Below are 57,671 nucleotides of genomic sequence, written 5' to 3'. Positions count from 1 at the left end.
TGGGTTCGGTTCGCGTAGCCATCGTCGGCGTGGGCAACTGCGCCGCCTCGCTGGTGCAGGGAGTCGAGTACTACAAGGACGCCGACCCGGCGTCCAAGGTCCCCGGCCTGATGCACGTCAAGTTCGGCGACTATCACGTCCGTGACGTCGAGTTCGTCGCCGCGTTCGACGTCGACGCGAAGAAGGTCGGCCTCGACCTCGCGGACGCCATCGGTGCCAGCGAGAACAACACCATCAAGATCTGCGACGTTCCGTCCACCGGCGTGAAGGTCCAGCGTGGCCACACCCTCGACGGCCTCGGCAAGTACTACCGCCAGACCATCGAGGAGTCCGCCGAGGAGCCGGTCGACGTCGTCCAGGTCCTCAAGGACAAGCAGGTCGACGTCCTCGTCTGTTATCTGCCCGTCGGGTCCGAGGACGCGGCGAAGTTCTACGCCCAGTGCGCCATCGATGCCAAGGTGGCGTTCGTCAACGCCCTCCCGGTCTTCATCGCCGGCACCAAGGAGTGGGCGGACAAGTTCACCGAGGCGGGCGTCCCGATCGTCGGCGACGACATCAAGTCCCAGGTCGGCGCCACCATCACGCACCGCGTCATGGCGAAGCTGTTCGAGGACCGGGGCGTCGTCCTGGACCGCACGATGCAGCTGAACGTCGGCGGCAACATGGACTTCAAGAACATGCTCGAGCGCGAGCGCCTGGAGTCCAAGAAGATCTCCAAGACGCAGGCCGTCACCTCCCAGATCCGCGACCGCGACATGGGCGCGGACAACGTCCACATCGGCCCGTCCGACTACGTGGCCTGGCTCGACGACCGCAAGTGGGCGTACGTCCGCCTGGAGGGCCGAGCGTTCGGTGACGTCCCGCTGAACCTGGAGTACAAGCTGGAGGTCTGGGACTCCCCGAACTCGGCCGGTGTCATCATCGACGCCCTGCGTGCCGCGAAGATTGCCAAGGACCGCGGGATCGGGGGTCCGATCCTGTCGGCGTCGTCGTACTTCATGAAGTCCCCGCCGGTCCAGTACTTCGACGATGAGGCCCGCGAGAACGTCGAGAAGTTCATCAGCGGCGAGGTCGAGCGCTGAGCAAGGCGGCGCTGCGGTCTGTTGGGGGTCCCCGAGGCATTGCGCCCGGGGGCCCTCCCCGTATGTGAGGCTGTGCCCCATGGCCGTCGTCCGTGACCTGCGCGTCCTGCTCCGCTTCCGGAACTTCCGACGCCTCCTCGCCGTGCGTCTGCTCTCACAGGGCGCCGACGGTGTCTACCAGGTCGCGCTCGCCTCCTACGTCGTCTTCTCGCCGGAGAGGCAGACCTCGGCCACCGCGATCGCCTCCGCGTTGGCTGTCCTGCTGCTCCCGTACTCCCTGGTGGGCCCCTTCGCCGGCGTCCTGCTGGACCGCTGGCGCCGCCGTCAGGTCTTCCTCTACGGCAACCTGGTGCGCGCCGTGATGGCGTCGGTGACGGCCGTCCTGATCGTCAGCCACGTCCCCGACTGGCTTTTCTATGTCTCCGCGCTGTGCGTCACCGCCGTCAACCGCTTCGTTCTCTCTGGCCTGTCCGCCGCACTGCCCCGCGTGGTGGACGCGGAGCGTCTGGTGATCGCCAATTCCCTATCACCCACTGCCGGAACGCTCGCGGCGACCGCGGGTGGTGGCCTCGCCTTCCTGGTACGGATCCTGGTCGCAGACTCTGACGCGGCCGTGGTGCTGCTGGGGGCCGCGCTGTACCTGTGCGGAGCACTCGCCTCGCTGCGCATGGCGCCGGAGCTGCTCGGTCCCGACCCGGCGTTGGTGCAGCCCCGGCTCATGGCAGCACTCGCGGGTACCGCCCGTGACTTGGTGGCAGGCGTACGGCATATCGCCTCACCCTCACGCCGGGAAGCCGCCTGGGCGCTCGGCGCGATGAGCCTGATGCGGTTCTGCTACGGGGCCCTGACGGTCATGCTGCTGATGCTCTGCCGGTACGAGTTCTCCTCGACCCCCGATGACGGACTCGCCCTGCTGGGGCTGGCGTTGGGCATCTCAGGGGCCGGCTTCTTCGCGGCGGCCGTCCTGACGCCCTGGGCGGCAGTGCGGCTCGGGTCCGGCAGCTGGATCGTCGTGTGCGCCGCAGCCGCCGCGCTCCTGGAGCCCACGCTCGGCCTTCCGTTCGCCGCCACCCCCATGCTCGCCGCGGCCTTCGTGCTCGGCCTGACCACCCAGGGCGCGAAGATCGCCACGGACACCATCGTCCAGTCCTCCGTGGACGACGGCTTCCGCGGCCGGATCTTCTCCGTCTACGACGTACTGTTCAACACCGCCTACGTGTCCGCCGCCGCGGTCGCCGCCCTGATGCTGCCACCGGACGGCCGCTCGGCGACCCTGGTGATCACTATCGCCATTATCTACGGGGCAGTTGCCGTGACCATGGGGCGCTTCGAGCGCCGGGCCGAGTAGGTCTGACGCTCACCCGCGAGGGGCGATGTTTCACGTGAAACATCGCCCCTCGTCCGCACCGGGGTTCATGTTTCACGTGAAACATGACCCCGTTTCACGCCTTCAGCTCTGCTCGGCCCACCACTCCTTGAGGGCCTTCGTTGCGGCGGCCTCACCCATCGGTCCGTTCTCCAGGCGCAGCTCCATCAAGAACTTGTACGCACGCCCGACCGCCGGGCCCGGAGGAACACCCAGGATCTCCATGATCTGGTTGCCATCCAGATCCGGGCGAATCGCGTCCAGCTCCTCCTGCTCCTGGAGCTGAGCGATCCGCTCCTCAAGACCGTTGTACGCCCGCGAGAGCGCGGCCGCCTTGCGCTTGTTCCGCGTCGTGCAGTCCGAGCGTGTCAGCTTGTGGAGGCGGTCGAGCAGGGGACCGGCGTCCCGGACATAGCGGCGGACCGCGGAATCGGTCCACTCCCCGGTGCCGTACCCGTGGAAGCGCAGGTGGAGTTCAACGAGGCGCGAGACGTCCTTCACCAGTTCGTTGGAGTACTTCAGTGCCGTCATCCGCTTCTTGGTCATCTTCGCCCCGACCACTTCGTGGTGGTGGAACGAGACCCGCCCGTCCTTCTCGAAGCGGCGCGTGCGGGGCTTGCCGATGTCGTGCAGCAGCGCGGCCAGGCGCAGGGTCAGGTCGGGACCGTCCTCCTCCAGCGCCATCGCCTGCTCCAGGACGATCAGCGTGTGTTCGTAGACGTCCTTGTGCCGGTGGTGCTCGTCGCTCTCCAGACGCAGAGCCGGCAGCTCGGGCAACACATGGTCGGCGAGCCCGGTGTCGACCAGTAGCGCCAGACCCTTACGTGGATGCGCGGACAGGATCAGCTTGTTGAGCTCGTCCCGCACCCGCTCGGCCGAAACGATCTCGATGCGCCCAGCCATTTCCTTCATGGCCGTGACGACCTCCGGAGCCACCTCGAAGTCGAGCTGGGCCGCGAAGCGCGCGGCACGCATCATCCGCAGCGGATCGTCCGAGAAGGACTCCTCGGGAGTGCCTGGGGTACGCAGGACACGCGCCGTGAGGTCGTCGAGCCCGCCGTGGGGGTCGATGAACACCTTCTCCGGCAGCGCGACGGCCATCGCGTTCACAGTGAAGTCACGCCGGACGAGGTCCTCCTCGATGGAGTCGCCGTAGGACACCTCGGGCTTGCGTGAGGTCCGGTCGTACGCCTCCGACCGGTAGGTGGTGACCTCCACCTGAAAGCGTCGATCAGCGTCTGCGACGCGGGCGTCTTTCTGGGCCCCAACAGTGCCGAAGGCGATCCCGACCTCCCACAAGGCGTCCGCCCACGGCCGCACGATCTTCAGTACGTCCTCGGGGCGGGCGTCGGTAGTGAAGTCCAGATCGTTGCCGAGCCGACCCAGCAGCGCGTCCCGGACCGAGCCGCCGACCAGGGCAAGTGAGAACCCGGCCTCCTGGAAGCGGCGGGCGAGGTCGTCGGCGACAGGGGCGACCCGCAGCAGCTCACCCACCGCGCGCTGCTGCACCTGACTGAGGGCACTGGCGTTGTCTTCGTTGGCGTTCGGCACAACAGAAGAGGGTACGTGGCCCGGACGACCGCGAGCTCCTCCATTAAACGTGCACAGACTCTCCACCCTGGCCTGCACGGGGTCGGCCCGTGAGACGCACGGCAGCGGTCCCCTTTATACGTGCACATTAGGGACAGCACGGCAGAGTCCTCTGATCTTGCTCCGATCTTGTGCAGCAGTCCGCGGCACTTCCCCTCGGCGCGCATCGTTACCATGCGTGGACGCACATTCCGACGACCACTGACGACGACAAGGGACGGGCGAGCGCGTGGCCGAGGCGGCAGACTTCCAGGGGACGAGTGCCTCACCTGCCCGCCGCTGGCTGCGGCGCACCGGAGCACTGCTCGCGGGCCTGCCCCTCCTGGCCGGACTGTCCCAGTTGCCCGCCGCCCCGTCGGCGGACGCCGCCGAGGCCTCCGGCTCGGGCACGGTGTCCGTAGCCCTCGACACGCTCAGCCCCAGCGCCCCGACGGACGGGGACACGCTGACCGTGTCCGGCACGGTCACGAACAACGGCAAGCAGACCGTCACGGACGCCCACGTCGGCCTGCGGGTGGGCCCCGAACTGACCACCCGCTCGGCGATCGACCGCACAGCCAAGGACAGCAGCGATACTCAGGGCATCACCCGGTCCGAGATCGGCGGCAAGTACGTCGAGAAGTTCTCCAGGCTGACCCCGGGCGTCGCCGAGCACTTCTCGCTCTCGGTGCCGGTCGACGAGCTGGACCTCGGCGACAGCGGGGTCTATCAGTTCGCCGTCTCGCTCTCCGGCGAGACGTCCGCACAGCCGTGGGAGCAGGTGCTCGGCATCCAGCGGACGTTCCTGCCGTGGCAGTCGGACAAGGCCGACACGAAGACCAAGACGACGTATCTGTGGCCCCTGATCTCCGCCGTCCACATGACGGCGGAGACGGGATCGAACGAGCAGCAGACGCCGGTTTTCCTCAACGACGACCTGGCCAAGGAGATCGCCCCGGGCGGCCGCCTCGACCAGATGTTGTCGCTGGGCAAGAACCTCGACCTCACCTGGGTGATCGACCCGGACCTGCTGGCCTCCGTGGACGCGATGACGCGCCCGTACCAGGTCAAGACGGGCGACACCACCAGGGCCGGCACCTATCAGACCGTCGCCAAGCAGTGGCTCGCCGAGTTGCAGAAAGCGGTGGAGGACAAGGAGGTCGTCGCCCTGCCCTTCGCCGACCCGGATCTCGCCTCCCTCGCCCACAACGGCACGAGCGTCACCGGCTCGCTGAGCCACCTCAAGGAGGCCACCGATGTCGTTGCCAACACGGTGGAGCCCATCCTCCACGTGCAACCGGTCACCGACTTCGCCTGGCCCGTGGACGGCGCCGTCGACCCGTCGATCGTCAAGGTGGCCACCTCCGCCGGCGCCGACAAGGTGATCGCACGCAGCGACAGCCTCCAGGAGACGGGCAGTCTGCCGTACACGCCCTCCGCGGCCCGTCCCATCGGCGGCGGCACCACGGCGGTCGTCGCGGACGCGCGGCTGTCGACGGCGTTCCAGGGCGACCTGACGAAGGCCTCCGCCTCCACTCTCGCCGTACAGCGGTTCCTGGCCCAGAGCCTCGCCCTGAACCTCCAGACGAACAAGCAGCGCAGCATCGTCGTCGCCCCGCAGCGCATGCCGACAGCAGGCCAGGCCCAGGCGATGGCCGAGGCGCTGACGGCCCTCCAGAGCGGCGACTGGTCCGAGTCCCAGGAGCTCACGGCGGCCGCCACCGCCAAGCCGGACCCGGCAGCCACCACGAAGGTGCCGTCGAGGTCCGCGTACCCCTCCTCGCTGCGTAAGCAGGAGCTGCCGCGGTCGGCGTTCGCGCAGATCGCCACCACGCAGGAGAAGCTGGACAACTTCAAGGTGGTCCTCAGCGACGAGTCCCGGGTGGTGACCCCCTTCGGGCGGGCCATGAACCGCGAGATGTCCACGTCGTGGCGCGGTCGCGCCACCGAGGCGACAGGCTTCCGCGGTGACGTCGAGGGGTACCTCGACGAGCTGAGCGACCAGGTCAAGCTGATCGAGAAGTCGGAGACCAAGCTCTCCGGACGCAGTGCCACCATCCCGGTGACCGTGCAGAACAATCTGGTGCAGGGCGTGGACCACCTTGTGCTGCGGCTCACCTCGCTGAGCCCGAAGCGACTCGAAATCGGCGGCGAGGCCTACACCGAGCAGTCGGTCGAGGTCTCCGGCAGCCGCAGCCAGACGGTGAAGTTCCCCACGACGGCCAACGCCAACGGCCGGGCGACCGTGGTCGCCCAGTTGTACACGGAGGACGGCCAGGCCTACGGCGCTCCCGTCGCCTTCGACGTGAAGGTCACCGAGTTCACGGCCACCGTGATGCTGGTCATCGGCGGCGGTGTCCTGCTACTCGTCCTCGCCGGCTTCCGGATGTACACGCAGCGCAAGCGCGCGGCCGCCCGTGAAGTCGAGGAGGAGGACGTCGACGAGGCGGGCGAGGCCGCAAGCGGCCCGGAGAACCTGGACAGCCCCGAAGACCGTCTCAAGGAGGAGTCCGGCACGCGACCCGGGGCAGACGGCCCGGAGCAGCCGAGTGACCCGACAGCGGACACCGCAGCGGAAAGCAACGACCCGTCCGGCACGGGTGAGAGAGTGGACCGTTGAGGATGTCGTGGCCGGTGGGCCCGGGACGATGAGGTGGGGTAACCATGAACGCGCCGTACGACGGTGACCGTGGCCAGGCCGCGGGCAGCTCGGGCCACCCCGAAGGCCCGCCGCCCGAGCCCGGCCAGGTGCCGCCGCAGCCTCCCGCGGACATGTACCTCCAGGACGCCTACGACCAGGACCCCTACCGGGCGCAGGACCTCTACACCCAGGACCCGGTAGCCGAGGCGCTCTACGACCGTTCCGCCCACCCACCGCCGCCCCCGGGCACGTACCAGCCGCAGCAGCCGCTCTACGCCCAGCCACCCCAGTCGCCGTACGCCCCCGACCCGCGCGTGTGGGCGCAGACCCCGGCGCCCGAGCCGGAGGGCCCGACCCAGTACCTGCCGTACGGTGACGACCCGCGCACCACCCAGTTCGTGGGCGTCGACGACCTCGTGACCCAGGCCGGCGAAGAGCGCCACGAACCGGACGCCTTCGCGCACCTCTTCCGGGACCAGCAGCAGGGCAGTGGGCACCCGAACTACGACCCCCCGTCCGTGCCCAACCCGTCCCCGGCACCGCACGCGAACCAGTACCCGGCGGCGACACCGCCTGGCGGAGGCCAGTACCCGGGTTCGACACCGCCCTCCGCTGCCGAAGCCGCCGCACCGGCGCCCGCACCTGCGCCTGCGCCTGCGCCTGCCGCGAAGAAGGGCGGGCGGGCCACGGGTCTGCTGAAGTCGAGCGCCGTGATGGCGGCAGGCACGATGGTCTCCCGCCTCACCGGCTTCATCCGCTCCGCGCTGATCGTGTCGGCACTGGGCCTCGGCTTCCTCGGCGACTCCTTCCAGGTCGCGTACCAGTTGCCGACGATGATCTACATCCTGACCGTCGGCGGCGGCCTCAACTCCGTCTTCGTGCCGCAGCTCGTGCGCTCCATGAAGGAGGACGAGGACGGCGGCGAGGCGTACGCCAACCGCCTGCTGACCCTCGTGATGGTGGCCCTGGCAGCCCTCACCGGACTCGCGATGTTCGCCGCGCCGCTCCTGGTCCGCATGCTGGCGAACCCGGTCGCCAACAACCCCGCGGCCAACGAGGTCGCCGTCACCTTCACCCGTTACTTCCTGCCCTCGATCTTCTTCATGGGCATCCATGTGGTCATGGGTCAGATCCTCAACGCCCGCGGGAAGTTCGGGGCGATGATGTGGACCCCGGTCCTGAACAACATCGTCATCATCGTGACGCTCGGCATGTTCCTCTGGGTGTACGGCACCGCGGCGGACTCCGGCATGGAGGTCACCAACATTCCGCCGGAGGGTCAGCGTCTCCTCGGTATCGGCATACTGCTCGGCCTCGTCGTACAGGCCCTGGCGATGATCCCTTACCTCCGCGAGACCGGGTTCCGGATGCGGCTGCGCTTCGACTGGAAGGGCCACGGCCTGGGCAAGGCCGTGACGCTCGCCAAGTGGACCGTCCTGTTCGTCCTGGCCAACCAGGCCGGCGCGCTCGTCGTCACCCAGCTGTCCACCGCCTCCGGCAAGGCCTCCCCCGTCGACGGCACCGGCTTCGCCGCCTACGCCAACGCCCAGCTGATCTGGGGCCTGCCGCAGGCCATCATCACCGTCTCCCTGATGGCCGCCCTGCTGCCGCGCATCTCGCGCTCGGCGGCCGAGGGCGACGCCGGCGCCATCCGCGACGACATCTCCCAGGGCCTCAGGACGACGGCCGTCGCGATCGTGCCCATCGCCTTCGGCTTCCTGTCGCTCGGTATCCCGATGTGCACGCTGATCTTCGGTTCCTCGGGCACCAGCGCGGCTACGAACATGGGGTTCATGCTGATGGCTTTCGGCCTCGGCCTGATCCCGTACTCCGTGCAGTACGTCGTCCTGCGCGCCTTCTACGCGTACGAGGACACCCGCACCCCCTTCTACAACACGGTCATCGTGGCAGCCGTCAACGCCGCGGCCTCCGCCGCCTGTTACTTCGTACTCCCGGCCCGCTGGGCCGTGGTCGGCATGTCCGCCTCGTACGGCCTCGCCTACGCGATCGGTGTCGGCGTCGCCTGGAACCGGCTGCGCAAGCGGCTGGGCGGCGACCTGGACGGCAACCGCGTCCTGCGGACGTACGCCAGGCTCTGCATCGCCTCGGTACCGGCGGCCCTGCTCAGCGGGGCCGCCGTCTACGGCGTCGGGCACTCGCTCGGCCAGGGTGTCGTCGGCTCCTTCGCCGCCCTGATCGCCGGCGGGGCGGTCCTGCTCGGGGTCTTCTTCGTCGCCGCCCGACGTATGCGCATCGAGGAGCTGAATTCACTGGTCGGCATGGTCCGCGGGCGCCTGGGGCGCTGAGGACGGGGGTACGCGCACAACCATCGTCCGCCACTGTGTGTCGTGCATAGCGGCGGACTGTGGGCACAATTGGTTTCGGCGTCGCACGGCGCGCAACGGATGGGGAGGCAGGGAACGACGGTGGCGGAACGGAGCACGGCTGCCGTCGACGTGGCAGACAACAGCGGCGACGAGCCGCTGACCGCCAAGGCGGACCAGTCCACGGCCGACGGGGTGGCCAAGAACCGGGAGCGGGACACGGAAGACGTCGAGGCACAGGGGAGTGGCGGGACCGAGGGTCCCGGAAAGGCCTCACCACCCGAACTGCACAGCGGCCACAAGCTGGCCAGACGCTACCGCCTCGAGGAGTGCGTCACCCGTCTGGACGGATTCAGCAGTTGGCGTGCCGTGGACGAGAAACTCCGTCGCGCCGTCGGCGTCCACATCCTGCCCGCGGACCACTCACGGGCCCGTTCCGTGCTGGCCGCGGCCCGCTCCTCCGCGCTGCTCGGCGACCCCCGCTTCGTCCAGGTCCTGGACGCCGTCGAGGAGAACGACCTCGTCTACGTCGTCCACGAGTGGCTGCCCGACGCCACCGAACTGTCCACGCTGCTGGCCTCCGGCCCGCTGGAGGTGTACGACGCCTACCAGATGGTCAGCCAGATCTCCTCCGCCATGGCCGCCGCACACCGCGAGGGCCTCGCGCATCTGAGGCTGAACCCCAACGCCGTCCTGCGCACCTCGACCGGCCAGTGGCGCATCCGCGGCCTCGCCGTGAACGCGGCGCTGCGCGGCATCGGCTCCGACACCCCGCAGCGCACGGACACCGAGGCGATCGGCGCCCTGCTGTACGCGGCGCTCACCCAGCGCTGGCCGTACGAGAGCGACGCCTATGGTCTGTCCGGCCTGCCCAAGGACGTCGGCCTCATCGCCCCCGACCAGGTGCGCGCCGGCGTCCACCGAGGGCTGTCCGAGCTCACCATGCGCGCGCTCGCCAACGACGGCGCGACCGCCTCCCGCCACGAGTCCCCGTGCACCACGCCCGAGGAACTGGTGAAGGCGATCGCCGAGATGCCCCGCATCCGCCCACCGGAGCCGGCGTTCACCGCCCCGCCCGACTACCAGCGCACGACGTACCAGCAGGGCACCTACGGCCGAGGGGCGCAGCATCCAGGCGCCACCCGGCCGGTACCGCCCCCGCCGCCCCCGCTCCAGAGCCGCACCGGCAAGGCGTTGAAGTGGGCCGTCTCCGGCCTCCTCATCGCCGCGCTGGGTCTCGGCAGCTGGCAGCTGGCGGACGCGCTCATGGAGCAGGGCAACAAGTCGGACGACACCGGTAACACACAGACGACAGACGGGAACGACAAGAACACCGCGGCCCCCAAGCCGGTCAAGACCCTCAGCATCAAGGGCGCCCAGGAGTATGTCGCCAAAGGCGACGCCCAGCACCCGCGGGACGTCGGCAAGACGTACGACGGCAACAGCTCGACGTACTGGAAGACCAGCACGTTCGTGGAGGGTCCGGCCCTCGCTCCGTACAAGCCGGGCGTGGGCATCGTCTATGACCTGGGCTCGGCGCAGGAGGTATCCGCCGCGACCATCGGTCTGCGCTACTCCGGTGATCACACGACGGCCAAGCTGTACGCTTCCGACTCGCTGACGCCGTCCTCGCTGGACTCGATGCAGGAGATCGGCACCGTCACGACGAGTGGTGCGACCGCCAAGGTGAAGGCCACCAAGTCAGTGAAGACGCGATACGTGCTCGTATGGCTGACTGCTGTGCCGTACTCGGGCGATGACCCGAGTACGTACAGCGATGCCGGCTACAAGCAGGCCATCACTGACGTGAAGTTCACAGGCTGAGCAATCACCAAGGGGAGGGGGTCCGATGGCAGATGGCAGCGCGTACGGCGACACGAGCGATCAGGACCTCCTGGCCCGCCATGTAGAGGGCGACCCCGAAGCCTTCGGTGAGCTCGTGCGGCGGCACCGCGACCGGCTCTGGGCCGTCGCCCTGCGGACGCTGGGGGACCGGGAGGAAGCCGCTGACGCCGTCCAGGACGCCCTCGTCTCGGCGTACCGGGCCGCCCACACCTTCCGCGGCCAGTCGGCCGTCACAACGTGGCTGCACCGGATCACGGTGAACGCCTGCCTCGACCGGGCCCGCAAGACGGCCTCCCGCAAGACGTCGCCGGTCGACGACACCGAACGCCTGGAGCAGCTGCTGGAGCCGCACGAGTCCGCCTCGGCGCCCGCGGAGCGCAACGACCTCCACCGCCAGCTTCTGGAGGCGCTCGGCACGCTGCCGCCCGACCAGCGGGCCGCTCTCGTCCTGGTGGACATGCAGGGCTACCCGGTGGCGGAAGCCGCCCGCGTGCTCGATGTGCCGACCGGGACGGTGAAGAGCCGCTGTGCCCGCGGCCGGGCCAGACTCCTGCCCCTCCTCACCCATCTGCGGCCGGAAAATGCCGGTGACGGCAGAGAAGCGGACGCGGGGCGGAACCGGACGCAGGGGACATCCGTCCCACCCGCAGCGGAGCCGCGTCCAGCGGGTCCGGCGGATACGGGACCAAGCGATTCAGCTGCAGTGAAGGGCGGAGGTGGGCGAGCGTGACATCCACGACTGACACGGCCGGGCACCCGGACGTCGCGGAGATCTCCGACCTCACCGAGGGCCTGCTCCCGCCGTCGCGAACCGCGGACGTACGACGGCATCTCGACGAGTGCGAGCTCTGCGCGGACGTCCACGCGTCGCTGGAGGAAATCCGGGGACTGCTCGGGGCGCTGCCGGGTCCGTCACGCATGCCCGCCGACGTCGCGGGCCGCATCGATGCCGCCCTCGCCGCGGAAGCCCTGCTGCACGCCACGGCGCCCGATGCCGTGGATGCGCAGGCGCCCGTCGGCGCCACGGTCCGGTCCCTGTCCGACTCGTCCGACACGGAACCGGGCGACAGCGCGCATGTTTCACGTGAAACATCGACGACAGCGGACCGTCCCTCAAGGCACGCCCGCACCTCGACCACCGGTCCTGGCCGCAAGGAGCGCAGGAAGGGCACCAGGCGACGAGTGGCCGTCCTGGGCACCGTGTTCACGGTCGCAGCCCTGGGATTCGGTTCCGTGCTGCTGTCCTCGCTGAACGACGGCCAGCCGCCCGACTCCGAGGCACGGCCCACCGCTGCGGATACCTTCTCCGAGGACAAGCTGAAGACGCAGGTCGCCGATCTCCTCGCCAAGAGCAAGAGCTCGGAGAGCGGATCAAGCGGATCCCGCACTCCGCACACCCTGGGCACGGAGTCCCTTCCCGGCAGCGACGGGCCCAAGATCCTGCAGGACGCCACCGTCCCCGACTGCGTCCAGAAGGGCATCGGCCGCAGCGACTCGGCCCTGGCGACCGAGCAAGGGACCTACAAGGGGACGGATGCCATGCTCGTCGTGCTCCCCGACGCGCCCGACGGCACGCGGGTCACGGCGTACATCATGGATAGGACCTGCGTGGCCGACCCGTCGGCCGGTACGGCCAAGGTTCTGCTGAAGAAGTCCTACACGCAGCCCTGAGCGCGCACGCTTCGTCTTTGTCCCACGTGGTGTCCCGTACTGAGTCGCGTCTCCGTGTGCCCGGACACAGCGGGAATGCGCGCCCCTTAGGATCCGTTGGGTGGGGTGAGAGTCCTGAAAGGGCTCCCCCCGGTCCGACGACGCAGTCCAGAGACGAGGAATCAAGCCGTGAGCGACGTCCGAAACGTGATCATCATCGGCTCCGGGCCCGCCGGCTACACGGCGGCGCTCTACACCGCGCGCGCGTCGCTGAAGCCGCTGGTGTTCGAGGGCGCCGTGACCGCGGGTGGTGCGCTGATGACCACCACTGATGTGGAAAACTTCCCGGGCTTCCAGGACGGCATCATGGGCCCCGAGCTCATGGACAACATGCGTGCCCAAGCAGAGCGCTTCGGCGCCGAGCTCGTTCCGGACGACATCGTCAACGTCGATCTGAGCGGTGAGATCAAGACCGTCACCGACACCGCGGGCTCGGTTCACAAGGCGAAGGCCGTCATCGTCGCCACCGGCTCGCAGCACCGCAAGCTGGGCCTGCCGAACGAGGACGCACTCTCCGGCCGCGGTGTCTCCTGGTGTGCCACCTGCGACGGCTTCTTCTTCAAGGACCAGGACATCGCCGTGATCGGCGGTGGTGACACCGCGATGGAGGAGGCCACCTTCCTCTCCCGGTTCGCCAAGTCCGTGACGGTCGTTCACCGCCGGGACACCTTGCGCGCCTCCAAGGCGATGCAGGAGCGTGCCTTCGCCGACCCGAAGATCAAGTTCGTGTGGGACAGCGAGGTTGCCGAGGTCCAGGGCGACCAGAAGCTGACCGGCCTGAAGCTGCGCAACGTCAAGACCGGCGAGCTGTCGGACCTGGCCGTGACGGGCCTGTTCATCGCGATCGGCCACGACCCGCGCACCGAGCTCTTCAAGGGCCAGCTCGAACTGGACGAAGAGGGCTACCTGAGGGTCGACGCGCCATCGACCCGGACCAACCTGACCGGTGTCTTCGGCGCCGGTGACGTGGTCGACCACACCTACCGCCAGGCGATCACCGCAGCTGGCACCGGCTGCTCCGCCGCCCTCGACGCAGAGCGCTTCCTCGCCGCCCTCGCGGACGAGGAGAAGGCCGAGCCTGAGAAGACCTCTGTCTGACCTCCACTGTCTGACCTCCATCCGCCCCACGCACCAACCAGTTAAGGAGCCCGCCGTGGCCGGCACCCTGAAGAACGTTACCGACGACTCCTTCGAGCAGGACGTCCTCAAGAGCGACAAGCCCGTCCTGGTGGACTTCTGGGCCGCCTGGTGCGGCCCGTGCCGCCAGATCGCTCCGTCCCTCGAGGCGATCGCCGCCGAGTACGGCGACAAGATCGAGGTCGTCAAGCTGAACATCGACGAGAACCCGGGTACGGCCGCCAAGTACGGCGTCATGTCCATCCCGACCCTCAACGTCTACCAGCGCGGCGAGGTCGCCAAGACCATCGTCGGTGCGAAGCCGAAGGCCGCGATCGTCCGCGACCTTGAGGACTTCATCGCCGAGTGAACGGCTGAGCCGTCGAGCTGCTGGCGCATGTTTCACGTGAAACATGAATGGGCCACCCCGGCAGGGGTGGCCCATTCGTGTTGAGGGGTCGCAACGCATTAGAGGGGTCGCAACGCCGGCTCCTTCTGTACGGCCCCCAGCAACCGGTCCAACGCCATCTCCACGTCTTCCTTCCAGGAGAGCGTCGTCCGCAGCTCCAGCCTCAGGCGTGGGTACACAGGATGAGGCCTGACCGTCTTGAAGCCCACGGCCAGGAGATGGTCGGCAGGCAGAAGGCACGCGGGCTCATTCCAACGCGCATCTCCGAAGGCCTCGATCGCTTTGAATCCGCGCCGCAGCAGATCCTTGGCGACCGTCTGGACCATCACCCGACCCAGCCCTTGTCCCTGGTAACCCGGCATGATGAACGCCGTCATCAGCTGCACCGCGTCAGCAGAGACAGGGCTCGTGGGAAACGCCGTCGAACGCGGAACGTACGCGGGAGGCGCGTAGAGAACGAAGCCCACCGGCACGTCGTCGACGTAGACGACCCGTCCGCAGGATCCCCAGTCGAGCAGAACCGCGGAGATCCAGGCTTCCTTCTCCAGGGCGGGCGTTCCCGCCTTTACTGCGGCTTCTCCACTGACCGGGTCCAACTCCCAGAAGACACACGCGCGACAGCGCTTGGGAATGTCCTGAAGGTTGTCCAGCGTGAGCGGTACGAGCCGGCGCCCCATGAAGGCTGTTCCTCGCTTCCTTCGCCCGCCGCGTCGCGGGCGGCCGTTAGAGCGCTCCGTTCCCTGAGCAGGCTGCCGACGAAGCCGCCGACCGCGCCCAGACCCAGGCCCGCGCTCACCAGTCCGGTGCGGCTCACCGTTCGCATGGCCCCTGCCTCCCCTCACAGGTGCTGCCGGGTGGATGCGCCATACCCGTACGCATCGTATCCACGATGCGATTCCATCGATACTGCCTCAAAGCAAAGAGCGGGCCGTGTTCCGGTATACACCGGACGCGGCCCGCTCTGCCGGTCTGCCGAGTGCGATATCACCCGCCCGACCGGAGGCTCAGCCTTCCGACTCCTCGGCCTCGCTCTCCAGCAGTCCCTTCTGGAGGGCCAGCCTCTCGCCCGGGGCGAGCGTGCTGAGGATCCGCTCAAGGTCCTCCGGGGAGGCGAACTCAACGGTGATCTTGCCCTTCTTCTGGCCCAGTTCGACCTTCACCCGGGTCTCGAAGCGGTCCGAGAGACGGGTCGCGAGGTCGGTCAGCGCCGGCGAGACCCGGGCACCGGCCCGGGGCCCCTTGGCCCGCTGAGCCGTCTGTGGCCGCGATCCCATCAGGGTCACGATCTCCTCGACAGCCCGCACCGAGAGCCCCTCGGCCACGATCCGGTGGGCCAGCCGGTCCTGCTCCTCCGAGTCCTCGACGGAGAGCAGAGCCCGTGCGTGTCCGGCGGAGAGCACTCCGGCGGCTACGCGGCGCTGGACCGCCGGCGAGAGCTTCAGCAGACGCAGGGTGTTGGAGACCTGCGGGCGGGACCGGCCAATGCGGTCCGCCAGCTGGTCGTGCGTGCAGTTGAAGTCCTTCAGCAGCTGGTCGTAGGCGGCGGCCTCTTCCAGCGGGTTCAGCTGGGCTCGGTGAAGGTTCTCCAGGAGGGCGTCCAGGAGGAGCTTCTCGTCCTCCGTAGCCCGCACGATCGCCGGGATGGCCTCGAGTCCCGCCTCACGGCAGGCCCTCCAGCGCCGCTCGCCCATGATGAGCTCGTAGCGCGCCGGACCCAGCTGCCGTACGACGACCGGCTGGAGGAGACCGACCTCCTTGATGGAGGTGACGAGCTCCTGCAGCGCGTCCTCGTCGAAGACCTCACGCGGCTGGCGCGGGTTCGGCGTGATGGAGTCGAGAGGGATCTCCGCGAAGTGGGCACCCATGGGAGGCGCAGGCGTCTCCATGGCGCCGTTCGTCGACGGCTCCTCCGTTTCATGTGAAACAGGCGGCAGTGTGGCAACCTTCGCCGCGGCCACCCCGCGATCGGTGGTCAGTACCGGCACAGCCGCCGGGGACGTCGAAGCACTCCCCCCCGACGCGGCCGGAGCAACCGTCTTCTCCGTCGGTGCAGCAGGGATCAGTGCACCGAGACCACGGCCCAACCCCCTCCGTCGCTCACTCACTGGATCCCCTCCACCATGCTCGGGTCGCTCTGTGCGCCGATGTGGGCGTGCGTCGCGTCGTAGGAGACGCCGACGCCCTTCAACGCGATTTCTCGTGCCGCCTCAAGATAGGAGAGGGCACCGCTCGATCCTGGATCGTAGGTCAACACCGTCTGTCCGTAACTCGGCGCCTCGGAGATACGGACCGAGCGGGGAATGCTCGTCCGCAACACCTCGTCGCCGAAGTGGCTGCGCACCTCGTCCGCGACCTGGGACGCGAGTCGCGTCCGGCCGTCGTACATGGTGAGCAGGATCGTCGATACATGGAGGGCGGGGTTGAGGTGCCCCCGCACCAGATCGACGTTGCGCAGCAACTGGCCCAGGCCCTCCAGCGCGTAGTACTCGCACTGGATCGGGATGAGAACCTCCTGGCCGGCGACCAGTGCGTTGACCGTCAGCAGGCCGAGCGAGGGCGGGCAGTCGATGAGGATGTAGTCCAGCGGCTGCTCGTACGCCTGGATGGCTCGCTCCAGCCGGCTTTCCCTGGCCACCAGCGATACCAGCTCGATCTCCGCACCGGCGAGATCGATCGTGGCAGGGGCGCAGAAGAGACCCTCGACATCAGGGACCGGCTGGACGACTTCCGCGAGCGGCTTGCTCTCGACGAGGACGTCGTAGATGGAAGGAACTTCGGCGTGATGGTCGATGCCCAGCGCGGTGGACGCGTTGCCCTGCGGGTCGAGGTCGATCACCAGGACACGGCCGCCGTGCAGGGCCAGCGAAGCGGCAAGGTTGACGGTCGTTGTCGTCTTGCCCACCCCGCCCTTCTGGTTGGCGACCACCATGACGCGGGTCTGCTCGGGCCGTGGCAGACCCTCGCCGGCGCGGCCTAGAGCCTCCACCGCCAGCTGGGCAGCACGACCGATCGGAGTGTCGTCCATCGGGGGCGGTGTTTCACGTGAAACATCCTCCCCCATCGACTCGGTACGGGGACCGGGGACCGGATCGGTCATCGGTCCCGCGATGTTGGCGTCGGACCGCAAGGATTCACTCTCCTCGACTTCAGGCTCGCAATGAACAGAGCCTCCCATGTCTTCGGGGTCGTGAACCAGTGAGGCCTGTTGTTCTGTGGAGAAAACCACCTCTGTGGACAACTCAGTTCCCTCATCGAGTGAACCGAGGGGCCTACGATCGCGGGGTTCGGCCGCGGCGCGGCCCCGGCTGATGATGCCGTGCAGCAGTGAGCGACGTTTCACGTGAAACACGATGCACAGCAGCCGAGGCGGAATTGCCCGCGACACTCCGGCATGCGTAGGTTTGGCAGCTTGTGTGGAGTACGTCTCGTCGTCAGGACGGATCAGCGGCGCTCACGGAAACACCGGCACCGGCTAACCGCGACGCCGGCGCGCCCTACCCGTTCGGGCGGCCTTGGCCTTCTTGGCGGCAAAGCGCACGCCACCGGGACTCTCCCCGACCTCAACCCGCACAACCGTGGACAGCGGATCCACCACGCCCTCACCCACATGCAGGATGGACGTCTCCACGGCACCCAGCTTGCTCAGCGCGGTCGCCGCACTCTTGAGCTCCTCTTCCGCCGCATCGCCCTTGAGCGCCAGCATCTCCCCGTACGGACGCAACAGTGGAATGCCCCAGGTCGCCAACCGGTCCAGCGGGGCCACTGCTCGCGCCGTCACCACGTGGACGGGTGTGAGCTTGCCCATGACTTCCTCGGCCCGGCCGCGGACGACCGTGACATGGTCCAGGCCCAACAGCTCGACGACCTCGGTCAGGAAGTTGGTGCGTCGCAGCAGGGGTTCCAGCAGAGTGATCTTCAGGTCCTCCCGGACGAGTGCCAGGGGGATGCCGGGCAGGCCCGCGCCCGAACCGACGTCGCACACCGTCACACCCTCGGGAACGACCTCTGAGAGCACCGCGCAGTTCAGCAGGTGCCGCTCCCACAGCCGGGGCACTTCGCGCGGGCCGATCAAGCCGCGCTGCACTCCCGCCTCGGCGAGCAGCTCCGCGTATCGGACCGCATCCGCGAAGCGATCACCGAACACCTCGCGCGCCTGCTCGGGCGCGGGGGGAAGCTCCGCTGCCTCCGTCACGGGGGACCGTCCTTCCGTACGGCATCGACGCAGCGAGCGCCGACGCCAGAACCACCAGAACTATCAGGCTGACAAAGTTCGGCCCCGCCTGCCGGGCAGACGGGGCCGGAGGAACGTAACGACCGATCAGGCAGGAAGCACGACGACGAAGCGCTCCGGCTCCTCGCCCTCGGACTCGCTGCGCAGGCCGGCGGCCTTGACCGCGTCGTGCACGACCTTGCGTTCGAACGGCGTCATCGGCTTCAGCTTCACGGCCTCGCCGGTATTCTTGACCTCGGCGGCGGCCTTGGCGCCCAGCTCGGACAGCTCGGTGCGCTTCTTGGCGCGGTAGCCGGCGATGTCCAGCATCAGCCGGCTGCGGTCCCCGGTCTCCCGGTGGACGGCCAGGCGCGTGAGCTCCTGCAGGGCTTCCAGCACCTCGCCGTCACGCCCGACCAGCTTCTGCAAGTCTCGGCTGCCCGCGTCGCTGATGATCGACACAGCGGCCCGGTCGGCCTCGACGTCCATGTCGATGTCGCCGTCGAGATCGGCGATGTCCAGCAGACCCTCGAGGTAGTCCGCCGCGATCTCGCCCTCCTGCTCCAGGCGGGTCAGGGTGTCTGCACCCTCGGCAGCGGCGGAGGTGGTGCCTTCCGTCACGGGATGGACTCCTTCTTACTTCTTGGACGGGGACTTGGGCCGCTGCGGGCCCTTGCGCTGTCCTGACTGGGCCTTGCTGCGGGTACCACCGGCGCTCTTCTGAGTACCCTTCTTGGCGAAAGCGGCGGGCTTGGCGTCCTCGGGCTCGTCGGACTTACTCAGCGAGGTGGTCGGCTCGCCGACCACCTTGGCGCCGGACTGGCGCTTGGCCTTGGTCTGCCGCTTGGGCTGCTGACGCTTGGGAGCGGCGGCGCTCGTCGGCGTACCGTCCTCGGTCTGGGCGACGACCGCGGTCTCGCTCTTCACCACGGTGCCGTCGGCCTGGGCCGCGAGGCCCGCCTTGTTCAGACCGTTGATGAACTTGCGCTCGAACTCGTTGCGGTCGCGGCCCTTGGCCACGATGGCCTTGACGATGGCCTTCTCACCGCGCCCGCGCGTCTTGCCGTGGTGCGTGACGTGCTTGTGCAGGCGCTCCAGGTACGCGGCCTGGGCCTTGGAACCCGGGGTCGGGTTGTTGTGGATGACGTACATCTGCTGGCCCATGGTCCACACGTTGGTGGTCAGCCAGTAGACGAGGACACCGACGGGGAAGTTGATGCCGAAGACGGCGAACATGATGGGGAAGACGTACATCAGCATCTTCTGCTGCTGCATGAACGGCGTCTTCACCGTGGTGTCGACGTTCTTCGTCATCAGCTGGCGCTGCGTGTAGAACTGCGACGCCGACATCAGGATGATCATGACCGCGGTAACGATGCGGACGGTGGTCAGCGAGGCGTCGAGCGCAGCGACGTCCGACGAGCTGTCGGTGAACTTCGCGGCCAGCGGGGCACCGAAGATATGCGCCTGCTGCGCGCTGTCCAGCAGACGATTGTTGATCACGCCGACGGTGTCGTTGTTCGCGATGCTGTTGAGCACGTGGTACAGGGCGAAGAAGAACGGCGACTGCGCCAGGATGGGAAGGCACGAGGAGAGCGGGTTGGTGCCCGTCTCCTTGTACAGCTTCATCATCTCTTCGGACTGACGCTGCTTGTCGTTCTTGTAGCGCTCCTGGATCTTCTTCATCTCGGGCTGGAGCGTCTGCATGGCCCGGGTCGCCTTGATCTGCTTCACGAAGAGCGGGATCAGGCAGATACGGATCAGGATCACCAGGGACACGATGGACAGGCCCCAGGCCCACCCGGTGTCGTCGCCGAAGAGGGCGCCGTACACCGTGTGGAACTGGACGATGACCCAGGAGACAGGTGTCGTGATGAAGCTGAAGAAGCTGGCAATCGTGTCCACTAATCATGCTCCTTGGGCATGGGACGGGGTCTCTGCGGCCGGGCTCGGAGGAGCCTGCCCCTCGGTGGCCGGTTCGGCGGAGGAGGGCCCGCCCTTGCGTGCACGCCAGGCGTTACGCAGCATTTCGTGCCACCGCGGACGCTTGCGCGGCGGGACATGGTCCACACCGCCCAACGACCACGGATTGCACCTGAGGATGCGCCAGGCCGTGAGTGCCGTGCCCTTGATCGCACCATGCCGGTCGATGGCCTGGTAGCCGTAGTGGGAGCACGACGGGTAGTACTTGCACACCGGCCCGAGCAGCGGGCTGATGGTCCACTGGTACAGCTTGATCAGCGCCAGCAGCGGGTACTTCATCGCGCGCCCCCTCCCAGCAGCCGCTGAAGGGCGGCATCCAGGTCTTGGGCCAGTTGTGCATGGTCGGCGTCGCCCGCACCGGGCAGCGCTCGTACGACTACCAGGCTACCGGGGGGCAACAGGGCGACTCGGTCGCGCATCAGATGGCGAAGCCTGCGCTTCACCTTGTTGCGCACCACCGCACCGCCCACGGCCTTGCTCACGACGAAACCCGCACGCGTCGGGGGAGCGCTCTCCCCAGGCGCGTGCGGGTCCGTGGCACCGCTACGAAGGTGGACGACGAGGTACGGGCGTCCGGCCCGACGCCCCCGTCGTACCGCGGTCGCGAAGTCCTCGCGCCGCCTCAGCCGGTTCTCGGTGGGCAGCACGACGTCATGACCTGACCGGGATCAGGCGGACAGACGGGCGCGACCCTTGCCACGGCGGGACGCGAGAATCGCGCGGCCGGCACGGGTGCGCATACGCAGCCGGAAGCCGTGGGTCTTCGCGCGACGACGGTTGTTCGGCTGGAAGGTGCGCTTGCTCACTCGGGGGCTCCAGAAAGAAATCGGGGTCTGCGGGGTGCCGTCTTGGCTGTCACCGTGCGCCCACGAGTAGCTCGCGTCACGCCCGAGTGCACCGCTGACCGATCACCCAAATGATCTGTGCCCATCGGAGGCAGGCGGCAGCAGCCATCGACAACTCGACCTGGTTACGGTACGCGCGGCTACGCCATCCGGTCAAACCAGCGGTCACCAGGAGACACTATCCACAGCCTGGGGACAACAACTTGAACCGCAGCCGTCGCCCTGACTACCGTGGCTGGACTCCGAATCGTTCCCTTGTACCTGCCCCGCCCCATTTGAATCCCGACCCGTCCCGAACCACACGTTCGTGGGACCCGTGAGAGAGCGTGCCCTGTGGCTGACGTACCTGCCGATCTTGCCGCAGTGTGGCCACGAGTACTGGAGCAACTTCTCGGTGAGGGCCGCGGGCAGGGGGTCGAGGCCAAGGACGAGCACTGGATCCGGCGCTGCCAGCCGCTCGCGCTGGTCGCGGACACCGCGCTGCTCGCCGTACCGAACGAATTCGCGAAGGGCGTACTGGAGGGCCGACTGGCCCCGGTCGTCAGCGAAACGCTGAGCCGCGAGTGCGGCCGTCCGATCCGCATCGCGATCACCGTCGACGACTCCGCCGGCGAGCCCCCGGCCCCCCCGGTCCGTCCCCAGCCACGCTATGAGGAGCCCGAGCTCCCCTCCGGACAGTACGAGGGATACGGCCGCCACCGCGCCGACGACTCCAGGCACGGCCGCCCCGAGCAGGCCTCCGGGCCGCAGGGCGACCAGCTGCCGGCGCCCCGCTCGGACCAGCTCCCGACCGCGCGCCCCGCATACCCCTCCGAGTACCAGCGTCCCGAACCCGGCGGCTGGCAGCGCCCGGCCCAGGACGAGTACGGCTGGCAGCAGCAGCGGCTCGGCTTCCCGGAGCGCGACCCGTACGCGTCGCCGTCGCAGGAGCCGTACGGGCAAGACGTGTACGGGCAGGAGTCGTACGGCTCACACGCACAGGAGTCGTACGCGCCGCCGCCCCAGGAATACCGCCCGCAGTCGATGGAGCGCCCGTCGTACGACACGCAGCGCCCCGACTACGACAAGCGACCGGACTACGACCAGCGCCCGGACTACGGCTCGCGATCGGACTACGACCGCCGACCGGACCATGACTCCTCGCGCCCCGACTACGACCAGCGCGACGCACGCCGTGATCTGCCCGAGCCGTCGTCCGGCGGCGGGCACGTCCACCGCGGCGGTCCCGTCGGTTCCCATCTGCCCACCACCGGGGCTCCCGGCCCGCTGGCCGCGCAGCCCGCGCCGGCGACCGGCCCGGGTGAGCCGACCGCGCGCCTGAACCCGAAGTACCTCTTCGACACGTTCGTCATCGGCGCCTCGAACCGCTTCGCGCACGCGGCCGCGGTCGCCGTCGCCGAGGCGCCCGCGAAGGCGTACAACCCCCTCTTCATCTACGGGGAGTCGGGACTCGGCAAGACGCACCTGCTGCACGCGATCGGGCACTACGCGCGCAGCCTCTACCCGGGCACACGCGTGCGATATGTCAGCTCGGAGGAGTTCACCAACGAGTTCATCAACTCCATCCGCGACGGCAAGGGCGACAGCTTCCGCAAGCGGTACCGCGAGATGGACATCCTGCTCGTTGACGACATCCAGTTCCTGGCGGACAAGGAGTCGACGCAGGAGGAGTTCTTCCACACCTTCAACACGCTCCACAACGCGAACAAGCAGATCGTGCTGTCCAGCGACCGGCCGCCCAAGCAGCTGGTGACCCTGGAGGACCGACTGCGGAACCGTTTCGAATGGGGCCTGATCACCGACGTCCAGCCGCCCGAGCTCGAGACGCGCATCGCGATCCTGCGCAAGAAGGCGGTGCAGGAGCAGCTCAACGCCCCGCCGGAGGTGCTGGAGTTCATCGCCTCCCGCATCTCGCGGAACATCCGTGAGCTGGAGGGCGCGCTGATCCGGGTGACGGCGTTCGCGTCGCTCAACCGGCAGCCGGTGGACCTGGGCCTGACGGAGATCGTCCTCAAGGACCTGATCCCCGGCGGTGAGGACTCGACGCCGGAAATCACCTCGACGGCCATCATGAGCGCGACCGCCGACTACTTCGGCCTCACGGTCGACGATCTGTGCGGCAGCTCGCGCGGCCGCCAGCTCGTCACCGCCCGGCAGATCGCCATGTACCTCTGCCGCGAGCTGACGGACCTCTCGCTGCCGAAGATCGGCGCGCTGTTCGGCGGCCGCGACCACACGACCGTGATGCACGCCGACCGCAAGATCCGCAATCTGATGGCTGAGCGGCGCTCCATCTACAACCAGGTCACGGAGCTCACCAACCGCATCAAGAACGGCTGACAGAGACAGTCGTACGGCGCCGAGGGCGCCCCGGGGCGAGATCCCCCGGGGCGCCCTTCGTTGTTCCCCCGACACCTGCTGTTCGAATACCTGCCGCGTTACGGCCTGTCTCCACAGATCCGGCGACTTTTTCCCGTCCACATCCTGGGGACTGGGAAGTTGTCCAGATCGTGTCCACAGAGCACGCTGTTGATAGACGATGCGACCAGGTCAGGTGCTTGTGGATTGGTGGACGAAAGATCTCCACAGGCTGTGGACAGAGGATTGATCCACACCCTGTGCATGGAGTTGTCCACCGGCAGCCCACAGGCTGAGGCAGGTTGTCCCCAGCGATCCCCGGCTTCTCCACATCCCCGTCCACTGTTCGGCAACGCGACGCGCCTCCTCACCGAGTCGAGTGAAAGGCGTCACACGAAGGTGCCGGGTTGGGCTGTGGGAAAGACGGGTAAAGCTGGGGACGGCTCTGGGGAGAAGTGGCCTCAGGCTGTGCATGGGGTGTGCAGAACTTTCCGTTCTCCACAGAGAGCCCAGGTTGTCCACCGCCCCCGCCCACAGGGCCCGTGGACAAAATCTCGCCTCTGACCTGCGCAAACGGGGTTATCCACGGTATCCACAGGCCCTACTACTACTCCCGACTAGAGAGAGCGAGGAATCCGTTTCGAAGGGGGTCCTGTGCACAACTCGCTGCCCGGCTCCCGGCTGCCCCTCGTCACGACTTGACCCCGAGAGGCACCTACTGTCAGTGGGGTGCGTCAGACTGTTCCCCGGTGTCCTTCCCCTCACAGGGGCTGAAGACACCGAGTCAGACGACAAAGCCAGGCAGGCCGAGAAGCGCCGGCAACAGCAGGAGGCGGCAACAGTGAAGATCCGGGTGGAACGCGACGTACTCGCGGAGGCAGTGGCCTGGGCGGCACGCAGCCTCCCGGCCCGGCCGCCGGCGCCTGTCCTCGCCGGCCTCCTGCTGAAGGCCGAGGACGGCCAGCTGAGCCTGTCCAGCTTCGACTACGAGGTCTCGGCGCGTGTGTCCGTCGAGGCCGAGGTCGAGGAGGAGGGCACGGTCCTCGTCTCCGGCCGCCTGCTCGCCGACATCTCCCGTGCCCTCCCCAACCGCCCGGTGGAGATTTCCACAGAGGGTGTACGGGCGACGGTGGTCTGCGGCTCCTCGCGGTTCACACTCCACACCCTGCCTGTGGAGGAGTACCCGGCCCTGCCGCAGATGCCGAACGCCACCGGCACGGTCCCCGGCGAGGTCTTCGCTTCCGCGGCCGCCCAGGTGGCCATCGCCGCCGGTCGCGACGACACACTGCCCGTGCTCACCGGTGTGCGCATCGAGATCGAGGGCGACACGGTCACGCTGGCGTCCACCGACCGCTACCGCTTCGCGGTCCGCGAGTTCCTGTGGAAGCCGGAGAACCCCGAGGCGTCCGCGGTGGCCCTGGTGCCCGCCAAGACGCTCCTGGACACGGCCAAGGCCCTCACGAGCGGCGACAGCGTCATCCTGGCGCTGTCCGGCGGTGGGTCGGGCGAGGGCCTGATCGGTTTCGAGGGCGCCGGCCGTCGTACGACGACGCGTCTGCTGGAGGGCGACCTCCCGAAGTACCGCTCGCTGTTCCCGACGGAGTTCAACTCCGTGGCCGTCATCGAGACCGCGCCTTTCGTGGAGGCCGTCAAGCGTGTGGCCCTGGTCGCCGAGCGCAACACGCCGGTGCGGCTCAGCTTCGAGCAGGGCGTGCTGATCCTGGAGGCAGGTTCCAGCGACGACGCACAGGCTGTGGAGCGGGTCGACGCCCAGCTGGAGGGCGACGACGTCTCGATCGCCTTCAACCCGACCTTCCTGCTGGACGGCCTCAGCGCCATCGACTCCCCGGTGGCCCAGCTGTCCTTCACCACGTCCACCAAGCCCGCGCTGCTCAGCGGCAAGCCGGCGGTGGACGCCGAGGCGGACGAGGCCTACAAGTACCTGATCATGCCGGTGCGGCTGAGCGGCTGAGCGGTCTGAAGCGGCTCAACCCTGCTGACTGCTGGGGGTGTGGGGGTCGTCCCCCACAAGATCGCAGTATGCCGGTGCGGCTGAGCGGCTGACCGCCCCCTTCAGGGAACCCGCAGGTCGGGGCATACGTCTGAGCGCTTATGCCCACAGATGTGCGCGAGCGTCCGGGTTTAGGCTCGGACGCAGGTACGAAAGTGCCGCGGTACGAATGCCCGTACGGGCGTGCCGTGCCGTCACGTCACGTCACGTCGCAAAACCTAAGGAACAACTGATGGAGCTCGGTCTCGTCGGCCTCGGCAAGATGGGCGGCAACATGCGCGAGCGGATACGCCGCGCAGACCACACCGTTATCGGATACGACCGCAACCCGGACCTCGCCGATGTCCACAGCCTCGAAGAGCTGGTGGACAAGCTGAAGGGCCCGCGTGTCGTATGGGTGATGGTGCCGGCCGGTGCCGCGACCCAGTCGACCGTCGACGAGCTCGCCGAGCTGCTGGAGCCCGGTGACGTCGTCGTGGACGGCGGGAACTCGCGCTGGACGGACGACGAGAAGCACGCCGAGGAGCTGACGGCCAAGGGCATCGGCTTCGTCGACTGCGGCGTCTCCGGCGGCGTCTGGGGCCTGGAGAACGGCTACGCGCTGATGTACGGCGGCGACGCGGAGAACGTCGCCAAGGTGCAGCCGATCTTCGACGCCCTCAAGCCCGAGGGCGACCTCGGCTCGGTGCACGCCGGCAAGGTGGGCGCGGGCCACTTCGCGAAGATGGTCCACAACGGCATCGAGTACGCGATGATGCAGGCCTACGCCGAGGGCTGGGAGCTCCTGGAGAAGGTCGACTCCGTGACCGACGTCCGAGAGGTCTTCCGCTCCTGGCAGGAGGGCACCGTCATCCGCTCCTGGCTGCTCGACCTCGCGGTCGACGCCCTCGACGAGGACGAGCATCTGGACAGGCTCAGGGGTTTTGCACAGGACTCCGGCGAGGGACGCTGGACTGTGGAAGCCGCCATCGACAACGCCGTACCGCTCCCCGCGATCACGGCCTCCCTCTTCGCACGGTTCGCGTCGCGCCAGGAGGACTCTCCGCAGATGAAGATGATCGCGGCGCTGCGGAACCAGTTCGGCGGCCACGCGGTCGAGAAGAAGTAATCCACAGGGCTGCTCGGCAGTCCACAACCTGGGGGAGGTCGGCGCACGACCATGCACGTCACGCATCTGTCGCTGGCCGACTTCCGCTCGTACGCCCGGGTCGAAGTCCCGCTCGACCCGGGCGTGACCGCCTTCGTCGGCCCGAACGGGCAGGGCAAGACGAACCTCGTGGAGGCGATCGGCTACCTCGCCACCCTCGGAAGCCACCGCGTCTCCTCCGACGCCCCCCTGGTCCGTATGGGCGCCGACCGCGCGGTCATCCGGGCGCAGGTCAAGCAGGGCGAGCGGCAGCAGCTGGTCGAGCTGGAGCTGAACCCGGGCAGGGCGAATCGCGCCCGGATCAACAGGTCCTCGCAGGTCAGGCCGCGTGATGTGCTCGGCATCGTACGGACCGTGCTGTTCGCCCCCGAGGACCTCGCGCTGGTCAAGGGCGACCCCGGGGAGCGGCGCCGCTTCCTCGACGAGCTGATCACCGCCCGCTCCCCGCGTATGTCCGGCGTCCGCTCCGACTACGACCGGGTCCTCAAGCAGCGCAACACCCTGCTGAAGTCGGCCGCGCTGGCCCGTCGGCACGGCGGCCGCTCCATGGACCTGTCGACGCTCGACGTGTGGGATCAGCACCTCGCGCGCGTGGGCGCCGAACTGCTCGCCCAGCGTCTCGACCTGGTCGCCGCCCTCCAGCCGCTGGCCGACAAGGCGTACGAGCAGCTGGCCCCCGGCGGCGGCCCGGTCGCCCTGGAGTACAAGCCGTCCGCGCCGGGCGAGGCGCACACGCGCGAGGATCTCTACGAGCAGCTGATGGCCGCGCTGGCCGACGCCCGCAAGCAGGAGATCGAGCGGGGCGTCACCCTCGTAGGCCCTCATCGAGACGATTTGGTTCTCAAACTCGGTCAGCTGCCCGCCAAGGGGTACGCCTCCCACGGCGAGTCGTGGTCCTACGCGCTGGCGCTGCGCCTGGCGTCGTACGACCTGCTCAGAGCCGAGGGCAACGAGCCGGTGCTCGTCCTCGACGACGTCTTCGCCGAGCTGGACACCCGTCGCCGTGAACGCCTGGCCGAGCTGGTCGCGCCGGGCGAGCAGGTCCTGGTGACGGCCGCGGTCGACGACGACGTACCGCATGTACTGACCGGGACGCGGTTCACCGTGTCGGACGGGATGGTGGAGCGCGCATGAGCGCCGAAAAGGATTCCGCGCCCAAGAAGAGTCCCGAACCCTCCGGCGTCGACCTCGCGCGCGTGGCGCTCAGGGCGGCGAAGGAACAGGCACGCGCGCGTGGGGACGCGGCGCAGCAGAAGAAGCAGGCGCGGCGCGGGGGCCTGCGCTCCGGCGCGCGCGCCGACGGCCGCGACCCCATGGCGCTGGGCGCCGCCATCAACCGCCTCATCACCGAGCGCGGTTGGGAAGCCCCGGCCGCGGTGGGCGGCGTGATGGGCCGCTGGCCGCAGATCGTCGGCGAGGACCTGGCCAAGCACTGCGTACCGGAGAAGTACGACGAGGACGAGCGGGTCCTGGTCGTGCGCTGCGATTCCACGGCCTGGGCGACGAATCTTCGCCTGCTCGCCTCCCAGTTGGTGGCGCGTCTCAACGAGGACCTGGGCCACGGTGCGGTGACGATGATCAAGGTGTACGGCCCCGGTGGTCCCGCCCGCCGCTACGGGCCGCTGCGGGCCCCCGGCAGCACGGGCCCCGGCGACACCTATGGGTGAGGTACATCACAGTCACGGATGCTTCGGCGGCCCCGTCGAGCAACCGCGCGCGGTTGCGAATCCTGACCTGACTCCCAAGTAGCCATGGGTTGACAGCCGGAAGCGCTGAGTGCCTCTGTGAGCCTCTTGGAGCCCCGCTCCGTATATGGGGACCCGGCCGAGACCGGTTGAGGGCGCCACATGCGGACTCAGGTACCGGCAAACCCCCATCACTGTCGGCGCTACCGGTAGACTGGAAGCCAATCCCGCCCCCATCGTGGGGACCGTCCGGGAAAAGCTGAGCAACGCTGATCAAGGCTTACCAACGCAACATGCCGCAGCCGCTCCGGCAACCCGCCGACGAGCCTGGCTCGTGCTGTGCCAGAAAGGGCGCTTCGTGGCCGATTCCGGCAACCCCAACGAGAACATCCCGTCCACCGACGCCGGCGCGAACGGCGAGGCCGAAACCTCCAACGGCGAGGTAACGGCCTCGTACGACGCCAGCGCCATCACCGTCCTCGAGGGTCTGGACGCGGTCCGCAAGCGACCCGGTATGTACATCGGCTCGACCGGTGAGCGAGGACTCCACCACCTCGTGTACGAGGTCGTCGACAACTCCGTCGACGAGGCGCTGGCCGGCCACGCGGACACCATCGAAGTGACGATCCTCGCCGACGGCGGCGTCCGCGTCGTGGACAACGGCCGTGGCATCCCGGTGGGCATCGTCGCCTCCGAGGGCAAGCCTGCCCTCGAGGTCGTGCTGACCGTGCTGCACGCGGGCGGCAAGTTCGGCGGCGGCGGCTACGCGGTCTCCGGTGGTCTGCACGGCGTGGGCGTCTCCGTGGTGAACGCGCTGTCCTCGAAGGTCGCCGTCGAAGTCAAGACCGACGGCCACCGCTGGACGCAGGACTACAAGATGGGCGTCCCCACGGCGCCGCTCGTGCAGCACGAGGCCACCGAAGAGACCGGCACATCGGTCACCTTCTGGGCCGACGGTGACATCTTCGAGACCACGGACTACTCCTTCGAGACGCTCTCGCGGCGCTTCCAGGAGATGGCGTTCCTCAACAAGGGTTTGACGATCAAACTCACTGACGAGCGCGAGTCGGCGAAGGCCACCTCCGGGGCGGACGAGGCGGGCGCGGACGAAACCGCCGAGGTCAAGACGGTCACGTACCACTACGAGGGCGGCATCGTCGACTTCGTGAAGTACCTCAACTCCCGCAAGGGAGACGCGGTGCACCCGTCGGTGATCGACCTCGAGGCCGAGGACAAGGACAAGAGCCTCTCCCTCGAAGTCGCGATGCAGTGGAACAGCGGTTACAGCGAGGGCGTGTACTCCTTCGCCAACATCATCCACACGCACGAGGGCGGTACGCACGAAGAGGGCTTCCGTGCGGCGCTCACCAACCTGATCAACAAGTACGCGCGCGACAAGAAGCTGCTGCGTGAGAAGGACGACAACCTCACGGGTGACGATATCCGCGAGGGTCTGACCGCGATCATCTCGGTGAAGCTCAGCGAGCCGCAGTTCGAGGGCCAGACGAAGACCAAGCTGGGCAACACGGAGGCGAAGACCTTCGTCCAGAAGGCCGTCTACGAACACCTCAACGACTGGCTGGACCGCAACCCGAACGAGGCCGCGGACATCGTCCGCAAGGGCATCCAGGCGGCCACCGCGCGCGTGGCGGCCCGCAAGGCCCGGGACCTGACCCGCCGTAAGGGCCTGCTGGAGACCGCGTCCCTGCCCGGCAAGCTCTCCGACTGCCAGTCGAACGACCCCATCAAGTGCGAGATCTTCATCGTCGAGGGTGACTCCGCCGGCGGCTCGGCCAAGTCCGGCCGCAACCCGGAGTACCAGGCGATCCTCCCGATCCGCGGCAAGATCCTCAACGTGGAGAAGGCGCGGATCGACAAGATCCTGCAGAACCAGGAGATCCAGGCGCTGATCTCCGCCTTCGGTACCGGAGTCCACGAGGACTTCGACATCGAGAGGCTGCGCTATCACAAGATCATCCTGATGGCGGACGCCGACGTCGACGGTCAGCACATCAACACCCTGCTGCTGACCTTCCTGTTCCGCTTCATGCGGCCGCTGGTCGAGGCCGGGCACGTGTTCCTCTCCCGTCCCCCGCTCTACAAGATCAAGTGGGGCCGGGAGGACGCCGAGTACGCGTACTCCGACCGCGAGCGCGACGCCCTGATCGAGCTGGGCCGCCAGCGCGGCAAGCGGATCCGGGAGGACTCGATCCAGCGCTTCAAGGGTCTCGGCGAGATGAACGCCGAGGAGCTGCGCATCACCACGATGGACCAGGAGCACCGGGTGCTCGGCCAGGTCACCCTCGACGACGCCGCCCAGGCCGACGACCTGTTCTCGGTCCTCATGGGCGAGGACGTCGAGGCGCGCCGCCAGTTCATCCAGCGCAACGCCAAGGACGTCCGCTTCCTCGACATCTGAGTCGGTCTCAGCTGACCGCGCCAGGAAGGATCTTCACCAGCAATGACCGACGAGAACATCCCCTTCACGCCTGAAGAAGGCAGCGCCATCGCCCAGCGTGTCGAGCCCGTCGGGCTCGAGACGGAGATGCAGCGCTCGTACCTCGACTACGCGATGTCCGTCATCGTCTCGCGAGCGCTGCCGGACGTGCGGGACGGTCTCAAGCCCGTCCACCGCCGCGTCCTGTACGCCATGTACGACGGCGGCTACCGCCCCGAGCGCGGCTTCTACAAGTGCGCCCGGGTCGTCGGCGACGTCATGGGCAACTACCACCCGCACGGCGACTCCTCGATCTACGACGCGCTGGTCCGCCTCGCGCAGACGTGGTCGATGCGGATGCCGCTGGTCGACTCGAACGGCAACTTCGGCTCTCCGGGCAACGACCCGGCGGCGGCCATGCGCTACACCGAGTGCAAGATGGCGCCGCTGTCGATGGAGATGGTCCGTGACATCGACGAGGAGACCGTCGACTTCACGGACAACTACGACGGCCGCTCCCAGGAGCCGACCGTCCTGCCGGCCCGCTTCCCGAACCTGCTGATCAACGGCTCGGCCGGTATCGCGGTCGGCATGGCGACCAATATCCCGCCGCACAACCTGCGCGAGGTCGCGGCCGGCGCCCAGTGGTACCTGGAGAACCCGGAGGCCTCGCACGAGGAGCTCCTGGACGCCCTGATCGAGCGCATCAAGGGCCCCGATTTCCCGACGGGCGCCCTTGTGGTGGGCCGTAAGGGGATCGAGGAGGCCTACCGCACGGGCCGCGGCTCCATCACCATGCGCGCGGTCGTCGAGGTCGAGGAGATCCAGAACCGCCAGTGCCTGGTGGTCACGGAGCTGCCCTACCAGGTCAACCCGGACAACCTCGCGCAGAAGATCGCCGACCTGGTGAAGGACGGCAAGATCGGCGGCATCGCGGACGTCCGTGACGAGACGTCGTCCCGTACCGGCCAGCGTCTGGTCATCGTCCTGAAGAGGGACGCGGTCGCCAAGGTCGTACTGAACAACCTCTACAAGCACACCGACCTGCAGACGAACTTCGGCGCGAACATGCTGGCGCTCGTCGACGGCGTGCCGCGCACCCTGTCCCTGGACGCGTTCATCCGCCACTGGGTGACGCACCAGATCGAGGTCATCGTCCGCCGTACGCGCTTCCGCCTGCGCAAGGCCGAGGAGCGCGCCCACATCCTGCGCGGTCTGCTGAAGGCCTTGGACGCCATCGACGAGGTCATCGCGCTGATCCGGCGCAGTGACACCGTCGACATCGCGCGCACGGGCCTGATGGGCCTGCTGGAGATCGACGAGATCCAGGCCAACGCGATCCTCGAGATGCAGCTGCGGCGCCTGGCCGCCCTGGAGCGCCGGAAGATCGTCCAGGAGCACGACGAACTCCAGGCGAAGATCACCGAGTACAACGAGATCCTCGCCTCGCCCATCCGCCAGCGCGGCATCGTCAGCGAGGAACTGGCCGCGATCGTCGAGAAGTACGGCGACGACCGCAAGACCATGCTGGTGCCCTACGACGGCGACATGTCCATCGAGGACCTGATCGCCGAGGAGGACATCGTCGTCACCGTCACACGCGGCGGCTACGTCAAGCGCACCAAGACGGACGACTACCGGGCGCAGAAGCGCGGCGGCAAGGGCGTACGCGGCGCGAAGCTCAAGGAAGACGACATCGTCGACCACTTCTTCGTGTCGACCACGCACCACTGGCTGCTGTTCTTCACCAACAAGGGCCGTGTCTACCGGGCGAAGGCGTACGAGCTGCCCGACGCCGGGCGTGACGCGCGTGGACAGCACGTCGCGAACCTGCTGGCGTTCCAGCCGGACGAGGCGATCGCCGAGATCCTCGCCATTCGCGACTACGAGGCGGCGCCGTACCTGGTGCTGGCCACCAAGGGCGGTCTGGTGAAGAAGACGCCTCTGAAGGATTACGATTCGCCGCGTTCCGGTGGCGTCATCGCGATCAATCTCCGGGAAACGGCGGACGGTTCCGACGATGAACTGATCGGAGCCGAACTCGTCTCACCCGATGACGATCTGCTTCTGATCAGCAAGAAGGCGCAGTCGATCAGGTTCACCGCCACCGACGACACCCTGCGGCCCATGGGCCGTGCGACCTCGGGCGTCAAGGGCATGAGCTTCCGCGAGGGCGACGAGCTCCTCTCGATGAATGTTGTTCGACCCGGTACGTTCGTGTTCACTGCTACGGACGGTGGGTACGCGAAGCGGACCGCCGTCGACGAGTACCGCGTTCAAGGACGCGGCGGCCTCGGCATCAAGGCCGCCAAGATCGTTGAGGATCGTGGATCGCTCGTCGGTGCGCTGGTGGTCGAGGAGACCGACGAGATCCTCGCCATCACGCTGTCCGGCGGTGTGATTCGTACGCGAGTCAACGAGATCAGGGAGACGGGCCGTGACACCATGGGCGTTCAACTGATCAACTTGGGCAAGCGCGATGCCGTGGTCGGCATCGCCCGTAACGCCGAGGCGGGGCGCGAGGCGGAGGAGGTCGACGGCGACATCGCCGTCGACGAGACCGCCGAAGACACCCCGACCACCGGCACGGACGAGGGTGAGGCGCCCTCGGACGAGTAGCACGAGGAGAGAGTCATCGTGAGCGGAGCCACGGGCGCCGGTTCGGTCGGGTCGACCGGTACCTCTGCCGGTAAGGAATCGAACGGCGGCGGCCGTGGCTCCGCCGCGCAAGCGACAGACTCGCACACGACCAACCTGCAGGCGATCAAGCCGAACGCGACCGAGTCGCACTCGCCCGACACGCATGGATCCCAGGGGGGAACTGTGACGGACACCCGAGGTCCGCAGGCCGAACGGCCCGCCACCGGCGCGGGCCGGACTACGGCCCAGGCCGCTCCGGGCGCCCAGCCGCAGCCGTCGGCCCAGTCGGCGCCGCCCGAGGCCCGTTCCCCGCTTCCGGGGGAGCGGCAGCCGCAGCAGCCCGCCGGGCCCTACCACCCGCCGCAGGCCTACCCGTCGCAGCCCGCGGGTGCCGTACGCCGGCCCCGCACCGGCGCGCGCACCACGCCCCGCACCCGCAAGGCCCGGCTGCGCGTGGCGAAGGCCGACCCATGGTCGGTGATGAAGGTCAGCTTCCTGCTCTCCATCGCGCTGGGCATCTGTACGATCGTGGCGGCTGCCGTGCTGTGGATGGTCATGGACGCGATGGGCGTCTTCTCAACCGTCGGCGGCACGATCTCCGAGGCGACCGGCTCGAACGAGTCGAACGGCTTCGACCTCCAGTCGTTCCTGTCGCTCCCGAACGTCCTGATGTTCACGACGATCATCGCGGTCATCGACGTCGTCCTCGCGACCGCCCTCGCGACCCTCGGTGCGTTCATCTACAACCTCTCCGCCGGCTTCGTCGGCGGCATCGAGCTGACGCTCGCCGAGGACGAGTGAACGCGCTTCTCCGCGCCTCTTGAGGACCCCCTGACAACCGATTTTGGGACTGCCCACGTCGTGCGCTAATCTTCAGGAGTCAGCGCGCGGGACACACACCGCAGAGCGCGGCGGGGCTATAGCTCAGTTGGTTAGAGCGCATCCCTGATAAGGATGAGGCCACAGGTTCAAATCCTGTTAGCCCCACCAGCGAAAAGACCCCCAACCGATCATGGTTGGGGGTCTTTGACATCAAGGGTTGACAGAAGGCCCCCAACCGATTGCGGTTGGGGGCCTTCGTCGTCTTTGCTGTCTTCGTATGTGGCGCTGTACGCAAGTTCGCCGCTACGTCGTGGATGTGAGAGACGGCACGTGAGGTGCCGTGCAGGGCGCTGTCAGCTCAGGAGGCGCTGGAGAGAAATGGCTGGCCCGACCGGCGCCGTGCTCGGGTCGGTGCAGGGCTCGGTGGCCAGGGCGATCGAGTTCACGTCCGCGAGGATGCGGTGGCGGCAGGTCGGGGTCTTCCCGTGGGCCTCGGCGCGGATGCGCTGTTTCATCGTGGGGGGCAGGGCCCTGGTGTACGCCCAGGGGGCCGGCGGCGGTGCCGCCTCCTGCGTCGTGCTGTTGCGCGTCGGCTCGGTCTGGGGTACGGCCGCGGCGGCGGTCGTTGTGACGAGTCCGAGCGCTGTACACAGCGCGAGGAAGGCGGTGACGATGGCGGTCCACAGCTTCATGACCTTGTTCTGGGCCATGGCCCCTCACTTTCGGGTCGGGCGATTTGCGTACTTTCCTCATGATGTGTATGAGGGCCGCGAAGTGGTGGACCGACGCCCGTGGCGCGTCGCTCTTCAGATCAACACCACTCGGATGGATGTAAGAGGGGACAAAATGGATGAATGTAGGACGAAAGCGATAAAAGTAACCGTCCGTGGGCGTGTGATCACCCTCTGATCGGAGCGCTGTCGTCCGCTTCTACTGGGGCGTTCCGGACGGGAGTTGGGGCCCGGCTCAGGTCACCGATCGGTCTCGGTCGGTGTGTATAGTCGGGCGCCAGAGGTCCCCTACGTCAAGGAAAGACGAGGTCGCGCGGTGAAGAAGCTTCTCCTGGTCGCACTGGCCGCCATCGGCGGGCTCCTCGTGTACCGCCAGATCCAGGCGGATCGCGCCGAGCAGGATCTGTGGACGGAGGCGACTGACTCCGTGCCCACGGGTTCGTGAGTCCCGAGATCCGGTTCTGAACAGACCCCGGCCGCCCTCGCGGTCGGGGTTTTGTGTCGCGGGTCCCGCGCCGGGGCATCCGGAACCGGGAGTTTCGGACGCTCGTACGGATTACGCGGATGGCGCGCGCCCCGGCGGGGCAGGATGGGCCACGGTCCCACGGTCCGGCGATGAGGGGTGGCGCGTGATGGGGCGGCGTACGGCGGGGTGGCGCACAGGGGCACGAAGCGGTCGTCCGTCGGCGCACGCACGCGTGGCCGCCGCGGGCATGGCCCTGTCCTTGTGTACGGCGACGACACTGATCGCCCCGTCGGCGTGGGCGGCCGACACACCGAACTCCTACGCCTTCGCCGCGGACGCCCGGTCGGTCACGGGCGCCACGAGCACCACGGACGCCAAAGGCCTGGAGCCCGGCGCGACCTACCGCAGCTCTCTCCCCGCCGACGGCAAGCTCTACTACCGCCTCGAACTCGACGCCACGTCGACCGTGTACGTCGCCACCACGGCCGTCCCGCGCGCGGGTACGACCCTCTCCGCCACCGACGGCGTCAGCATCAGGGTCTCGATCCAGGACGCCAACAGCCACTTCTGCTCTCGGGACACCGCCAGTATCGGCGCCGGACGCAGTCCCCGTCCCATCACGGCGCTCGGAGTACGCGAGGCATCGCCCGACGGGGCCCTGTGCCAGGGCTCCGGCACGTACTTCGTCGTCGTCGAGCGCGTCCAGAGGGACGACTCCCCGGCGGACACCTGGGACCTGGAACTGGCTCCCGTGTCGGAGCCGCCGGCGAAGCAGAGCGGCGCGACGAGCGCGCCCGAGGTCTGGAACTCCGCCTCTCCCGAGCCCCTCACCGGCGAACCCGAGAGCCGCCCGGGCGGCGCGGGCTTCGACACGGCGACGACCGTCGGGCAAGGCGTCTGGCGCTCCGACATCCGGCCCGGACAGACGCTCTTCTACGAGGTGCCCGTGGACTGGGGCCGACAACTCAACGCCACCGCGGATCTGGGCAGCACGAGCAGCGACGACGGCTTCGTCCCCAGCGCCCTGGCGATGTCCCTCTACAACCCCGTGCGCGGCTACGTCGACGACGCGGGCGTCGCCTACGACGGCAGCCAGAGATCAGCCGCCCTCCCACCGCTGCCGCCGGTCGCATATCGCAACCGCCATGCCGTGTCCGACAAGGTCAGCGGCATGCGCTTCGCCGGCTCCTACTACCTCGTCGTGCATCTCGCGCAGCGCGTGGCCGACGAGTTCGGCGACGGGCCGTTCGGACTGACGCTGCGTGTGCGGGTGGAGGGCGCGGCGCAGTCCGGTCCCGGGTACGAGGGTCAGTCCAAGCCGCGGGACGTCTTCCAGGTCACGGCGCAGGAACGGGAAGCGGCCGAGGAGGGCGGGACGGCCGCCGCGGAGAGCGGGGCGGTCGCGGGGGGCGGCGGTGACGGCTCGATGAAGGTGATCGCCGCGGGCGGAATCGGCGCGGGGACTGTGCTCCTGGTGGTGCTTGGAGCGTGGACGGCGTTGGGGCGGCGGCGGGTCAGGGCCTGAGGGCGGGTACCTGAGCGGGTGGCTGTCTGAGCGGGTGGGCGAGCGGTCGGGCCGTCGGTCTTGTTCGCCGTTTGATGTGCGGCTTGGCGTGCGGCCGGGGGCGGTCAGATGCGGGTCAGTGCCCAGAAACCCACGGCGTAGCAGGCCAGCGCGAGCAGCAGGACTGGGATCGCCACCTTGGCAGGCGGGCCGGAGCGGCGTGCCGGGCGGGCGGCGCGGTGGCGCGGTTGCGGGCCGGCCTGGGGGACTGCCCGGGGTACTGCATGCGGAGCTGCCTGCGGAATTGCCTGCGCGGAGTGTGGAACCTGCGGGTCCTGAGCGGTGTACGAAGCAGTAGAGGCTTCAGCGCGATGGTCGAGCTGGTGGAGTGCCGCCGCCGGAGTCTGAGCCGAGTACTGCGGGGCGTGAGGTCGGGGGGAGGACAGGACGTGCGTGGAGTCGTAGGGGGAGACCTGAGCGGGGTCGTGTGGGGCGACCTGCTCGGATTGGGCCTGCGGCTGCGGCAGCGATTGTGGTTGTGCTTGTGGTGGCTGTGCGTGTGCCTGTGCCTGTGCTTGTGCCGGTGGCTGCCCCTGCCCTTCCAGATGTCCATGATGCCTCTGTGGGGCGGGTGTCTGAGGCGAGGAGACGGTGGCCTGAGGGGGCGGCAGGTAGAAGCTGCCGGTGTCCGACATGGTGAGCGGCTGCACCGATCCGGTGCCCTGGCGCGGATCGACGGGTACGACACTTGCCCCCGAGCCGGTGCCGGCGGCCGGAGAGTCCGTGCCGGGCTGCGGGGTCATGGAGTCGCCGGTCCTGTACTGGGAGGCATCCACCCCCGACCGCGCACCAACGGCGCCAGCCTCAGCCCCAGTCCCGGTGCCGGTCCAAGACCCCGCTCTCGACCCCGACCCGGTATCCGTCCCCCTATCCGTCCCCCTATCCGTCTCCGTCTTCGTCCCTGTCTCCGCCACCACCCCCGGAGCCAGTTTGAGCGGCCCTTCAGGCCCAAACCCCGGTGGCAGCGGGCCGAGTTGGTCGAAGATTTCGATCAGCTCGTCGTCGGGGCCGGGCTCCGGCAGGAGTTCGACGGCCGAGGCGAGCGCCTTGCGCGCCCCCGTGGCCGTGCGGAAACGGGCCTGAGGGTCGGGCTGGAGCAAGGAGGCCACGACCTGCCACAGCGGCTCGGGAATGCCCTGGGGCGCACTCGGGGTGCCGTGCGCCGCGAAGTACTGCACGAGCGCCTTGGCGTCCGGCTTGGCGCCCTCCAGCAGATACAGGGCGACCAGGCCGACGCCGAACAGGTCCGCCGGGAAGTCCGGTTCCGAGCCCAGCATCTGCTCAGGCGCGAGATAACCGGGCGTTCCCACCACGAGGTTGGTCTCGGTCAGGCGCGGTTCGCCCAGCCGCATCGCGATGCCGAAGTCGGACAGCCGCAGCCGCGGCCGTCCCGTGCCGGTGGCTTCCAGCAGCACGTTGGCCGGCTTGATGTCGCGGTGCACCACGCCTTCCGCGTGCACGGCGGCGAGCCCGGACAGGAGCTGGTCGAGCAGGGTGCAGACGAAGGCCGGTGGCAGCGGGCCGTAGTCCCCGACCAGATGGACCAGCGAACCGCCGGCGACCAGGTCCATGGTGAACAGGACCTTGTCGTCGTCGGCGGCCCAACTGGCGGGCGCCAGCACATGGGGGTGGTCGATCCGCAGTGCCTGTTCGCGGACGAAGCGCAACAGCGAGTGCGCGTCGCTCTGCTGCAGCACCTTGGCGGCCACATAACGGCGGCGGCGGTGGTCCCATGCGCGCCAGACGGCGCCGACACCTCCGCGACCGATCGGGTCGGCCAGTTCATACCGGCCGGCGAAGACCTCACCCATGGCTGTCCTTCGCTCCTCCCCCTTCGGTTACCCCCCTTGCTTCCCCCGCGATGAGCGATACGACCCCTCCGCGCCCTCATCGGTGAGCGGACACACCCCCGCATGTCCGTCCCGGCGAGTGGCGCGACCCCCTCGCGCTCCCTCGGCCGTCGGCCCGGCTGCCGAACCCCCTTCGGCGACCGGGCCGCCGGGTTCAGCTCTGGTGGGACTGGTAGTGCGCGACGGCGTCGGAGGTGCGGCCGGCGCCGTACACCCGGAGGAACTCTGCCAGTTCCGGATGGCTCGGGGCGAGGGTGTCCGCGGCATCAATGATGTCTCCGGCGGCCGCCACCGAGCGCAGCAGTGACTGGATCTCGCGGACCACCCGTTTGACCGTGGGCGCTCCCGAACTGCTCGTCGTCTGTGTGGTGTTGCTGAGCACCGAGCCCCCTTGCGACTTCTTGATCTCCTCCATGCGCTCGGTCGCCTCGGCGGCACTGACACTGCCGTCCGCGACCTGGCCCGCCAAGTCCTGGAGCAGTTGCACCCGCTGGACCACGGCGGGATTTCCGATCTTCGCCCGCTGACCACTCATCAGCTGCGACAGCATCGGTGCGGACAATCCCAGTACCCCCGCAAGACGAGCCTGGTTGAGACCAAGATCGTCAATGAGCTTACGGAAGAGCGCCCCCAACGGCTCCCCGTACCAATTCCGCTGCAGTTCCCGCGCTCTTGCGGTGGCTTCCTGCTGTGCGGCGTCCATTGCGTCTCCCCATCGCTTCCCCAAAATGCTGTGGTTCGCTGTAGCGAACCACGCCGAGCATCTTACGGAGAGTGGTCGTCCACGGGGACCCCCAATCTTTTTGCGAGATCCCGGGGGTGACCCGGTACTCTGGTCTCCGGCGGCTCCCGGTACGTGAATCTTCCGGGCGGACGCCTATCTTCCGGGGCCTTAGCTCAGTTGGTAGAGCGCTGTCTTTGCATGGCAGATGTCAGGGGTTCGACTCCCCTAGGCTCCACCGGTAGAAGCCCCCTGACCTGCGGAAACGCAGCTCAGGGGGGCTTCTTCGCGAGCGCGGCGGGTACAGGGCGCCCTCGTTTCACGTGGAACAGCCGTGGGGCAGGAGACCTCACGTCTCCTGCCCCACGGAACGCCGACCGGCCGGCCGGGCCACCACGTCCGCCGTGAATCAACGGCACTCGTCAGCCCATCAGCGGCCTTCGTCGCGGTTCGCGGCCTCCTCCTCGGCCTCCTTGGCCTCCACCTCTGGGTCGAGCACGGACTGGCCGCTGCCGTCCACCGAGGTCAGCCGACTCGATTCCGGCACCTCCGTCGCGGCGGGCGGCTCGACCAGCCAGTCGGGGTTGGCCTGCTTGTCCCACCACTTCCAGGCGGCGAAGGCGCCGCCCGCGACGATGCCCACGACCGCCAGCGCCTTGGCGAGACGGCCGGCCCGCGCCCGCCGCTCATGCCTGCGGACCAGCTTCTGGATCTCCTTGGACGAGACCTGGCCGCGCAGCGCCGCCAGTGCGGCGGCACTGCGCGCGGCTGCCTCGTCCCTGACGGGTCCGGCCGCGGCCACCGCATGCTCGAGCCTCGGCCGAGAGTAATCGGCGGCCTGCCGAGCGGCCTTGCGGGTACGCGTGGCAGCCTCGTGGGCGGCCTGGTCGACCTTCGGCGGCACATGCGAGAGAGCCTGCGAACGGGCCTGTTCAAGACGCGGCGCGAGATGAGCGCCGTACTGGACTCGGGCCTGTTCGGCCGCCTGCGACACCTTCGGCGCGAGCCGTACGCGTGCCTCGTGTGCGTAGTGCGCGGCCCTGTCCTTGGCCGTGTCGGCGTAGGGCGCCACCACTTCCGCGGCGTGCAGCACGCTGTCCTTCGCCGAGCCGGTCGCGGCGCGCACGCTGTCGATGCGGGTCACGGGTTCCTCCTCCTCGGTGGCGTACGGTATTTCGACTTTCCACCCTTTTACGGATCATGCCTGCCAACGGGCCCGGGGGCATGTGAGGGCGGGCATCCGGGTCATGGCTGCTGACTCGGGACCATCTCCGATCAAGAAATACTCAAGATCCAATCACGTGCAATAGCGGATGAATCCAGGGCAACAGGAGCTTGTCGTCGACAATGCCACGGATCGACGCTCCGCGCTCCCGGCCCGGGTCTACTGGACCGGTTTTCTGCGCGCAAAACCGCCGAACCCCGGCTCATGGGTGGGTGCCGGGGGACGAGCGGAGCGAACCATGCAAGGATCGGAAGGGCACAGAAAGACAACGGAAGGCAGATCGTGGCCGAGCAGCTCTACGCCACCCTGAAGACCAACCACGGCGACATCGACGTCCGGCTCCTGCCGAACCACGCCCCGAAGACGGTCCGGAACTTCGTCGAGCTCGCACAGGGCGAGCGCGAGTGGACGCACCCGGCCACCGGAGAGAAGTCCACCAAGAAGCTCTACGACGGCACGATCTTCCACCGTGTGATCAGCGGCTTCATGATCCAGGGCGGCGACCCGCTGGGAACCGGCATCGGCGGCCCGGGCTACGAATTCGAGGACGAGTTCCACCCGGACCTGTCCTTCAACAAGCCCTACCTGCTGGCCATGGCCAACGCCGGTCCGGGCACCAACGGCTCGCAGTTCTTCATCACCGTCTCCCCGACGGCCTGGCTGAACCGCAAGCACACGATCTTCGGCGAGGTCACCGACCCGGCCAGCCAGAAGGTCGTGGACGCCATCGCCGCTGTCCCGACCACCCGCCCCAACGACCGACCGGTCAACGACATCGTGATCGAGTCGGTCGTCGTCGAGACCCGCAAGGGCTGAGACCCCCGGAATCTGAGGCCAAGGCCGCTCCGGCCAGCGCGAAGACATGCGCGAAGGGAACCAATCGCCCCGCTCATCCGTAAGGATGGGCGGGGCGGTGCATGTGCGTACGAGGGATGAGGGGAAGTCATGGACCAGGCGGCAGGCAGTTCGCAGGACGCGCAGAGCCTGCCCGGCTGCTATCGGCACCCGGACCGCGAGACCGGCATTCGCTGCACCCGCTGCGAGCGGCCGATCTGCCCCGAGTGCATGGTCAGCGCTTCCGTCGGCTTCCAGTGCCCCGACTGCGTCCGCAACGGCTCCGGCACCGGACACGCGCCCACCGCATCCCAGCCGCGCACCCTCGCGGGCGGAACCATCACCGCCGACCCGCGTCTGCTCACCAAGATCCTCATCGGGATCAACCTCGCCGTGTTCATCGCCGTCCGGGCGAATTCATCGCTGCTGAACGACCTCGTCCTCATCGGCGCCTGGCCGCCGGCGCCGTTCGTGCCCACCGACGGCGTCGCGGACGGCGAGTGGTACCGCCTGGTCACCTCGATGTTCACGCATCAGGAAATCTGGCACATCGCGTTCAACATGCTGAGCCTGTGGTGGCTCGGCGGCCCCCTCGAAGCGGCCCTCGGCCGCGCCCGCTACCTCGCGCTCTACTTGGTCTCGGGCCTCGCGGGCAGCGCCTTGGCGTATCTGCTCACGTCCCCCACCACGGCCACCCTCGGCGCCTCCGGCGCCATCTTCGGCCTCTTCGGCGCGACAGGCGTCCTCATGCGCCGCCTCAACCACGATCTGCGGCCGATCATCGCCCTGCTGGTGATCAACCTGATCTTCACCTTCAACCCCGGCTTCAACATCTCCTGGCAGGCCCACATCGGCGGTCTCGTCGCCGGTCTCGTCACCGGCTACGCGATGGTCCACGCCCCGCGTGAGCGGCGGGCCCTGATCCAGTACGGCACCTGTGCGCTGGTCCTGCTTGCGGTTGTGGTCATGACATTGCTGAGGACCGCTCAGCTCGCCTGAGCTTCACCTTTCCGCAGGTGAGCAGGCTCGTTGTCCACAGCGCGTGTCGGATCTTGTGCATACGGTGCGGGAACACGTGTGCCCCCTGTCGCTGACCTGTGTTTCCGCAGGTCAGGCAGGGGGCGAACACTCTTTCGGCTGCCGGTCAGTCAGTCACACCGGGGTCAATGCTCGATGAGTTATCCACAGATCGTCTTTTCTTTTCCCCACTGTGTGGAAACCGCTGTGGATAACTCAGTGGATAGCCCTGGGCAGAGCTGTGTTCACCGGCTGGTGACCCTTACTTCCACTGGGTCGAGACGCCGAATCCGGCGGCGATGAAGCCGAAGCCCACCACGATGTTCCAGTTGCCCAGCGAGTCGATGGGCAGCGAACCGTCGGTCACGTAGAAGACCACGATCCAGGCGAGGCCGATGAGGAACATGGCCAGCATGACCGGTGCGACCCAGGCCCGGCTGGTCAGCTTGATGGTGGTCGCCTGCTTCGCCGGGGGCGGCGTGTAGTCGGCCTTCTTGCGGATACGTGACTTCGGCACGAGGGTCTCTCCTGTCGATGCGCTGCGTGACCGCGCAGGGAACTGGGGCGAGCTCCGGGGCGGCGTTCAAGGGGACACTTAGCGCTCCCCCGGGCGTCCGTTAGCGTAGTGCTTCCGTGGCGCCGAAGGAGATAAGGGTACGTTGAGCAATTCTGCCGACTCCCCCGGGACGGGATCCAGTCCTGCCCGTCCGCGTCGTTTCCGGGCCGTGCGGGTGCTCACGGCAGGAGTCTTCGCTCTCGCGGGACTCATTTTCTTCACCAGCTTCAATACGGCCAAGGGCACCAATATCCGCACAGACACCTCCTTGCTGAAGCTGTCGGACCTCATCCATGAGCGCAGCCGCAACAACGGTGTGCTCGACGAGTCCAACTCCTCGCTGCGCGAGGACGTCGAGTCGCTCGCCGAGCGGGACGACGGCAGTACCAAGGCCGAGGACGACAAGCTGGAGGCCCTGGAGAAGAACGCGGGCACGCAGAAGCTCACCGGCGAGGCGATCACGGTCACGCTCGACGACGCCCCGCCGGACGCCACCGCCAAGCTGCCCGGCTACCCCGAGCCGCAGCCCGACTACCTGGTCATCCACCAGCAGGACCTCCAGGCGGTGGTGAACGCCCTGTGGCAGGGCGGCGCCCAGGGCATCAAGGTCATGGACCAGCGGCTGATCTCCACCAGCGCGGTGCGCTGCGTGGGCAACACCCTGATCCTCCAGGGCCGCGTGTACTCGCCGCCGTACAAGATCACGGCGGTGGGGGACCCGGAGAAGCTGCAGAAGGCGCTCACCGCGTCTGAGGCGATCCAGAACTACATGGTGTACGTCAACGTCTACGGGCTCGGCTGGAAAGTCGAGGAGGACGGGGCGGTGACTCTTCCCGGCTACTCGGGCACAGTGGATCTGCAGTACGCCAAGCCCGTGGAGTGAGGTCTCTCAGGAGCCGCCGGTGCGCGTCGTCGTCAGGTCTGTCAGCGAACTGTGCATCACCGTCGGCGCCCTGATCGTGCTGTTCGTCGTCTATGTGCTGTTCTGGACCGGCGTGAAGGCCGACCACGTCATGGACGACCAGATCGACCAGTTACAGGACCAGTGGTCGCAGGGCGCCGTGCGGCCCACGACGCCGGCCGACCCCGCCGGGCAGGCCGGTGCCCCCGCGGATCCGCCGAAGCCGGCGCCGTACCAGAGCGGCAAGCCCTTCGCGATCATGTACATCCCGCGTCTTGGTTTCACGTGGAACAAGCCAGTCCTCGAGAACACCGCCACCGGCACCCTGAAGAAGGGCCTCGGCCACTACGCGCACACCGCGCAGCTCGGGCAGAAGGGCAACTTCGCGGTCGCCGGCCATCGGCGCACGTACGGCGACCCCTTCAAGGACTTCCCCGAGCTGCGCCGCGGCGACGCGGTGGTGCTGACGGACGGGACGACCTGGTTCACGTACCGGATCGACAAAGGTCCTTACAAAACCGTGCCCTCGGACATTGAGGTGATCGACCCTGTGCCACGTAAGTCCGGGTACACCCGTTCGGGCCGCTACCTCACGCTGACCACATGCGATCCGGAGTGGGGGCACAGTCACCGGCTGATCGTCTGGGCGCATCTGGATTCCACACAGCCTGTGGAGTCAGGGAAACCACCTGCCCTGCGCCGTTAGTCTGGTGCGGTACGGCGTGAGTCTGGTGCCGTGGTGCGACGGAAGGGACGGCATGTACGGCTTTATCTGGCGGCATCTGCCGGGGAACGCCTGGGTGAAGGCGCTCATCTCACTCGTGCTGGTCGCAGCTGTGGTCTACGTCCTCTTCCAGTACGTCTTTCCGTGGGCCGAACCGCTGCTTCCCTTCAACGATGTGACGGTGGACAACCAGTGAGTGCGCGGATTCTCGTCGTCGACAACTACGACAGCTTCGTCTTCAACCTGGTCCAGTACCTGTACCAGCTGGGCGCCGAGTGCGAGGTGCTGCGTAACGACGAGGTGTCGACGGGGCACGCCCAGGACGGATTCGACGGCGTCCTGCTGTCGCCGGGCCCCGGCACCCCCGAGGAGGCGGGCGTCTGCGTCGAGATGGTGCGCCACTGCGCCGCCACCGGCGTCCCCGTCTTCGGTGTCTGCCTCGGCATGCAGTCCATGCAGGTGGCGTACGGCGGTGTCGTGGACCGCGCGCCCGAGCTGCTGCACGGCAAGACCTCGCTGGTCGAGCACGAGGGCAAGGGCGTCTTCGCCGGGCTGCCCTCGCCCTTCACGGCGACCAGGTACCACTCGCTGGCGGCCGAGCCGGCGACGGTCCCGGCCTACCTCGAGGTGACCGCGCGGACGCACGACGGCATCATCATGGGCCTGCGCCACCGTGAGCTGCCCGTCGAGGGTGTGCAGTTCCACCCCGAGTCGGTGCTGACGGAGCATGGCCACCGGATGCTGGCCAACTGGCTGGTGGAGTGCGGCGACCATGGCGCGGTGGCGAGGTCGGCGGGGCTCGCCCCGGTGGTGGGCAGGGCCACGGCGTGACGGCCCTGCGCCCCGAGCGGGAGTCCGGTGCCGCCTATGGGGAGTCCTTCACGGACTCGCCCGGCGACACCCGTGACACCGGCGACCAGGGGACCTCGTACGGGCAGCAGCCGTACGAGGGCTCCGGCGTGCTCGAGGGCTGGTACGACAGCGCGTCCGCGTCGTACGACACGGGCGCGGCCGAACCGTACGTACCGCCGCCCGACGAGGAGACCGTCGCCCTGCGGATCCCCGACTCACCGACCCGCGGAGCCGCCAGCGAGTCGATATCGGCTGGGTCCGCCTCTGACGCCTCCTCCGTCACCTCTGCCACTGGAGGGACCCCGGGTGGCCGTGCGGCCCGCAGAAAGGCCGCCAAGCGCCGCCACGGGCGCCATGGGGGCACGCCGGAGCCCCAGACGTCCTCCGAGTCGGCGGAGGACGGCAAGCCCCTCTCCCGTCTGGAGGCCCGTCGGCAGGCGCGGGCGCGCAAGCCCGGCGCGGCCGTCGTCGCCAGCCGGGCGATCGGTGAGGTGTTCATCACCACCGGTGTGCTGATGCTGCTGTTCGTCACCTACCAGCTGTGGTGGACGAACGTCCGGGCGCACGCGCAGGCCGACAAGGCGGCCAGCAGCCTGCAGGACGACTGGGCGAACGGCAAGCGGAACCCGGGCACCTTCCAGCCGGGGCAGGGTTTCGCGCTCCTGCACATTCCGAAGCTGGATGTGGTGGTGCCGATCGCGGAGGGCGTTAGCAACAAGAAGGTGCTCGACCGGGGCATGGTCGGCCACTACGGCGAGGGCGCGCTGAAGACGGCGATGCCCGACGCCAAGACCGGCAATTTCGGGCTCGCGGGCCATCGCAACACGCATGGTGAACCGTTCCGGTACATCAACAGGCTCAAGGCGGGCGACGCGATCGTCGTGGAGACGCAGAACGAGTACTACGTCTACAAGATGGCGTCGATGCTGCCGGTGACGTCCCCGAGCAACACGAGTGTGCTGGACCCCGTCCCGCCGGGATCGGGTTTCACCGAACCGGGCCGCTACATCACCCTCACCACCTGCACGCCGGAGTTCACCAGCAAGTACCGGTTGATCGTCTGGGGCAAGATGGTCGAGGAACGGCCGCGCAGCAAGGGCAAGCCGGATGCGCTCGTCAGTTAAGGGCAGATGACCAGTGGCAGCGACCACCGAGCACCAAGAGCACACCGACACTCCCGGACCGGCGCCCGCTCCGCGCCGCCGTGGCATGGGCCGGATCGCCATGGCGGTCAGTGTCTTCGGTGAACTCCTCATCACGGCGGGCCTCGTGCTCGGCCTGTTCGTCGTCTACTCGCTGTGGTGGACGAACGTCCTCGCCGACCGCAAGGCGGACCAGCAGGGCGACAAGGTCCGCGACACCTGGGCCCAGAAGGACACCGGTCCCGGCGCGCTGGACACCAAGGACGGCATCGGCTTCCTGCACGTCCCCGCGATGAAGAGCGGCGAGGTCCTGGTCGAGAAGGGCACCTCGGCGAAGATCCTGAACGACGGCGTCGCCGGCTACTACACCGACCCGGTCAAGGCCACGCTCCCGACGAGCGGCAAGACCGGCAACTTTTCCCTCGCGGCCCACCGTGACGGCCACGGCGCGCAGTTCCACAACATCGACAAGCTGAGGAAGGGCGACCCGATCGTCTTCGAGACGAAGGACAAGTGGTACGTCTACAAGGTCTACGCGACCCTTCCCGAGACCTCGAAGTACAACGTCAAGGTCCTGTCGGCGATCCCCAAGGAGTCCGGCAAGAAGAAGGCGGGCCACTACATCACGCTGACAACTTGCACGCCGGTGTATACGTCCAAGTACCGGTACATCGTGTGGGGGGAGCTGGTGCGGGTGGACGATGTGGACAGTGCGCGGACGCCGCCGAAGGAGCTGGGCTGACTGACCCACTTGCAGGGGGTCAGTCACCTAGCATGGCGAAGGCCCGAAGCCGCAACTACCCTTTGCGGCTTCGGGCCTCTTTGGCGTGGCGCCTATCGCAGGGCTTTGAGGCGTACTCCGGCGCTCCACTCCTCCAGCTCGTCTCGGTTCACAGTGACGACACCGCTGAGATCAGCGATCGCCTGAGCTTCGCTGCTGAAGTTGCAGGTGGCGACGAACAGAGCGACGTCCATGTGGCCGACGGCTCGTGCGGCGCCGGCGAACTTCTGCATGTCGGCGCTCGGGACGGACCAGCGGCCGGCCCGGTTCTTGCACTGGACGGCGACGGTTCGTCCGTCGGCTGTGCGTGCGGTGATGTCGATGCCTCGGTCGGTGCGGGCCTGCCGTACGACGACGTCTGTACAACCGTCCCGGCGGAGCAGCTCGGCGACGTGATGTTCGAACGCCTGCCAGGTCATGGCCTTGATGGATGCCCGGACTTGATCCCTCGGCACTTCTCCTTCCAGGCTGCGGATCCGTCGGTGGTGCCAGCACAGCTTGCGCTCGACGTTCTCGATGTCGTCGCGAAGCGCGATGAGTTCGCGGCGGTGCTCGCCAGCGGTTGCGATCAGGGCGTTGAACATCGGCACGACGGTCTTGCCGAGGACGTGCGTGATGCGCTGGTCGATGCGGTCGTCGAGGGAGACGACGTCCGTGGGGGCCGGGTTTTCCACAGGCTGTGTCCGCGCCAGGTACTCCATGTCCAGGAGGTACACACGCACCTGACGTGCGACTTCGCTGTCGCGGAGCAGCATAGCGACGTTGAGGACAGCGCGGCGGGAGAAGAGTGCTAGTGATGGTGTGCGCGACTGAATCCCACTGAGCGCCTTGAAGGCGCTCAGTTCTGTACCTGTCAATACGTGGTAGCCGTTGGACTCCAGCTCGGCCCTGTGATCGATCACCAGAGAGCGGATGGCTTTGACTCGTACCTGGAAGTAGGCCGCCACCATCGCCGTCGTTACGTGCATCCCATCCGGCAGCAGCGACAGTGCCTTGACTCTGTCGAGTACGTCTGTGCGGTCCAGCACGCTGTCGCGCAAGGTCTTCGACTCCAACAGCGCTGAATCGTTGATCACGGTCTGCCCGTCTGTTCGCGGTGTGGTCGAATGGCCGGGGCAGAGTTCCTATTCCCCACCCCACCCGATCAACGAGTCGTCGTACATGAAGACACGATCGATGTACGTACGGGTGTGCGATGGGCTGGGTGATGTGTTCTGCGAGACGAGCTGGTATTGGTACATGGCTTGGGGTGAATTGGTCTGCGTCGAAAAGGTCGCCAGCAGGCGGACACCATTGGAGGGGCTCCGTCAGTGATCCACGGGGCCGCTCGCCTGCTGGCGTCGGCTGGGCCGGTGACACGAGCTGGCGTCATCGACCGCGGGTACGGGAACTGTTGAATCCGGTCGATCTCCCCATGCCGCTCAAGCTCACCGAGGGCCGAACGTGCAATCGCCGGGTGCGGTCCGAATAGTGCGCCTGCGCCCCCGGTGCTTATGTGAGGACGCAGGCGCGGCTCACCGCGACGGTCACGGCGCGCAGTTCCACAACATCGACAAGCTGAGGAAGGGCGACCCGATCGTCTTCGAGACGAAGGACAAGTGGTACGTCTACAAGGTCTACGCGACCCTTCCCGAGACCTCGAAGTACAACGTCAAGGTCCTGTCGGCGATCCCCAAGGAGTCCGGCAAGAAGAAGGCGGGCCACTACATCACGTTGACGAGTTCGCTCCGGTGTTCGCCAGCAGTGGCGATCAGGGCGTTGAACATGGGGACGACTGTCTTGCCGAGGATGTGAGTAATGCGTTGGTCCATGCGGTCGTCCAGCGAGACGACGTCCGTGGGGACAGTGTTTTCCACAGGCGGCGTGCGCGCCAGGCGCTCCGTGTCGAGGAGGGACACACGTAGCTGACATGCGACTTCGCTGTCGAGGAGGAGCATGGCGATGTTTAGACAGCGCGGCGCGGGTAAAACGTGGTGCTCGACCGAGGCTGTGGATAACCTCCGGGAAAGCGTGACAGGACGTCATGCTTAAATTCTGCGAGGTCAGCGCCCTGGAGTGTCACCATTCCATTGCACGACAGCTCGTCGGTGCCGTGCTTTGAGCTGACGGATCGCCTCAACAGTGACCCGAAGTAAGCCGACACCATGGCCGTCGTCACATGCATCCCGTCCGGCAGCAGCGACAACGCCTTGACTCTGTCGAGTCCGTCTGTGCGGTCCAGCACGCTGTCGCGCAGGGTCATTGATTCAGTAGTACCGAATCGTTGATCACGTTCTGCCTTTCCATTCGTGGTGTGGCCGTATGGCCAGGGCAGAGCTCCGACACCCCACTCCATCCGATCAGCGAGTCGTGACATGTGAAGACACGATCTATATGCGTAGAGGCATCCGGTGCCGAGAATCAAAACAGAGCCCCGGCACTCTGATCAGGGTGCCGGGGCTCCGCCGTTTGGACGCGGTGTCAGTCCTCTGTGCGGGCCGCCGTTCCGGTGGTGCCGCCGAAGAGGCCGCCGTTGTCGTTCCCGCCGTTGCCGTTGCCACCGTTGTTGCCGCCGAAGCCCACGGTGGTCAGGGTGATCGTCGTGTCGGCCGGGTCGTCGACCTCGGTGCCCGGCGGCGGGTCCTGCTGCTGCACGAATGCGGTGTCGCTCTGGTCGCCGCCGTCAGCGAACTGGATGTCGGTGAAGCCCTGCGCGTTGAGGGTCTGCTTGGCCTGGCCCACGTTCTGTCCGATGACGCTCGGGACCTGGGTCTTCTCCACCTTCTGGCCGATCTGGATCTGCACCGGCGAGTTCTTGTCGATCGGGGTGTTGGCCGACGGAGTCGTACCGATGACCTTGCCGACCTGCGAGTCGTCGTCGGTCGGCGTATCGACGCAGTTGCCGACGAGGTTGCTCGCCGCCATCTGTGCCTTGGCGGCGTCACAGGACTGGCCCAGGACGTCCGGGACGGTCTCCTTCTCCTCCGCCTTGGCGACGATGAGGGTGATCGTGGAGCCCTTCTCCACTTCCTTGCCCTTGATCGGGTCCTGGTCGAGGACGGTGCCCGGTTCGTCCGAGGACTCCCGCGTCTCCGTCTTGACGTTGAACTGGTAGTCGTCGGTTTCCAGCTTGGCCTTGGCGTCGTCTTCGCTCAGGCCGATCACGCTGGGCACGGTCACCTTGGGTGCGCCGGTCGAGACCACGAGGTTGACGGCGGAGTTCTTGTCGACCTTGGTGCCCTGCTTCGGATCCGTCGAGCAGACCCTGCCCTTGGGCTGCTCCTCGCAGGGCTGCTGCGCGACCGTTCCCACCTTGAGGTCGCTGTTCGTCAATTGCGCCCTGGCATCGTCTTGGGTCTGGCCGACGAGGCTGGGCACGGGAACCGTGCTGTCGGTCACCCCGCCGCTCGCGAAGATCCACCTGCCGATCAGGACGGCACCGACCAGCACCAGTATGCCCGCCACGACCAGCAATATCGTCGAGGTGTTCGACTTACTCTGGCGGCGTCGATCGGGGCGGTCGTCGTAGCCGAAGCCGCCCTCGTCCGGGGGCATGGGGGGCATCATCGTCGTGGCGCCGGCGCCGCCCGCGCCGGCGCGCAGGGCCGTCGTGGGCTGGTCGTCGGGGTAGCCGCCGTAGCCCACGGAGCCCATCGCGGCCGTGGCCGCGACCGGCTGGCCGTCGAGGCAGGCCTCGATGTCGACGCGCATCTCGTCGGCGGACTGGTAGCGGTAGTTCGGGTCCTTGGTGAGCGCCTTGAGGACGATGGCGTCCATCTCGGACGTGATCTCGGGGTCGAAGACGGACGGGGCCTGCGGCTCCTCCCGTACGTGCTGGTACGCGACCGCGACCGGGGAGTCGCCCACGAACGGCGGGCGGACCGTCAGGAGCTCGTAGAGCAGGCAGCCCGTCGAGTAGAGGTCCGATCGCGCGTCGACCTGCTCGCCCTTCGCCTGCTCCGGGGAGAGGTACTGGGCGGTGCCGATGACCGCGGCCGTCTGCGTCATCGTCATGCCGGAGTCGCCCATGGCGCGGGCGATGCCGAAGTCCATCACCTTGACCTGGCCGTTGCGCGTCAGCATGACGTTGGCCGGCTTGATGTCGCGGTGGACGATGCCGTTGCGGTGGGCGTACTCCAGGCCCTGGAGGATGCCGATGGTCATCTCCATGGCCCGCTCCGGCAGCAGCTTGCGGCCGGAGTGGAGGAGTTCGCGCAGCGTGGAGCCGTCTACGTACTCCATGACGATGTACGGGATCGAGACCCCGTCGATGTAGTCCTCGCCCGTGTCGTAGACCGCCACGATCGCGGGATGGTTGAGTGAGGCGGCCGACTGGGCCTCCCGGCGGAACCGGGCCTGGAAGGACGGGTCGCGCGCGAGGTCCGCGCGCAGCGTCTTCACCGCCACGGTGCGGCCGAGGCGCGTGTCATGCGCGAGGTAGACCTCGGCCATGCCACCACGGCCGAGCACGTGGCCCAGCTCGTACCGGCCGCCGAGGCGACGCGGCTCTTCCATAGCTTCCTACCCAGCCCTCTCCGTCGGTCCCGACCGCCATGCTCGTGCGGTCGGAGGCTGCCGTCCGGGCCTACCGTACCCGGCTCGCTTTGTATGACCTGGCCAAGCCCGCAACCCGATACAGGACCGGTATCGCAACGTGCACCGATGTGAAGGCGACGTGACGGGGCTCTCACTTCTTGCTGTTGATGACCGCCTCCATCACGCTCTTCGCGATGGGCGCCGCGAGGCCACCGCCGGAGATGTCGTCCCGGACGGCGTTCTCGTCCTCGACCACCACGGCCACGGCGACCGGCGAGCTGCCGTCGCTGAGCTTGGCGTACGAGATGAACCAGGCGTAGGGGTTCTTGCTGTTGTTCTCGCCGTGCTGGGCGGTGCCGGTCTTGCCGCCCACGGTGACATCGCCGCCGATCTGCGCGTTCTTGCCGGTGCCGTCCTTGACGACCGTCTCCATCATCGACTGCAGGATCTGGGCGTTCTTCGAGGACAGCGGCTGGCTCAGCTCTTCGGGCTCGGTCTGCTCGATGGTGTCGAGGCTCGGGGCCTGGAGCTTGTCGACCATGTACGGCTTCATCAGCTTGCCGTCGTTGGCGACGGCCGAGGCGACCATGGCCATCTGCAGTGGGGTCGTGGCGGTGTTGTACTGGCCGATGGAGGACAGTGCCGTCTGCGACTGGTTCATGCCCTCGGAGAAGACCGAGGCGCTAGAGCGGACCGGCGTGAACTGCTCCTCGGTGAAGCCGAACTTCTTGGCTTCCGCCAGCATCTTGTCGTTGCCGAGGTCGGAGCCGACCTTGCCGAAGACGGTGTTGCAGGAGTACTGCAGGGCTACCCGGAGCGTGGCGTCCTTGCAGGGGATGTTCCCCTCGTTCTTCAGCTCGGTCGTGGTGCCCGGCATGGTCCAGGGCAGCGGCGAGTTGGTCTTCACGTCCGCGCCGTCGTACAGGTTGTTCTCCAGGGCGGCGGCCGCGGTGACGACCTTGAAGGTCGATCCCGGCGGGTAGACCTCGCGCAGTGCCCGGTTCAGCATCGGGTCGTTCGGGTTGTTCTTCTTCTGTAGCTTCTTCCAGGCCTCGGCGTCCGCGTCGCTGCCCCCGGCGATCGTGGAGGGGTCGTACGACGGGTAGGAGGCCAGCGCCAGAATCTTGCCCGTGGACGGCTCGATGGCGGCGACGGCGCCCTTGCCGCGCTTGGCGAGGCCTTCGTACGCGGCCTTCTGCGCGGCGGCGTTGAGGGTGGTGACGACATTGCCGCCCTCCTTCGCCTTGCCCGTGATCATGTCGAGGGTGTTGCGGAAGAAGAGCCGGTCGTCGGTGCCGGCGAGGATGCCGTCCTCGATGGACTCCAGCTGGTTGGCGCCGTACGCCTGCGAGACGAAGCCGGTCACGGGCGCCCACATGGCGCCGTTCTCGTACGTGCGCTTGTACTTGAAGTCGCCCGAGGTTGTCGCGGCGTGGCCGGTGATCGGGCTGCCGCCGACGATGATGTCGCCACGGGGTGTGGCGTAGCGCGCGATGAGGACGCGGCGGTTCTTGGGGTCCTCCTTCAGGTTGTCGGCCTGGACGTACTGGAGCCAGTTGTCCCGGATGAGCAGGGTGAGGACGAGGAGGCCGCAGAAGATCGCGATCCGGCGCAGGGGCTTGTTCACGGGCGGACCACCTGGGTCATCTCGGCGTCGGGGTTCGGAGCGGGGGCGGGCGCCGGGCGGCGGGCGGTGTCGCTGATTCTCAGCAGGATGCCGATCAGCGCCCAGTTGGCGATGACGGAGGAACCGCCGTACGCCAGGAACGGCATCGTCATACCGGTCAGCGGGATCAGGCCCATGACGCCGCCGGCCACCACGAAGACCTGCAGCGCGAACGCGCCGGACAGGCCGACGGCGAGCAGCTTGCCGAACGGGTCGCGGGCCGCGAGGGCGGTGCGCACGCCGCGCTCCACGATCAGGGCGTAGATCAGCAGGAGCGCCATGATGCCGGCCAGGCCGAGCTCCTCGCCGAAGGTGGCGAGGATGAAGTCGGAGTTGGCGGCGAAGCGGATGAGCTCGGAGTGGCCTTGGCCCCAGCCGGTGCCGAGGGTGCCACCGGAGCCGAACGCCCACAGCGCCTGCATCGCCTGCTCGGAGTGGCCCGCGACGCCCTGCTGGCTGAGCGTGTACTCCCGCATCGGGTCGAGCCAGGCATCCACACGCTGCTGGATGTGCGGTTCGAAGGAGGCGACGCCGACGGCGCCGACCGCGGACATCAGCAGACCGAAGACGATCCAGCTGGTCCGCTCGGTGGCGACGTACAGCATGATGACGAACATTCCGAAGAACAGCAGCGACGTACCGAGGTCGGTCTCGAAGACCAGGATCAGGATCGAGATCATCCAGACGACGATGATCGGACCCAGGTCACGGCCGCGTGGCAGGTACAGGCCCATGAAGCGGCGGCTCGCGAGGGCGAGGGCGTCGCGCTTCACCATCAGGTAGCCGGCGAAGAAGATCGCCAGCACGATCTTCGCGAACTCACCGGGCTGGATGGAGAATCCGGCGACGGAGATCCAGATCCTGGCGCCGTAGATGTTCTGGCCGAGGCCCGGCACCAGGGGGAGCAGCAGCAGGAAGAGCGCGCCCACCATGGAGATGTAGGTGTAGCGCTGCAGGACGCGGTGGTCCTTGAGGAAGATCAGCACCACGACGAAGAGGGCGATGCCCATCGCCGTGTACAGCAGCTGCCGCGGCGCGGCCGTGCCAGCCTGCTCGATCTGCTGGAGCAGCTTCGACTGGTCCAGGCGCCAGATGGCGACGAGCCCGAGCCCGTTGAGCAGCGTGGCCAGCGGCAGCATCAGCGGGTCCGCGTACGGCGCGAACTTGCGTACGACGAGATGGCCGACGCCGGCGAGCAGGCCGAGTCCCACGCCGTAGCTGAGCAGGCCGGTCGGCACCTTGTCGTTGATGGCCAGGCCCACGTTGGCGTAGGCGAAGACGGGGATGAGGACGGCGAACACCAGCAGGGCGAGTTCGGTGTTGCGTCGGCTCGGTGCTCCGATCGCGCCGATCGTGGACGTGTGGTTCGTCGCCGATTGCGATGTATTCGTACTGCTCATCGTGTGACAGGGCCTCTCACGGCTTGGCTACTGCTTGTCGCACAGCGAGACGACCTTCTGCTCCTGGTCGGAGAGGCTGGGGCCGGGGCTGGGAGTGGGCGCGGTCGTGGACGGGTCGGGCGAGTTCGGCGCCGATGGGTTCGGCGTCGGTGTGGCCTTGGACGTCAGTGAGGCGGGTGTGGTTCCCGTGGTGCCGCCGGCTTCGCCCTCGCCGGTCCGGGCGTTCTTGTCGCTCTCGGCCGACTGCCGTTCGACTTCCTTCTTGCACGCGGAGGCCTGGACCGACAGCTCGGAGATCTTCGACTGGGCGTCCTTCAGCCCGCCCTCGGCGATCGTCGCCTTGACCTGCTTCTGCATGTACGTCGGCAGGTACTTGAGTTCGATCTCGGGGTGGTCCTTCTGCACTTTCGACAGCGAGACCCAGGCGAGGTCCTGGCTGATGCCCCGGTACAGGGCGACGTGCTCGCCGTTGGTGCCGACGTAGTACTGCGTCTGCGTCCAGCGCCAGCCGCCGTACAGACCGCCGCCCACTACGGCGAGGGCGAGAGCGGTGTAGAAGGATCTTTTCAGCCACTTGCGGCCCTTGCGGGGTTTGACGAAGTCGTCGTCGCCGTAGTCGCCGAAGCTGCCCGCGGGGATGTAGCCGGTGGTGTCGCCGGAGCCGGGCGGGCCGAACTCGCCGCCGCCCTGTCCGTGTCCCTGGCGGCCGAGTCCGGAGGCGCGGCCGGCGGGGGTCTGCATGATGCCGTTGTCGTTCAGCTGGTGCTGGTTCTCGGCGACCGCGCCGACCACGACGGGGGTGTCGGACAGCTGCCCGGCGAGGGTGTCCCCGGTGTCCAGGTCGAGGACGTCGGCGACGATGACCGTGATGTTGTCGGGGCCGCCGCCGCGCAGTGCGAGCTGGATCAGCTCCTGCACGGTCTCCTGGGGGCCCTGGTAGCTGGCGAGGGTGTCTTCGAGGGTCTGGTGGGAGACCACACCGGACAGGCCGTCGGAGCAGATCAGGTAGCGGTCGCCGGCGCGGACCTCGCGGATGGAGAGGTCGGGCTCGACGTGGTCGCCGCTGCCCAGCGCGCGCATCAGCAGGGAGCGCTGCGGGTGGGTGGTGGCTTCCTCTTCGGTGATGCGTCCCTCGTCGACCAGGCGCTGGACCCATGTGTGGTCCTGTGTGATCTGCGTCAGGACGCCGTCGCGGAGCAGGTACGCGCGCGAGTCGCCGACGTGCACGAGGCCGAGGCGCTGGCCGGTCCACAGGAGGGCGGTGAGGGTGGTGCCCATGCCCTCCAGCTGCGGGTCTTCCTCGACCATGGCGCGCAGCTGGTCGTTGGCGCGCTGTACGGCCGTACCGAGCGAGGTGAGGATGTCGGAGCCGGGGACGTCGTCGTCGAGCGCGACGATGGTGGAGATGGCCTCGGAGGAGGCGACCTCGCCGGCTGCCGCGCCGCCCATGCCGTCGGCGATGGCGAGCAGGCGCGGACCGGCGTATCCGGAGTCCTCGTTGCCTTCCCGGATCATGCCTTTGTGCGATCCGGCGGCGAAGCGCAGTGACAGACTCATGCGCACCTCGCCCGTCGGCTCCGGGTACATCCGCACGGTGCCCACCCTCCGGTCGGGAGCGCGCCGGGGCCCGGGGTGAGGGCCGCCGCTGCGTGCTCGCTCCGCTCGCTCATTGTCGTACTACTTCCGCAGCTCGATGACGGTCTTGCCGATGCGGATCGGCGCGCCCAGCGCAATGGGTGTGGGGGTCGTCAGCCGCGTTCGGTCGAGGTACGTGCCGTTGGTGGAGCCCAGGTCCTCGACGATCCACTGGCCGTCGCGGTCCGGATAGATCCTGGCATGACGGCTGGAGGCGTAGTCGTCGTCCAGCACGATGGTGCTGTCGTGCGCCCGGCCCAGCGTGATGGTCTGGCCCTGGAGCGCGACGGTGGTGCCGGTGAGTGTGCCCTCCGTCACCACCAGCTTGGTGGGGGCGTTGCGCCGCTGCCGGCCGCCGGCGGCCTGCTGGCGCTGCTGCGGGGGCGCGGCCTGGCGGGCGGCCTGCTGCGGGCGTGCGTTCTCGCGCCGCGAACCGCGCTGGGTGACGCGCGTACCGAACAGGTCGCTGCGGATGACCTGCACGGCCACGATCACGAACAGCCACAGTACGGCCAGGAAACCCAGCCGCATGACCGTGAGGGTCAGCTCTGACATTGCCCCCGCTTCACCCTTCGGCTTGCCGGTAAATGATGGTGGTACTGCCCACGACGATCCGCGAGCCGTCGCGGAGCGTAGCGCGGGTGGTGTGCTGCCCGTCCACCACGATGCCGTTGGTGGAACCGAGATCCTGGATCGTCGAGGGCGTTCCGGTCCGGATCTCGCAGTGCCGGCGGGAGACGCCGGGGTCGTCGATCCGCACGTCGGCTTCGGTGCTGCGGCCCAGCACGAGCGTCGCGCGGGAGATCTGATGGCGGGTGCCGTTGATCTCGATCCAGTAGCGGGTGCGGCCGCCGGCCGCGGGTGCGGCCGGGGGCCGCTGTCCGCGAGCGG

The 57,671-nt window shown here is 68.0% G+C and carries 49 protein-coding genes, 2 tRNA genes and 1 pseudogene (1 of these 52 running past the window's edge); 30 read left to right on the top strand and 22 right to left on the bottom strand.

Annotated features, from left to right (window positions below):
* Positions 1-1,082, top strand: the 3' portion of a protein-coding gene (locus tag CLM62_RS46715) for an inositol-3-phosphate synthase (protein ID WP_095755995.1). 1 nt of this gene lie to the left of the window's left edge; 1,082 of the gene's 1,083 nt are visible here — the last part of the coding sequence; its start codon straddles the left edge of the window (only 2 of its three bases are visible, at positions 1-2); its stop codon occupies positions 1,080-1,082.
* Between the two features lie 79 nt (positions 1,083-1,161).
* Complete coding sequence (locus CLM62_RS46710) at positions 1,162-2,430, top strand: MFS transporter (RefSeq protein WP_095755994.1); 1,269 nt, start codon at positions 1,162-1,164, stop codon at positions 2,428-2,430.
* A gap of 102 nt (positions 2,431-2,532) precedes the next feature.
* Here the strand turns inward: CLM62_RS46710 and CLM62_RS46705 are convergent, their stop codons facing one another.
* Entirely contained in the window at positions 2,533-3,999 is a 1,467-nt protein-coding gene (locus CLM62_RS46705; RefSeq protein WP_095755993.1) for a CCA tRNA nucleotidyltransferase, read from the bottom strand.
* 268 nt (positions 4,000-4,267) lie between these two features.
* Here CLM62_RS46705 and CLM62_RS46700 point away from each other — a divergent pair, with 268 nt between their 5' ends.
* From CLM62_RS46700 to trxA, 7 genes are all read left to right on the top strand, one after another.
* The gene (locus CLM62_RS46700; RefSeq protein WP_095755992.1) at positions 4,268-6,637 is read left to right on the top strand and encodes a DUF6049 family protein; all 2,370 of its coding nucleotides are present in this window, start codon (positions 4,268-4,270) and stop codon (positions 6,635-6,637) included.
* 44 nt (positions 6,638-6,681) lie between these two features.
* Positions 6,682-8,964, top strand: a complete 2,283-nt coding sequence (gene murJ, locus CLM62_RS46695; protein WP_095755991.1) for a murein biosynthesis integral membrane protein MurJ — start codon at positions 6,682-6,684, stop codon at positions 8,962-8,964.
* A 120-nt stretch (positions 8,965-9,084) separates the two neighbouring features.
* Entirely contained in the window at positions 9,085-10,806 is a 1,722-nt protein-coding gene (locus tag CLM62_RS46690) for a protein kinase family protein (RefSeq protein ID WP_095755990.1), read from the top strand.
* A gap of 25 nt (positions 10,807-10,831) precedes the next feature.
* Positions 10,832-11,557 carry an RNA polymerase sigma factor SigM gene (gene sigM, locus CLM62_RS46685; protein ID WP_095755989.1) on the top strand — a complete coding sequence of 242 codons (726 nt, stop codon included), beginning with the start codon at positions 10,832-10,834 and terminating at the stop codon, positions 11,555-11,557.
* Positions 11,554-12,498, top strand: a complete 945-nt coding sequence (locus CLM62_RS46680; RefSeq protein ID WP_095755988.1) for an anti-sigma factor — start codon at positions 11,554-11,556, stop codon at positions 12,496-12,498. Before sigM ends, CLM62_RS46680 begins: the two co-directional genes overlap by 4 nt.
* Positions 12,499-12,666: 168 nt before the next feature.
* Positions 12,667-13,635 (top strand): thioredoxin-disulfide reductase, encoded by a 969-nt coding sequence (gene trxB, locus CLM62_RS46675; RefSeq protein WP_095755987.1) that lies wholly within the window; start codon positions 12,667-12,669, stop codon positions 13,633-13,635.
* 55 nt (positions 13,636-13,690) lie between these two features.
* Complete coding sequence (trxA, locus tag CLM62_RS46670) at positions 13,691-14,023, top strand: thioredoxin (protein WP_030042230.1); 333 nt, start codon at positions 13,691-13,693, stop codon at positions 14,021-14,023.
* A gap of 98 nt (positions 14,024-14,121) precedes the next feature.
* Here the strand turns inward: trxA and CLM62_RS46665 are convergent, their stop codons facing one another.
* The 9 genes from CLM62_RS46665 to rpmH form a co-directional block, all read right to left on the bottom strand.
* Complete coding sequence (locus CLM62_RS46665; protein ID WP_095755986.1) at positions 14,122-14,739, bottom strand: GNAT family N-acetyltransferase; 618 nt, start codon at positions 14,737-14,739, stop codon at positions 14,122-14,124.
* Between the two features lie 327 nt (positions 14,740-15,066).
* Positions 15,067-16,167 (bottom strand): ParB/RepB/Spo0J family partition protein, encoded by a 1,101-nt coding sequence (locus CLM62_RS46660; protein ID WP_095755985.1) that lies wholly within the window; start codon positions 16,165-16,167, stop codon positions 15,067-15,069.
* A complete protein-coding gene (locus CLM62_RS46655; protein WP_095755984.1) occupies positions 16,164-17,237 on the bottom strand; it encodes a ParA family protein in 1,074 nt (357 codons plus the stop codon). The genes CLM62_RS46660 and CLM62_RS46655 overlap by 4 nt, the downstream gene beginning before the upstream one ends.
* 297 nt (positions 17,238-17,534) lie before the next feature.
* Positions 17,535-18,254: a 16S rRNA (guanine(527)-N(7))-methyltransferase RsmG gene (gene rsmG, locus CLM62_RS46650; RefSeq protein WP_095755983.1), complete on the bottom strand. Its 720-nt coding sequence runs from the start codon at positions 18,252-18,254 to the stop codon at positions 17,535-17,537.
* A 126-nt stretch (positions 18,255-18,380) separates the two neighbouring features.
* Positions 18,381-18,893: a R3H domain-containing nucleic acid-binding protein gene (locus CLM62_RS46645; protein WP_095755982.1), complete on the bottom strand. Its 513-nt coding sequence runs from the start codon at positions 18,891-18,893 to the stop codon at positions 18,381-18,383.
* Between the two features lie 15 nt (positions 18,894-18,908).
* A complete protein-coding gene (gene yidC / locus CLM62_RS46640) occupies positions 18,909-20,177 on the bottom strand; it encodes a membrane protein insertase YidC (RefSeq protein WP_095755981.1) in 1,269 nt (422 codons plus the stop codon).
* A gap of 3 nt (positions 20,178-20,180) precedes the next feature.
* Positions 20,181-20,534, bottom strand: coding sequence for a membrane protein insertion efficiency factor YidD (gene yidD / locus CLM62_RS46635; RefSeq protein WP_095755980.1), 354 nt, complete (start codon positions 20,532-20,534; stop codon positions 20,181-20,183).
* Positions 20,531-20,902: a ribonuclease P protein component gene (gene rnpA, locus CLM62_RS46630; RefSeq protein WP_095755979.1), complete on the bottom strand. Its 372-nt coding sequence runs from the start codon at positions 20,900-20,902 to the stop codon at positions 20,531-20,533. The genes yidD and rnpA overlap by 4 nt, the downstream gene beginning before the upstream one ends.
* Before the next feature lie 21 nt (positions 20,903-20,923).
* Positions 20,924-21,061, bottom strand: a complete 138-nt coding sequence (gene rpmH, locus CLM62_RS46625; RefSeq protein ID WP_003949374.1) for a 50S ribosomal protein L34 — start codon at positions 21,059-21,061, stop codon at positions 20,924-20,926.
* Positions 21,062-21,433: 372 nt separating this feature from the next.
* Between rpmH and dnaA the strand changes: the two genes are divergently transcribed.
* The 9 genes from dnaA (at position 21,434) to CLM62_RS46575 (ending at position 34,368) form a co-directional block, all read left to right on the top strand.
* The gene (gene dnaA / locus CLM62_RS46620) at positions 21,434-23,440 is read left to right on the top strand and encodes a chromosomal replication initiator protein DnaA (protein WP_095755978.1); all 2,007 of its coding nucleotides are present in this window, start codon (positions 21,434-21,436) and stop codon (positions 23,438-23,440) included.
* An 859-nt stretch (positions 23,441-24,299) separates the two neighbouring features.
* The gene (gene dnaN / locus CLM62_RS46610) at positions 24,300-25,430 is read left to right on the top strand and encodes a DNA polymerase III subunit beta (RefSeq protein ID WP_095755977.1); all 1,131 of its coding nucleotides are present in this window, start codon (positions 24,300-24,302) and stop codon (positions 25,428-25,430) included.
* Between the two features lie 271 nt (positions 25,431-25,701).
* Complete coding sequence (gene gnd / locus CLM62_RS46605) at positions 25,702-26,577, top strand: phosphogluconate dehydrogenase (NAD(+)-dependent, decarboxylating) (RefSeq protein WP_095755976.1); 876 nt, start codon at positions 25,702-25,704, stop codon at positions 26,575-26,577.
* 51 nt (positions 26,578-26,628) lie between these two features.
* The gene (gene recF / locus CLM62_RS46600) at positions 26,629-27,750 is read left to right on the top strand and encodes a DNA replication/repair protein RecF (RefSeq protein ID WP_095755975.1); all 1,122 of its coding nucleotides are present in this window, start codon (positions 26,629-26,631) and stop codon (positions 27,748-27,750) included.
* Complete coding sequence (locus CLM62_RS46595; RefSeq protein WP_095755974.1) at positions 27,747-28,283, top strand: DUF721 domain-containing protein; 537 nt, start codon at positions 27,747-27,749, stop codon at positions 28,281-28,283. The genes recF and CLM62_RS46595 overlap by 4 nt, the downstream gene beginning before the upstream one ends.
* A 352-nt stretch (positions 28,284-28,635) precedes the next feature.
* Positions 28,636-30,720, top strand: a complete 2,085-nt coding sequence (gyrB, locus tag CLM62_RS46590) for a DNA topoisomerase (ATP-hydrolyzing) subunit B (protein WP_095755973.1) — start codon at positions 28,636-28,638, stop codon at positions 30,718-30,720.
* A 42-nt stretch (positions 30,721-30,762) separates the two neighbouring features.
* Positions 30,763-33,357 (top strand): DNA gyrase subunit A, encoded by a 2,595-nt coding sequence (gyrA, locus tag CLM62_RS46585; protein WP_095755972.1) that lies wholly within the window; start codon positions 30,763-30,765, stop codon positions 33,355-33,357.
* A gap of 18 nt (positions 33,358-33,375) precedes the next feature.
* Complete coding sequence (locus CLM62_RS46580; RefSeq protein ID WP_095755971.1) at positions 33,376-34,179, top strand: DUF3566 domain-containing protein; 804 nt, start codon at positions 33,376-33,378, stop codon at positions 34,177-34,179.
* 112 nt (positions 34,180-34,291) lie between these two features.
* Positions 34,292-34,368: transfer RNA gene (locus tag CLM62_RS46575), tRNA-Ile, on the top strand.
* A gap of 185 nt (positions 34,369-34,553) precedes the next feature.
* Here the strand turns inward: CLM62_RS46575 and CLM62_RS46570 are convergent.
* Positions 34,554-34,910: a DUF6344 domain-containing protein gene (locus tag CLM62_RS46570; RefSeq protein ID WP_095755970.1), complete on the bottom strand. Its 357-nt coding sequence runs from the start codon at positions 34,908-34,910 to the stop codon at positions 34,554-34,556.
* Between the two features lie 337 nt (positions 34,911-35,247).
* On the opposite strand from CLM62_RS46570, the gene CLM62_RS50885 reads away from it, so the two are divergent.
* Positions 35,248-35,376 (top strand): DLW-39 family protein, encoded by a 129-nt coding sequence (locus CLM62_RS50885; RefSeq protein WP_003999697.1) that lies wholly within the window; start codon positions 35,248-35,250, stop codon positions 35,374-35,376.
* 187 nt (positions 35,377-35,563) lie between these two features.
* Positions 35,564-36,922 (top strand): hypothetical protein, encoded by a 1,359-nt coding sequence (locus tag CLM62_RS46560; protein WP_095755968.1) that lies wholly within the window; start codon positions 35,564-35,566, stop codon positions 36,920-36,922.
* 104 nt (positions 36,923-37,026) lie between these two features.
* Here CLM62_RS46560 and CLM62_RS46555 read toward each other — a convergent pair whose 3' ends face one another.
* Together CLM62_RS46555 and CLM62_RS46550 are read right to left on the bottom strand one after the other, a co-directional pair.
* Entirely contained in the window at positions 37,027-38,772 is a 1,746-nt protein-coding gene (locus CLM62_RS46555; protein ID WP_095755967.1) for a serine/threonine-protein kinase, read from the bottom strand.
* A gap of 193 nt (positions 38,773-38,965) precedes the next feature.
* Positions 38,966-39,514 carry a DNA-binding protein gene (locus CLM62_RS46550; RefSeq protein WP_095755966.1) on the bottom strand — a complete coding sequence of 183 codons (549 nt, stop codon included), beginning with the start codon at positions 39,512-39,514 and terminating at the stop codon, positions 38,966-38,968.
* Positions 39,515-39,697: 183 nt separating this feature from the next.
* Here CLM62_RS46550 and CLM62_RS46545 point away from each other — a divergent pair.
* Positions 39,698-39,770: transfer RNA gene (locus tag CLM62_RS46545), tRNA-Ala, on the top strand.
* Between the two features lie 192 nt (positions 39,771-39,962).
* Here CLM62_RS46545 and CLM62_RS46540 read toward each other — a convergent pair.
* Positions 39,963-40,676: a DUF5324 family protein gene (locus tag CLM62_RS46540; RefSeq protein ID WP_095755965.1), complete on the bottom strand. Its 714-nt coding sequence runs from the start codon at positions 40,674-40,676 to the stop codon at positions 39,963-39,965.
* Positions 40,677-41,039: 363 nt separating this feature from the next.
* Between CLM62_RS46540 and CLM62_RS46535 the strand changes: the two genes are divergently transcribed.
* Together CLM62_RS46535 and CLM62_RS46530 are read left to right on the top strand one after the other, a co-directional pair.
* Positions 41,040-41,573, top strand: coding sequence for a peptidylprolyl isomerase (locus CLM62_RS46535; protein ID WP_095755964.1), 534 nt, complete (start codon positions 41,040-41,042; stop codon positions 41,571-41,573).
* A 129-nt stretch (positions 41,574-41,702) separates the two neighbouring features.
* Positions 41,703-42,590 carry a rhomboid family intramembrane serine protease gene (locus CLM62_RS46530; protein WP_095755963.1) on the top strand — a complete coding sequence of 296 codons (888 nt, stop codon included), beginning with the start codon at positions 41,703-41,705 and terminating at the stop codon, positions 42,588-42,590.
* Between the two features lie 280 nt (positions 42,591-42,870).
* Here the strand turns inward: CLM62_RS46530 and crgA are convergent, their stop codons facing one another.
* Positions 42,871-43,125, bottom strand: a complete 255-nt coding sequence (crgA, locus tag CLM62_RS46525; protein ID WP_095755962.1) for a cell division protein CrgA — start codon at positions 43,123-43,125, stop codon at positions 42,871-42,873.
* A 142-nt stretch (positions 43,126-43,267) separates the two neighbouring features.
* Between crgA and CLM62_RS46520 the strand changes: the two genes are divergently transcribed.
* The 6 genes from CLM62_RS46520 to CLM62_RS46495 are packed head-to-tail and all read left to right on the top strand — an operon-like array spanning position 43,268 to position 47,525.
* Complete coding sequence (locus tag CLM62_RS46520; RefSeq protein ID WP_095755961.1) at positions 43,268-44,047, top strand: DUF881 domain-containing protein; 780 nt, start codon at positions 43,268-43,270, stop codon at positions 44,045-44,047.
* 19 nt (positions 44,048-44,066) lie between these two features.
* The gene (locus tag CLM62_RS46515) at positions 44,067-44,771 is read left to right on the top strand and encodes a class E sortase (RefSeq protein WP_095755960.1); all 705 of its coding nucleotides are present in this window, start codon (positions 44,067-44,069) and stop codon (positions 44,769-44,771) included.
* A 52-nt stretch (positions 44,772-44,823) separates the two neighbouring features.
* Positions 44,824-44,985, top strand: a complete 162-nt coding sequence (locus tag CLM62_RS46510; protein ID WP_172629235.1) for a hypothetical protein — start codon at positions 44,824-44,826, stop codon at positions 44,983-44,985.
* Positions 44,982-45,620: an aminodeoxychorismate/anthranilate synthase component II gene (locus tag CLM62_RS46505; protein ID WP_095755958.1), complete on the top strand. Its 639-nt coding sequence runs from the start codon at positions 44,982-44,984 to the stop codon at positions 45,618-45,620. The genes CLM62_RS46510 and CLM62_RS46505 overlap by 4 nt, the downstream gene beginning before the upstream one ends.
* The gene (locus CLM62_RS46500; RefSeq protein ID WP_095755957.1) at positions 45,617-46,765 is read left to right on the top strand and encodes a class E sortase; all 1,149 of its coding nucleotides are present in this window, start codon (positions 45,617-45,619) and stop codon (positions 46,763-46,765) included. The genes CLM62_RS46505 and CLM62_RS46500 overlap by 4 nt, the downstream gene beginning before the upstream one ends.
* Positions 46,766-46,778: 13 nt before the next feature.
* Positions 46,779-47,525 (top strand): class E sortase, encoded by a 747-nt coding sequence (locus tag CLM62_RS46495; protein ID WP_095755956.1) that lies wholly within the window; start codon positions 46,779-46,781, stop codon positions 47,523-47,525.
* Positions 47,526-47,617: 92 nt separating this feature from the next.
* Here CLM62_RS46495 and CLM62_RS46490 read toward each other — a convergent pair whose 3' ends face one another.
* Positions 47,618-48,640, bottom strand: coding sequence for a restriction endonuclease (locus CLM62_RS46490; protein ID WP_095755955.1), 1,023 nt, complete (start codon positions 48,638-48,640; stop codon positions 47,618-47,620).
* Between the two features lie 433 nt (positions 48,641-49,073).
* On the opposite strand from CLM62_RS46490, the pseudogene CLM62_RS46485 reads away from it, so the two are divergent.
* A pseudogene (locus CLM62_RS46485) lies at positions 49,074-49,319 on the top strand (sortase domain-bontaining protein); the annotation flags it as partial.
* A gap of 705 nt (positions 49,320-50,024) precedes the next feature.
* Here the strand turns inward: CLM62_RS46485 and pknB are convergent.
* The 6 genes from pknB to CLM62_RS46445 all read right to left on the bottom strand — a co-directional run.
* Positions 50,025-52,058 carry a Stk1 family PASTA domain-containing Ser/Thr kinase gene (gene pknB, locus CLM62_RS46475; protein WP_095755954.1) on the bottom strand — a complete coding sequence of 678 codons (2,034 nt, stop codon included), beginning with the start codon at positions 52,056-52,058 and terminating at the stop codon, positions 50,025-50,027.
* A 172-nt stretch (positions 52,059-52,230) separates the two neighbouring features.
* The gene (locus tag CLM62_RS46465; RefSeq protein ID WP_095755953.1) at positions 52,231-53,706 is read right to left on the bottom strand and encodes a penicillin-binding protein 2; all 1,476 of its coding nucleotides are present in this window, start codon (positions 53,704-53,706) and stop codon (positions 52,231-52,233) included.
* Complete coding sequence (locus CLM62_RS46460; protein ID WP_095755952.1) at positions 53,703-55,145, bottom strand: FtsW/RodA/SpoVE family cell cycle protein; 1,443 nt, start codon at positions 55,143-55,145, stop codon at positions 53,703-53,705. The genes CLM62_RS46465 and CLM62_RS46460 overlap by 4 nt, the downstream gene beginning before the upstream one ends.
* Before the next feature lie 27 nt (positions 55,146-55,172).
* The gene (locus CLM62_RS46455; RefSeq protein WP_179382517.1) at positions 55,173-56,732 is read right to left on the bottom strand and encodes a Stp1/IreP family PP2C-type Ser/Thr phosphatase; all 1,560 of its coding nucleotides are present in this window, start codon (positions 56,730-56,732) and stop codon (positions 55,173-55,175) included.
* 90 nt (positions 56,733-56,822) lie between these two features.
* Positions 56,823-57,335: an FHA domain-containing protein gene (locus tag CLM62_RS46450; RefSeq protein WP_095755950.1), complete on the bottom strand. Its 513-nt coding sequence runs from the start codon at positions 57,333-57,335 to the stop codon at positions 56,823-56,825.
* A gap of 10 nt (positions 57,336-57,345) precedes the next feature.
* Positions 57,346-57,671 (bottom strand): FHA domain-containing protein (locus CLM62_RS46445; RefSeq protein ID WP_143659283.1); only part of this gene is annotated, 326 nt, incomplete at its 5' end.

It is taken from the genome of Streptomyces sp. SA15 (genome assembly GCF_002291145.1).
In the GTDB taxonomy this organism is placed as follows: Bacteria; Actinomycetota; Actinomycetes; order Streptomycetales; family Streptomycetaceae; genus Streptomyces.
Note: the sequence above shows the minus strand (reverse complement) of the source record. Positions and strands in the feature narration are given on the sequence as shown.

Excerpts from the sequence above, each read along its gene's own strand:
- CLM62_RS46555 (WP_095755967.1), bottom strand. The coding sequence starts at position 38,772 with ATGGGTGAGGTCTTCGCCGGCCGGTATGAACTGGCCGACCCGATCGGT.
- CLM62_RS46455 (WP_179382517.1), bottom strand. The coding sequence starts at position 56,732 with ATGTACCCGGAGCCGACGGGCGAGGTGCGCATGAGTCTGTCACTGCGC.
- CLM62_RS46550 (WP_095755966.1), bottom strand. The coding sequence starts at position 39,514 with ATGGACGCCGCACAGCAGGAAGCCACCGCAAGAGCGCGGGAACTGCAG.
- pknB (WP_095755954.1), bottom strand. The coding sequence starts at position 52,058 with ATGGAAGAGCCGCGTCGCCTCGGCGGCCGGTACGAGCTGGGCCACGTG.
- CLM62_RS46595 (WP_095755974.1), top strand. The coding sequence starts at position 27,747 with ATGAGCGCCGAAAAGGATTCCGCGCCCAAGAAGAGTCCCGAACCCTCC.
- CLM62_RS46710 (WP_095755994.1), top strand. The coding sequence starts at position 1,162 with ATGGCCGTCGTCCGTGACCTGCGCGTCCTGCTCCGCTTCCGGAACTTC.
- CLM62_RS46530 (WP_095755963.1), top strand. The coding sequence starts at position 41,703 with ATGGACCAGGCGGCAGGCAGTTCGCAGGACGCGCAGAGCCTGCCCGGC.
- CLM62_RS46450 (WP_095755950.1), bottom strand. The coding sequence starts at position 57,335 with ATGTCAGAGCTGACCCTCACGGTCATGCGGCTGGGTTTCCTGGCCGTA.
- CLM62_RS46560 (WP_095755968.1), top strand. The coding sequence starts at position 35,564 with ATGGGGCGGCGTACGGCGGGGTGGCGCACAGGGGCACGAAGCGGTCGT.
- yidD (WP_095755980.1), bottom strand. The coding sequence starts at position 20,534 with ATGAAGTACCCGCTGCTGGCGCTGATCAAGCTGTACCAGTGGACCATC.
- CLM62_RS46460 (WP_095755952.1), bottom strand. The coding sequence starts at position 55,145 with ATGAGCAGTACGAATACATCGCAATCGGCGACGAACCACACGTCCACG.
- CLM62_RS46570 (WP_095755970.1), bottom strand. The coding sequence starts at position 34,910 with ATGGCCCAGAACAAGGTCATGAAGCTGTGGACCGCCATCGTCACCGCC.
- gyrA (WP_095755972.1), top strand. The coding sequence starts at position 30,763 with ATGACCGACGAGAACATCCCCTTCACGCCTGAAGAAGGCAGCGCCATC.
- CLM62_RS46665 (WP_095755986.1), bottom strand. The coding sequence starts at position 14,739 with ATGGGGCGCCGGCTCGTACCGCTCACGCTGGACAACCTTCAGGACATT.
- gnd (WP_095755976.1), top strand. The coding sequence starts at position 25,702 with ATGGAGCTCGGTCTCGTCGGCCTCGGCAAGATGGGCGGCAACATGCGC.
- recF (WP_095755975.1), top strand. The coding sequence starts at position 26,629 with ATGCACGTCACGCATCTGTCGCTGGCCGACTTCCGCTCGTACGCCCGG.
- sigM (WP_095755989.1), top strand. The coding sequence starts at position 10,832 with ATGGCAGATGGCAGCGCGTACGGCGACACGAGCGATCAGGACCTCCTG.
- CLM62_RS46510 (WP_172629235.1), top strand. The coding sequence starts at position 44,824 with ATGTACGGCTTTATCTGGCGGCATCTGCCGGGGAACGCCTGGGTGAAG.
- CLM62_RS46655 (WP_095755984.1), bottom strand. The coding sequence starts at position 17,237 with ATGGGAGGCTCTGTTCATTGCGAGCCTGAAGTCGAGGAGAGTGAATCC.
- murJ (WP_095755991.1), top strand. The coding sequence starts at position 6,682 with ATGAACGCGCCGTACGACGGTGACCGTGGCCAGGCCGCGGGCAGCTCG.